General features: G+C 47.3%; 66 protein-coding genes and 1 tRNA gene (2 of these 67 running past the window's edge). 27 read left to right on the top strand and 40 right to left on the bottom strand.

The window, feature by feature from the left end:
• The 4 genes from feoB (ACLGLO_RS04580) to ACLGLO_RS04565 form a co-directional block, all read right to left on the bottom strand.
• Positions 1–639, bottom strand: partial view of a ferrous iron transport protein B gene (gene feoB / locus ACLGLO_RS04580; RefSeq protein WP_492127749.1) — the beginning only. The gene continues 1,344 nt to the left of window position 1, outside the view; 639 of the gene's 1,983 nt are visible here — the first part of the coding sequence; it begins with the start codon at positions 637–639; the stop codon falls past the left edge of the window.
• 15 nt (positions 640–654) lie between these two features.
• Entirely contained in the window at positions 655–840 is a 186-nt protein-coding gene (locus ACLGLO_RS04575) for a FeoA family protein (protein WP_492127748.1), read from the bottom strand.
• Between the two features lie 7 nt (positions 841–847).
• Complete coding sequence (locus tag ACLGLO_RS04570) at positions 848–1,126, bottom strand: FeoA family protein (protein WP_492127747.1); 279 nt, start codon at positions 1,124–1,126, stop codon at positions 848–850.
• Between the two features lie 406 nt (positions 1,127–1,532).
• Positions 1,533–1,874, bottom strand: a complete 342-nt coding sequence (locus ACLGLO_RS04565; protein ID WP_492127746.1) for a NifB/NifX family molybdenum-iron cluster-binding protein — start codon at positions 1,872–1,874, stop codon at positions 1,533–1,535.
• A gap of 190 nt (positions 1,875–2,064) precedes the next feature.
• Here ACLGLO_RS04565 and ACLGLO_RS04560 point away from each other — a divergent pair, with 190 nt between their 5' ends.
• Entirely contained in the window at positions 2,065–2,499 is a 435-nt protein-coding gene (locus ACLGLO_RS04560; protein WP_492127745.1) for a metal-dependent transcriptional regulator, read from the top strand.
• 166 nt (positions 2,500–2,665) lie between these two features.
• On the opposite strand, the gene ACLGLO_RS04555 is transcribed toward ACLGLO_RS04560, so the two are convergent.
• Both ACLGLO_RS04555 and ACLGLO_RS04550 read right to left on the bottom strand, forming a co-directional pair.
• Positions 2,666–2,830, bottom strand: coding sequence for a putative peptidoglycan binding domain-containing protein (locus ACLGLO_RS04555; RefSeq protein ID WP_492129140.1), 165 nt, complete (start codon positions 2,828–2,830; stop codon positions 2,666–2,668).
• A gap of 5 nt (positions 2,831–2,835) precedes the next feature.
• Positions 2,836–3,069 (bottom strand): hypothetical protein, encoded by a 234-nt coding sequence (locus ACLGLO_RS04550; RefSeq protein ID WP_492129188.1) that lies wholly within the window; start codon positions 3,067–3,069, stop codon positions 2,836–2,838.
• Positions 3,070–3,628: 559 nt separating this feature from the next.
• On the opposite strand from ACLGLO_RS04550, the gene gyaR reads away from it, so the two are divergent.
• From gyaR to ACLGLO_RS04535, 3 genes are read left to right on the top strand one after another with little or no spacing between them, the layout of a single operon-like run.
• Complete coding sequence (gene gyaR / locus ACLGLO_RS04545) at positions 3,629–4,639, top strand: glyoxylate reductase (RefSeq protein WP_492127744.1); 1,011 nt, start codon at positions 3,629–3,631, stop codon at positions 4,637–4,639.
• 36 nt (positions 4,640–4,675) lie between these two features.
• Complete coding sequence (locus ACLGLO_RS04540) at positions 4,676–5,917, top strand: hypothetical protein (RefSeq protein WP_492127743.1); 1,242 nt, start codon at positions 4,676–4,678, stop codon at positions 5,915–5,917.
• Complete coding sequence (locus ACLGLO_RS04535; protein ID WP_492127742.1) at positions 5,910–6,992, top strand: radical SAM protein; 1,083 nt, start codon at positions 5,910–5,912, stop codon at positions 6,990–6,992. The genes ACLGLO_RS04540 and ACLGLO_RS04535 overlap by 8 nt, the downstream gene beginning before the upstream one ends.
• 103 nt (positions 6,993–7,095) lie before the next feature.
• On the opposite strand, the gene ACLGLO_RS04530 is transcribed toward ACLGLO_RS04535, so the two are convergent.
• On the bottom strand, positions 7,096–7,674 hold the full coding sequence (locus ACLGLO_RS04530; RefSeq protein ID WP_492127741.1) for an endonuclease dU: 579 nt from the start codon (positions 7,672–7,674) through the stop codon (positions 7,096–7,098).
• The gene (locus tag ACLGLO_RS04525) at positions 7,661–8,878 is read right to left on the bottom strand and encodes a Cdc6/Cdc18 family protein (protein ID WP_492127740.1); all 1,218 of its coding nucleotides are present in this window, start codon (positions 8,876–8,878) and stop codon (positions 7,661–7,663) included. The genes ACLGLO_RS04530 and ACLGLO_RS04525 overlap by 14 nt, the downstream gene beginning before the upstream one ends.
• 248 nt (positions 8,879–9,126) lie before the next feature.
• On the opposite strand from ACLGLO_RS04525, the gene ACLGLO_RS04520 reads away from it, so the two are divergent.
• On the top strand, positions 9,127–9,432 hold the full coding sequence (locus ACLGLO_RS04520) for an Sjogren's syndrome/scleroderma autoantigen 1 family protein (RefSeq protein ID WP_492129139.1): 306 nt from the start codon (positions 9,127–9,129) through the stop codon (positions 9,430–9,432).
• Between the two features lie 9 nt (positions 9,433–9,441).
• Here ACLGLO_RS04520 and ACLGLO_RS04515 read toward each other — a convergent pair whose 3' ends face one another.
• The 5 genes from ACLGLO_RS04515 to ACLGLO_RS04495 are packed head-to-tail and all read right to left on the bottom strand — an operon-like array spanning position 9,442 to position 14,038.
• The gene (locus ACLGLO_RS04515; RefSeq protein WP_492127739.1) at positions 9,442–9,840 is read right to left on the bottom strand and encodes an aconitase X swivel domain-containing protein; all 399 of its coding nucleotides are present in this window, start codon (positions 9,838–9,840) and stop codon (positions 9,442–9,444) included.
• Positions 9,828–11,024 (bottom strand): aconitase X catalytic domain-containing protein, encoded by a 1,197-nt coding sequence (locus ACLGLO_RS04510; RefSeq protein WP_492127738.1) that lies wholly within the window; start codon positions 11,022–11,024, stop codon positions 9,828–9,830. The genes ACLGLO_RS04515 and ACLGLO_RS04510 overlap by 13 nt, the downstream gene beginning before the upstream one ends.
• Before the next feature lie 2 nt (positions 11,025–11,026).
• On the bottom strand, positions 11,027–12,322 hold the full coding sequence (locus ACLGLO_RS04505) for a UbiD family decarboxylase (RefSeq protein ID WP_492127737.1): 1,296 nt from the start codon (positions 12,320–12,322) through the stop codon (positions 11,027–11,029).
• The gene (locus tag ACLGLO_RS04500) at positions 12,234–13,451 is read right to left on the bottom strand and encodes a Clp1/GlmU family protein (protein ID WP_492127736.1); all 1,218 of its coding nucleotides are present in this window, start codon (positions 13,449–13,451) and stop codon (positions 12,234–12,236) included. Before ACLGLO_RS04500 ends, ACLGLO_RS04505 begins: the two co-directional genes overlap by 89 nt.
• The gene (locus tag ACLGLO_RS04495; protein ID WP_492127735.1) at positions 13,448–14,038 is read right to left on the bottom strand and encodes a hypothetical protein; all 591 of its coding nucleotides are present in this window, start codon (positions 14,036–14,038) and stop codon (positions 13,448–13,450) included. The genes ACLGLO_RS04500 and ACLGLO_RS04495 overlap by 4 nt, the downstream gene beginning before the upstream one ends.
• An 85-nt stretch (positions 14,039–14,123) precedes the next feature.
• Between ACLGLO_RS04495 and ACLGLO_RS04490 the strand changes: the two genes are divergently transcribed.
• Both ACLGLO_RS04490 and ACLGLO_RS04485 read left to right on the top strand, forming a co-directional pair.
• Positions 14,124–14,723: an RAD55 family ATPase gene (locus ACLGLO_RS04490; RefSeq protein WP_492127734.1), complete on the top strand. Its 600-nt coding sequence runs from the start codon at positions 14,124–14,126 to the stop codon at positions 14,721–14,723.
• Complete coding sequence (locus ACLGLO_RS04485; protein WP_492127733.1) at positions 14,705–15,226, top strand: CDP-2,3-bis-(O-geranylgeranyl)-sn-glycerol synthase; 522 nt, start codon at positions 14,705–14,707, stop codon at positions 15,224–15,226. The genes ACLGLO_RS04490 and ACLGLO_RS04485 overlap by 19 nt, the downstream gene beginning before the upstream one ends.
• Here ACLGLO_RS04485 and ACLGLO_RS04480 read toward each other — a convergent pair.
• From ACLGLO_RS04480 to ACLGLO_RS04465, 4 genes are read right to left on the bottom strand one after another with little or no spacing between them, the layout of a single operon-like run.
• Positions 15,207–15,380, bottom strand: a complete 174-nt coding sequence (locus ACLGLO_RS04480) for an RNA-protein complex protein Nop10 (protein WP_492127732.1) — start codon at positions 15,378–15,380, stop codon at positions 15,207–15,209. The genes ACLGLO_RS04485 and ACLGLO_RS04480 overlap by 20 nt on opposite strands.
• A 13-nt stretch (positions 15,381–15,393) precedes the next feature.
• Positions 15,394–16,188 carry a translation initiation factor IF-2 subunit alpha gene (locus tag ACLGLO_RS04475; RefSeq protein ID WP_492127731.1) on the bottom strand — a complete coding sequence of 265 codons (795 nt, stop codon included), beginning with the start codon at positions 16,186–16,188 and terminating at the stop codon, positions 15,394–15,396.
• Between the two features lie 53 nt (positions 16,189–16,241).
• Positions 16,242–16,442, bottom strand: coding sequence for a 30S ribosomal protein S27e (locus ACLGLO_RS04470; RefSeq protein ID WP_492127730.1), 201 nt, complete (start codon positions 16,440–16,442; stop codon positions 16,242–16,244).
• Positions 16,443–16,727: a 50S ribosomal protein L44e gene (locus tag ACLGLO_RS04465; protein WP_492127729.1), complete on the bottom strand. Its 285-nt coding sequence runs from the start codon at positions 16,725–16,727 to the stop codon at positions 16,443–16,445.
• A gap of 322 nt (positions 16,728–17,049) precedes the next feature.
• On the opposite strand from ACLGLO_RS04465, the gene ACLGLO_RS04460 reads away from it, so the two are divergent.
• From ACLGLO_RS04460 to ACLGLO_RS04430, 7 genes are all read left to right on the top strand, one after another.
• Positions 17,050–17,658 (top strand): DUF2067 family protein, encoded by a 609-nt coding sequence (locus ACLGLO_RS04460; protein WP_492127728.1) that lies wholly within the window; start codon positions 17,050–17,052, stop codon positions 17,656–17,658.
• Positions 17,659–17,820: 162 nt separating this feature from the next.
• Positions 17,821–18,123 carry an RpoL/Rpb11 RNA polymerase subunit family protein gene (locus tag ACLGLO_RS04455; RefSeq protein WP_492127727.1) on the top strand — a complete coding sequence of 101 codons (303 nt, stop codon included), beginning with the start codon at positions 17,821–17,823 and terminating at the stop codon, positions 18,121–18,123.
• On the top strand, positions 18,092–18,412 hold the full coding sequence (locus ACLGLO_RS04450) for a hypothetical protein (RefSeq protein ID WP_492127726.1): 321 nt from the start codon (positions 18,092–18,094) through the stop codon (positions 18,410–18,412). Before ACLGLO_RS04455 ends, ACLGLO_RS04450 begins: the two co-directional genes overlap by 32 nt.
• Complete coding sequence (locus ACLGLO_RS04445; RefSeq protein WP_492127725.1) at positions 18,409–18,753, top strand: transcription factor S; 345 nt, start codon at positions 18,409–18,411, stop codon at positions 18,751–18,753. The genes ACLGLO_RS04450 and ACLGLO_RS04445 overlap by 4 nt, the downstream gene beginning before the upstream one ends.
• A gap of 148 nt (positions 18,754–18,901) precedes the next feature.
• The gene (locus ACLGLO_RS04440) at positions 18,902–19,636 is read left to right on the top strand and encodes a DNA polymerase sliding clamp (RefSeq protein WP_492127724.1); all 735 of its coding nucleotides are present in this window, start codon (positions 18,902–18,904) and stop codon (positions 19,634–19,636) included.
• Positions 19,614–20,753 (top strand): DNA primase small subunit domain-containing protein, encoded by a 1,140-nt coding sequence (locus ACLGLO_RS04435; protein WP_492127723.1) that lies wholly within the window; start codon positions 19,614–19,616, stop codon positions 20,751–20,753. The genes ACLGLO_RS04440 and ACLGLO_RS04435 overlap by 23 nt, the downstream gene beginning before the upstream one ends.
• Before the next feature lie 6 nt (positions 20,754–20,759).
• The gene (locus ACLGLO_RS04430) at positions 20,760–21,170 is read left to right on the top strand and encodes a hypothetical protein (protein WP_492127722.1); all 411 of its coding nucleotides are present in this window, start codon (positions 20,760–20,762) and stop codon (positions 21,168–21,170) included.
• 211 nt (positions 21,171–21,381) lie between these two features.
• On the opposite strand, the gene ACLGLO_RS04425 is transcribed toward ACLGLO_RS04430, so the two are convergent.
• The 12 genes from ACLGLO_RS04425 to aspS form a co-directional block, all read right to left on the bottom strand.
• Positions 21,382–22,161 carry a 4-phosphopantoate--beta-alanine ligase gene (locus tag ACLGLO_RS04425; protein ID WP_492127721.1) on the bottom strand — a complete coding sequence of 260 codons (780 nt, stop codon included), beginning with the start codon at positions 22,159–22,161 and terminating at the stop codon, positions 21,382–21,384.
• A gap of 261 nt (positions 22,162–22,422) precedes the next feature.
• Positions 22,423–23,712: an HsdM family class I SAM-dependent methyltransferase gene (locus ACLGLO_RS04420; protein WP_492127720.1), complete on the bottom strand. Its 1,290-nt coding sequence runs from the start codon at positions 23,710–23,712 to the stop codon at positions 22,423–22,425.
• Positions 23,713–25,072: 1,360 nt separating this feature from the next.
• The gene (locus ACLGLO_RS04415; RefSeq protein ID WP_492127719.1) at positions 25,073–26,194 is read right to left on the bottom strand and encodes a hypothetical protein; all 1,122 of its coding nucleotides are present in this window, start codon (positions 26,192–26,194) and stop codon (positions 25,073–25,075) included.
• Between the two features lie 882 nt (positions 26,195–27,076).
• A complete protein-coding gene (locus ACLGLO_RS04410; RefSeq protein WP_492127718.1) occupies positions 27,077–27,772 on the bottom strand; it encodes a phospholipase D-like domain-containing protein in 696 nt (231 codons plus the stop codon).
• A 250-nt stretch (positions 27,773–28,022) separates the two neighbouring features.
• Positions 28,023–28,886: a pantoate kinase gene (locus ACLGLO_RS04405; RefSeq protein ID WP_492127717.1), complete on the bottom strand. Its 864-nt coding sequence runs from the start codon at positions 28,884–28,886 to the stop codon at positions 28,023–28,025.
• Positions 28,873–30,141 (bottom strand): bifunctional phosphopantothenoylcysteine decarboxylase/phosphopantothenate--cysteine ligase CoaBC, encoded by a 1,269-nt coding sequence (gene coaBC, locus ACLGLO_RS04400; protein WP_492127716.1) that lies wholly within the window; start codon positions 30,139–30,141, stop codon positions 28,873–28,875. Before coaBC ends, ACLGLO_RS04405 begins: the two co-directional genes overlap by 14 nt.
• Before the next feature lie 114 nt (positions 30,142–30,255).
• Entirely contained in the window at positions 30,256–30,867 is a 612-nt protein-coding gene (locus ACLGLO_RS04395) for a hypothetical protein (protein WP_492127715.1), read from the bottom strand.
• Complete coding sequence (locus ACLGLO_RS04390; RefSeq protein WP_492127714.1) at positions 30,818–31,108, bottom strand: hypothetical protein; 291 nt, start codon at positions 31,106–31,108, stop codon at positions 30,818–30,820. The genes ACLGLO_RS04395 and ACLGLO_RS04390 overlap by 50 nt, the downstream gene beginning before the upstream one ends.
• Positions 31,109–31,363: 255 nt before the next feature.
• Positions 31,364–31,933 (bottom strand): exosome complex RNA-binding protein Csl4, encoded by a 570-nt coding sequence (locus tag ACLGLO_RS04385; RefSeq protein WP_492127713.1) that lies wholly within the window; start codon positions 31,931–31,933, stop codon positions 31,364–31,366.
• A gap of 6 nt (positions 31,934–31,939) precedes the next feature.
• Positions 31,940–32,569 (bottom strand): METTL5 family protein, encoded by a 630-nt coding sequence (locus ACLGLO_RS04380; RefSeq protein WP_492127712.1) that lies wholly within the window; start codon positions 32,567–32,569, stop codon positions 31,940–31,942.
• Positions 32,563–33,600 carry a diphthamide biosynthesis enzyme Dph2 gene (gene dph2 / locus ACLGLO_RS04375; RefSeq protein ID WP_492127711.1) on the bottom strand — a complete coding sequence of 346 codons (1,038 nt, stop codon included), beginning with the start codon at positions 33,598–33,600 and terminating at the stop codon, positions 32,563–32,565. Before dph2 ends, ACLGLO_RS04380 begins: the two co-directional genes overlap by 7 nt.
• 149 nt (positions 33,601–33,749) lie before the next feature.
• A complete protein-coding gene (aspS, locus tag ACLGLO_RS04370) occupies positions 33,750–35,075 on the bottom strand; it encodes an aspartate--tRNA(Asn) ligase (protein WP_492127710.1) in 1,326 nt (441 codons plus the stop codon).
• A gap of 170 nt (positions 35,076–35,245) precedes the next feature.
• On the opposite strand from aspS, the gene ACLGLO_RS04365 reads away from it, so the two are divergent.
• Positions 35,246–35,992, top strand: a complete 747-nt coding sequence (locus ACLGLO_RS04365) for a PAC2 family protein (protein WP_492127709.1) — start codon at positions 35,246–35,248, stop codon at positions 35,990–35,992.
• Between the two features lie 23 nt (positions 35,993–36,015).
• Positions 36,016–36,729 carry a hypothetical protein gene (locus ACLGLO_RS04360; RefSeq protein ID WP_492127708.1) on the top strand — a complete coding sequence of 238 codons (714 nt, stop codon included), beginning with the start codon at positions 36,016–36,018 and terminating at the stop codon, positions 36,727–36,729.
• A 108-nt stretch (positions 36,730–36,837) separates the two neighbouring features.
• Here ACLGLO_RS04360 and ACLGLO_RS04355 read toward each other — a convergent pair whose 3' ends face one another.
• Together ACLGLO_RS04355 and tes are read right to left on the bottom strand one after the other, a co-directional pair.
• Positions 36,838–38,019, bottom strand: a complete 1,182-nt coding sequence (locus ACLGLO_RS04355; RefSeq protein WP_492127707.1) for an MFS transporter — start codon at positions 38,017–38,019, stop codon at positions 36,838–36,840.
• A 115-nt stretch (positions 38,020–38,134) separates the two neighbouring features.
• On the bottom strand, positions 38,135–39,859 hold the full coding sequence (gene tes / locus ACLGLO_RS04350; RefSeq protein WP_492129138.1) for a tetraether lipid synthase Tes: 1,725 nt from the start codon (positions 39,857–39,859) through the stop codon (positions 38,135–38,137).
• A gap of 529 nt (positions 39,860–40,388) precedes the next feature.
• Here tes and ACLGLO_RS04345 point away from each other — a divergent pair.
• Together ACLGLO_RS04345 and ACLGLO_RS04340 are read left to right on the top strand one after the other, a co-directional pair.
• Positions 40,389–40,952 carry a THUMP domain-containing protein gene (locus ACLGLO_RS04345; protein ID WP_492127706.1) on the top strand — a complete coding sequence of 188 codons (564 nt, stop codon included), beginning with the start codon at positions 40,389–40,391 and terminating at the stop codon, positions 40,950–40,952.
• Positions 40,936–42,354 (top strand): phosphohexomutase domain-containing protein, encoded by a 1,419-nt coding sequence (locus ACLGLO_RS04340; RefSeq protein ID WP_492127705.1) that lies wholly within the window; start codon positions 40,936–40,938, stop codon positions 42,352–42,354. The genes ACLGLO_RS04345 and ACLGLO_RS04340 overlap by 17 nt, the downstream gene beginning before the upstream one ends.
• Positions 42,355–42,491: 137 nt before the next feature.
• Here the strand turns inward: ACLGLO_RS04340 and ACLGLO_RS04335 are convergent, their stop codons facing one another.
• From ACLGLO_RS04335 to hxlB, 4 genes are read right to left on the bottom strand one after another with little or no spacing between them, the layout of a single operon-like run.
• Positions 42,492–43,097: a MarC family protein gene (locus ACLGLO_RS04335; RefSeq protein ID WP_492127704.1), complete on the bottom strand. Its 606-nt coding sequence runs from the start codon at positions 43,095–43,097 to the stop codon at positions 42,492–42,494.
• A 4-nt stretch (positions 43,098–43,101) separates the two neighbouring features.
• On the bottom strand, positions 43,102–43,446 hold the full coding sequence (locus ACLGLO_RS04330; RefSeq protein ID WP_492127703.1) for a hypothetical protein: 345 nt from the start codon (positions 43,444–43,446) through the stop codon (positions 43,102–43,104).
• On the bottom strand, positions 43,427–44,449 hold the full coding sequence (locus ACLGLO_RS04325; RefSeq protein ID WP_492127702.1) for an AIR synthase-related protein: 1,023 nt from the start codon (positions 44,447–44,449) through the stop codon (positions 43,427–43,429). The genes ACLGLO_RS04330 and ACLGLO_RS04325 overlap by 20 nt, the downstream gene beginning before the upstream one ends.
• A gap of 10 nt (positions 44,450–44,459) precedes the next feature.
• Positions 44,460–45,062, bottom strand: a complete 603-nt coding sequence (hxlB, locus tag ACLGLO_RS04320) for a 6-phospho-3-hexuloisomerase (protein ID WP_492127701.1) — start codon at positions 45,060–45,062, stop codon at positions 44,460–44,462.
• 177 nt (positions 45,063–45,239) lie between these two features.
• Between hxlB and ACLGLO_RS04315 the strand changes: the two genes are divergently transcribed.
• Positions 45,240–45,584: a hypothetical protein gene (locus ACLGLO_RS04315; protein ID WP_492127700.1), complete on the top strand. Its 345-nt coding sequence runs from the start codon at positions 45,240–45,242 to the stop codon at positions 45,582–45,584.
• A 34-nt stretch (positions 45,585–45,618) separates the two neighbouring features.
• Positions 45,619–46,008, top strand: a complete 390-nt coding sequence (locus ACLGLO_RS04310) for a hypothetical protein (RefSeq protein WP_492127699.1) — start codon at positions 45,619–45,621, stop codon at positions 46,006–46,008.
• Here ACLGLO_RS04310 and ACLGLO_RS04305 read toward each other — a convergent pair whose 3' ends face one another.
• From ACLGLO_RS04305 to ACLGLO_RS04295, 3 genes are all read right to left on the bottom strand, one after another.
• Positions 46,009–46,227, bottom strand: coding sequence for a DUF2283 domain-containing protein (locus ACLGLO_RS04305; RefSeq protein WP_492127698.1), 219 nt, complete (start codon positions 46,225–46,227; stop codon positions 46,009–46,011).
• A 35-nt stretch (positions 46,228–46,262) separates the two neighbouring features.
• The gene (locus ACLGLO_RS04300; RefSeq protein WP_492127697.1) at positions 46,263–46,520 is read right to left on the bottom strand and encodes a hypothetical protein; all 258 of its coding nucleotides are present in this window, start codon (positions 46,518–46,520) and stop codon (positions 46,263–46,265) included.
• A gap of 41 nt (positions 46,521–46,561) precedes the next feature.
• A tRNA-His gene (locus tag ACLGLO_RS04295) sits at positions 46,562–46,634 on the bottom strand.
• 222 nt (positions 46,635–46,856) lie between these two features.
• Here ACLGLO_RS04295 and ACLGLO_RS04290 point away from each other — a divergent pair.
• The 6 genes from ACLGLO_RS04290 (at position 46,857) to ACLGLO_RS04265 (ending at position 52,353) form a co-directional block, all read left to right on the top strand.
• Positions 46,857–47,207: a hypothetical protein gene (locus ACLGLO_RS04290; RefSeq protein ID WP_492127696.1), complete on the top strand. Its 351-nt coding sequence runs from the start codon at positions 46,857–46,859 to the stop codon at positions 47,205–47,207.
• Positions 47,208–47,218: 11 nt separating this feature from the next.
• On the top strand, positions 47,219–48,577 hold the full coding sequence (locus tag ACLGLO_RS04285) for a glycerate kinase type-2 family protein (RefSeq protein ID WP_492127695.1): 1,359 nt from the start codon (positions 47,219–47,221) through the stop codon (positions 48,575–48,577).
• A gap of 11 nt (positions 48,578–48,588) precedes the next feature.
• Complete coding sequence (locus tag ACLGLO_RS04280; protein ID WP_492127694.1) at positions 48,589–50,100, top strand: type II/IV secretion system ATPase subunit; 1,512 nt, start codon at positions 48,589–48,591, stop codon at positions 50,098–50,100.
• Positions 50,081–50,977 (top strand): type II secretion system F family protein, encoded by an 897-nt coding sequence (locus ACLGLO_RS04275; protein ID WP_492127693.1) that lies wholly within the window; start codon positions 50,081–50,083, stop codon positions 50,975–50,977. The genes ACLGLO_RS04280 and ACLGLO_RS04275 overlap by 20 nt, the downstream gene beginning before the upstream one ends.
• Positions 50,974–51,861: a hypothetical protein gene (locus ACLGLO_RS04270; protein WP_492127692.1), complete on the top strand. Its 888-nt coding sequence runs from the start codon at positions 50,974–50,976 to the stop codon at positions 51,859–51,861. The genes ACLGLO_RS04275 and ACLGLO_RS04270 overlap by 4 nt, the downstream gene beginning before the upstream one ends.
• Positions 51,862–51,984: 123 nt before the next feature.
• Positions 51,985–52,353 (top strand): thioesterase family protein, encoded by a 369-nt coding sequence (locus tag ACLGLO_RS04265; protein WP_492127691.1) that lies wholly within the window; start codon positions 51,985–51,987, stop codon positions 52,351–52,353.
• 216 nt (positions 52,354–52,569) lie between these two features.
• Here ACLGLO_RS04265 and feoB (ACLGLO_RS04260) read toward each other — a convergent pair whose 3' ends face one another.
• Positions 52,570–54,705, bottom strand: coding sequence for a ferrous iron transport protein B (feoB, locus tag ACLGLO_RS04260; RefSeq protein ID WP_492127690.1), 2,136 nt, complete (start codon positions 54,703–54,705; stop codon positions 52,570–52,572).
• Between the two features lie 216 nt (positions 54,706–54,921).
• On the opposite strand from feoB (ACLGLO_RS04260), the gene ACLGLO_RS04255 reads away from it, so the two are divergent.
• The gene (locus ACLGLO_RS04255) at positions 54,922–55,347 is read left to right on the top strand and encodes a PPC domain-containing DNA-binding protein (protein ID WP_492127689.1); all 426 of its coding nucleotides are present in this window, start codon (positions 54,922–54,924) and stop codon (positions 55,345–55,347) included.
• Between the two features lie 152 nt (positions 55,348–55,499).
• Here the strand turns inward: ACLGLO_RS04255 and ACLGLO_RS04250 are convergent, their stop codons facing one another.
• A protein-coding gene (locus tag ACLGLO_RS04250; protein WP_492127688.1) for a hypothetical protein crosses the window boundary here: on the bottom strand, positions 55,500–56,174 show its 3' portion. Its footprint extends 513 nt past the window's final position; only the last 675 of its 1,188 coding nucleotides appear in the window; the start codon falls outside the window, past its right edge; the stop codon is at positions 55,500–55,502.

The following is a 56,174-nucleotide window of genomic DNA, read 5'->3' as shown; positions in this document are numbered from 1 at the left end:
ACGGCTGGCTACCTCTTCGTCGCCCTCCAGTAGCTTGATAGCAACCCACCTGTATGTCAGCTCGCTTGGAAGCTTGCCGCGCAAGAGCTCCATGACCTCGCTTATGTACTTCTCCACACTCGAGCTGTACTTTACTGTCCAGCGTACAGGTTGATTGAAAGCAGCCAATACTGCTTCACAGAGCTCTCCCATCTCCTTCTTCTTCGAAGCGATTGTAGGGATAATGGGAACTCCTAACCTCTCTCTCAACAACCTAACATCAATTTCCGCGCCTGAAGCCTCTAACAGGTCGAACTTGTTCAGCGCAACAATGACGTTAACCCCCAGCTCTAGCAACTGTATCGTTAGGTACAAGTTCCTTTCAAGGTTCGATGCGTCAACGATGTTGACGACCACATCGGGTTTTTCGTAGATTAGATAGTCCCTCGCGATCTTCTCCTCGATTGAATATGCCGTTAGGCTATACGTTCCTGGAAGATCTACGATGTAGATCTCAGTGCTGTTGAAGTAGCAGAACCCCTCAGCTTTTTCAACTGTTTTACCTGGCCAGTTACCCACGTGCTGGTGCAATCCGGTGAGGTTGTTGAACACCACAGATTTCCCCACGTTGGGGTTTCCTGCCAGAGCCACTCGAATCATTTGGCGCCCGGTCACCTACTGCTCCACCTCCACGAATATCTTCATGGCGATTCCTCTGCTGAGAGCAATCCTAGATCCCTTAACGTCCAGAAGAATGGGGCCTGAACCGAAGGTTTTAAGCACCCTGAGCGTAGAGCTAGGCGTAATGCCAAGCTCTAGGAGCCTCGCAACGACTCCTTTCCCAGCCCTTACATCGATCACTCGCACCTCACTCCCCTCTGGTGCTAGAATCAGGGGAATCATGCCCAACAACCTCTACAAGCACAACCTCTGCCTTCTCTCTCTGGATGGAAATATTGTAACCTCTCACTTCGAACTCGATCGGATCCTTCAAGGGCGCATTCCTCACCATCTTGACAGTTGTGCCTTTAGAAAGGCCCATCTCCACTAGTCTTCTCTTGAGCCAGGACGGCGCATCTGCGTAGCCTACAACAGTGCCCACTTCTCCAGGCCTTAAATCGCTGAGCCTTTTCCTTGTTGCAGCCATATTTAGGTTCACCGAATTTTTATTCCTTAGTTTTGGTAACGATATAAGTATCTCTAAAAGAATTAGGTAAAATGTTAGGAATACCTAAAATTTGCGATGCTAATTACTTGAAGTAGATAAAGAGGAAAAAGAGCTAGGCACTAGGGTTCGCACCTACGTAATTTCTCGATTCGCTTACATAGAAGTTCATCACCTATAGGATCCTCTATGCCAGAGTGCGAGAGCTCATCTTCTTCATGACTCCTCTATCGGGCGTGAATTCATCTGGTGCTCATCCACCTCACTATCTTCATCACTGTTGAAATCTAGTAAGCTCGTAATCTCAGGAAATATTTGATTACCTTATCTATGTATATAAAAAGTGAAATTGTTTCTCAAAGGCATAACTGCAAACGCGTGACTCGAGTTATTGTAAAGCTGAGTTCAGAGCCTCCTCCACCTTTATACCCGGCTCGCATTTAACGAACTTTATTTTAGCCTCAGCAAGCAAGTCTGCAACCCCCATTCCTACACCCGGACCCAATACAACTTCAACGCCTTTCTCAGCCAAAGTGTACACGAATATCGGACCCGCACCTTGGCTGAACTTAGCTACTTTGTTCTCGACCACTTCGAGTAAGCGGTAACTCCTACTCTCTTCATCGACCTCGAATATCGTGAGTGTAGGGCACCTAGCCAGCTCGCTCGCGACCCTATCGCTAAGGCCCTCGTAACCAACTGTGGCCACGGCGACCTTCAGTACTCCCACACTTCGACTCCCCACTTACAGATTATAACGTATTTATAGTTTAAAATTTTACCTTAAGGTATGGAGGGCCTTCGCTAGTACCTCACGTGACAACAGAAGTCGCTACGATTTGAGCATTCATCTGATAGGGGATCAGTTTTTTAGGTTAGTCAAACATTATACATCTACTATGGAGTACATTACAGAAAGAATGGAGGACTACTTGAGAGTGATATATGAGTTCGAGAAGAGTAAGGGATATGCGCGCGTAAAGGATATAAGCTGTAAACTCAACGTCAAGCCTTCAAGCGCCGTAGAGATGCTGAAAAAGCTCGAGGAAAAGAATTTGGTGATCCATGAAAGATACGGTATTGTGAGGCTGACGGTGCGCGGCAGAGAATTGGCCGAGGTTGTAGAGAAAAGGTACAATTATGTAAGGAGGTTTCTCGAAATGTTTCTGGTTCCCGAGGACATTGCCTACAGGGATGCGCACATCCTTGAGCACGGACTGCACCCCAAAACTATTCTACAGATTATAAGGTTCGTAGAATTTATCGACAAACACCGAGATCGCCCCCGCTCGATAACAGCCTGGCTTAGAAAATTCGAGAGATACTGTAAAGAAGTTGAGCAAAAAAAGCAGTAGGCGAAAGGCCAACAACATAATGTAGCGCCGTAAGGCTCTCCACGCCTCAGCCTTTCACCGAGCTCAACTGTTAGCCTAACCTAGCACAGCAAATATAGCTAAGATGACAGGATATAAGGACATAAGAATCCTATGGCTGGGGGCATTGATTTTACAGAAGCAAAAATTAGTGCTTAGGTTCCTGGTACCTATAGACAGTCTCCCACATCATACGATCATTTCTCAGTTTGTTCTCGAAATTGTCTACCATGGTCCAATCTGTGAACGGTTTTTCCATTTCATCGTCCCCGTTGCCCGTGACCTCGCCCTTGTAGAAGCAGGCTTTCTTCAGGCGTGCTACATCTTCTCGGTGATAGTGGTCTTTTCGATGACGTTGCTTGGTTCCCCGTGCTGGAGCAATGTCAGCTCCCAGATTCTGAAGATCCTCCTTAGCTCTCGGACCAGCCCTGGTTGGTCGTCGACCCTCAGATTGAGGCACCTGTTAGCGTACCCGCCATAGCTCCCACCATTCCTAGCGACAACTATAGTCACTGACTGCTTCCCCCTTCTATAGCAATAGAGACTGTACACCCGAAGCCTTAATTGAGCTCTCTAAAAAAGGAGATGCTTGAGAAGGTTTAAGCGGCAACCATCACTGCTAAGCCTAACCTTACAAGCTATCGACGCGGCTCGCTTCGTCTCCAGCTCACGGAACAGACAACCTCGGGTATCCTTAATTTTCACAGAACTCACCGTCAAAGAAGAGCTGGCCCAAGCTTACCCTTCGCCTCACATCCCTACTAGGCTAGGCCGATGCCATTTCTAGAGGTACAACTGATCGTATTCTCGTGAATTAGTAAAGATGAAAACTGATATTTCATAAGTACAATAGCGCAAATGACATAAGCATTATGGCAACAAATTATATTGCTCTTTGTTCATAAAAGCTACAATGACAGCATCTGCTCTGGAGAGGAGCTTCTGCAATGCAATTGAAAATAGAAGGAAAAGAAAACGTTGTGCCTCTAGATTGATCCTCTATCTTGGTTCCCTGGAGCTCAGCGCTTTATCTTATGACGATGCAAAATGAAATTTGAAATAATAAATTTATATTAAACCGAGCTATTCATATTTTCATGGTGCACTCCGAATGAAGCCTAAAGTTTTCATAACGAGAGAGATTCCGAAAGTAGGGATTGAGAGGCTGAAGGACAAGTTCGAGGTTGAAGTGTGGAAGGAATACTGGGCTCCGCCAAGAGATGTTCTCCTCTCGAAAGCAGAAGAAGTTGATGCCATGGTGACGCTTCTAACGGATAAAATAGACAAGGAGCTCCTAGACAGAGCTCCCAAGCTGAGAATAATTTCGCAATATGCCGTTGGATTCGATAATATTGACATCAAATATGCAACGCAGAAGGGTGTCTATGTCACCAACACTCCTGAAGTTCTCACCAATGCTACAGCAGACCTCACAATGGCTCTTCTATTGGCAGTTACGAGAAGGATAGTTGAAGCTGATCAGTTTGTCAGGACGGGGGAGTGGGAGAAGAGCAGAACGGGCTGGCACCCCCTGATGCTCTTGGGAATGGAGCTCAACGGGAAAACTCTCGGCGTGATAGGAATGGGGAGAATTGGCAGAGAGGTGGCGAAGAGAGCCAAAAGCTTCGGAATGAAAATTGTTTACTATGATTTGAGGAGGCTGAGCCAGGAGGAGGAAAGAGCTCTGGAGGCTAAGTTTGTAGACCTCGAGGAGCTTCTGTCAGTCAGCGACGTGGTGACCATACATGCGAATTTAACGGAGCAGACGAGGCATCTGATCAATGAGCAGAGGCTCAGGCTGATGAAGCCTACAGCGTACCTGATAAACGTCGCCCGCGGGGGGATAGTTGATACCGAAGCCTTAGTTAAGGCTCTGAAAGAAGGGTGGATCGCTGGAGCTGGTCTGGACGTGTTCGAGCAGGAGCCGCTGCCTGCTAGCCATGAGCTGACCAAGCTGAAGAACGTTGTGCTTGCCCCTCATATCGGGAGCGCGACAACTGAGGCCAGAAACGCCATGGCTGAAAAAGTTGCCACAAATCTTATCGAGTTTCTGAACGGAAGAATTCCCCCAGATCTTGTAAACAAGGAAGTAGTAAATGTGAGACCTCCAGGCTTCCTATGAGAATCGCTCTTTTGGTTTTCTGTGAGGGATGGATAAATGGATCATCGCAGAATCCTCGTGACCAGCCCTCCCCTGAATAGAAGAGATGAGTTCCTAGATGATCTGCTGAAAGCTGCTTCGGAAGAAGGCATAGACGTTGATATCGATATATACAGGGTTTTCGATTACATGAAGAGAGTTGGCGAGAAGTATTCGCTGAATATAACGAGAGAGAACGTGCTGGATCTCTCTCCAGAAACACTGAACAGCATAAGGGATGAAGCGATCGAAGAAATAGTGACTGAAATCAGAGAAAAGGAAAGCAGATCCAGCAGAAGCGTTGTAAGCATAGTGAGCTCGCCTGCTATTTTCAGAATCGCGCCGAGCCACGTACATCCAGAGGGAATAATCAAAGGCTTGAGCGTCAGGCACATAGAAAAGATCAATCCCCACGAGATTTACATACTAATCGATGACCTCATAAATGTGAAGAAGAGGCTTTTAGAAGATTCAGCATGGAAGGGAAGGGTCGAACCTAAGCTCAGCGTTCTGGCAGCCTGGAGAAAAGAAAGCATAGATCTCGTTCTCGATTACATTAGGGAGATACAGAGCAAATACGACGGCAGGAAAATTGAATGGCTTGTCTTCAGCGTAAATCATCCTGTCAAGACCTTTCTTGAGCTCCTCCTCAAGGAAAAGCCGAAAGTATACTTGAGCTTCCCCATCACAGGCATTCCTCTCGAAGTTGTTGAGAGAGAGATCTCGAAGTTTTCATCGATGATATCCAAGTACTTCGTCGTGTTGAATCCCCTCACAATAAAGGACTGGGACCTCATAACTGAGTTCGAGGCAGCTTTCAGCGGAGATGAAGACTCCATAGAGATCAACGGAATCAGACTGAAGCTGGACGAAGTTCAGGAATCAATCGATTTAATCAGGTCTCAGGTAGTGGAGAGAGACATATCGCTTGTGAGGAATTCAAATGCAGTGATCGTATATCATTATGCCGAAAGCGCCTCCTACGGCGTCTTCTATGAAGTGATGGAGGCGGCCAGGCTGGGAAAGCCGATATATGTTTACTTCCCCTCCAAGAAGAGAAGGCTGAGCCCGTTCTTCGAATATGTCGTTCAGGGCTCTACCAGAAGGATATTCTACAATTGGAGCGGGGAAGACGAAGATAAGATGCTTGGGAACTTCCTTCTGAGCATAATGGGCGACGTCTGCCGCGACAGATGGCTCACTTGGAAACTGAACGAAAAATATAGGGAAAAACACTGTCGCGAGATCCTTGGTGCTTGAAAGGATGGAAGTCGAGGAGAGGATAAAGGAAGCGCTGAGCTGGTACTATGGAATTCTGGAGGGGAAGCACCCTCCAAAGTTCAAAATCGCAAGAAGCGTCCCGCTTGAAGTGGAGGCTTCTTCTCTGACCGATGAAGAGCTTTGGTCGCTTCACGGAGAAATGGGGGCTGAGTTCCGGGAAAAGCTACAGGAGGTTAAAGAAGGGGAGGCCACGAAAATAGAAGACGCAACCACCTCATATCTCGATCTTAAAGTGGAGATACTGAAAAGAATGCTGAGCCGCTGTGAATTTTGCGAAAGAAGGTGCGGAACCAATAGAATGGTGGCTAGGGGAAAGTACTGCAGAGTTGACTACAGAGGCCAGGTCTCCTCATTCTTCCTGCATCATGGCGAGGAATACCCTCTTGTTCCTAGCGGAACCATATTCTATTCGGGCTGCAACTTCCGCTGCGTATACTGCCAGAACTTCGAGATATCGCAAATTGTACCCCTGAGGGGGATGTATGTAGACGCTGTAGAGCTGGCTGCTATAGAAGACGAACTGGTCAGAAGGGGGGCGAGGAACATTAATCACGTAGGAGGAGAGCCGACTCCCCACGCGCATGTGATCGTTGAGAGCTTCAAATATATGAAGACTTCTCCTCCCCAGATATGGAACAGCAATTTCTATATGAGCGAAAAGCTCACCAGGCTTCTTAAAGATGTTATAGACCTCTGGCTCCCAGACTTCAAGTACTGGGAGTACTCTCACGCTTCTGTTCTCTCTGCCGCACCAAGGTACAGAGATGTGGTCACCCGCAATCTGCTCGCCGTAAAATGGGAAGGCAGCATTATCCTGAGACACCTCATACTGCCAAATCATGTGGAGTGCTGCAGCATCCCAATAATGAAGTGGCTTTCCGAAAACATGCCGAAGGAATGGCTGGTCGTGAACATAATGGATCAGTACTATCCGACCTACAGAGTAGTATTCGAGGGAGACAGGTGGAGTAGCTTGAAAAGGCGGATAACGCCAGACGAGTACGAAGCTGTAGTCGAATACGCTAGAAATGAGGGCCTTCTGCTTTTAGAATGACCCGTATTATGCGATTCTGTGGTTGAAGTCCTTTACTGCCGAAACGAAAGAGCTTAAAAGCTTCCGCGTTCCCGCGATTTCAGCAAAAGGAAGGAGATAGCTTTTACTTGAATTTTGACTGCATGAGGAACTTTCCGATTTCCTTTGCGAACATGTCAGCCATCCTCAGAGGCTCGGGTATTTTTGAAGCGACTGCCATTTTCCTTATGATTTCGCTCACAGAGGGAGATTCAGGAAAGCTGTAGTAGTATATAGTCCTCCCTCTAATCCAAATTTTCCTCGCATTCGTTGATGCCCTCGATATCACCTCCCATCTGCTCTCCCAATCCTGGAAGTGAAGCTTTAAAGCTCTCAAGATCCTCTCTTCATTTGGCTTTCTCCTGAATATTGATATAGCTATTACTCCTGTTCTGTTTGCGAGCTCTTCCGGATCTATGAGATTGAATCCTGCATAGGTGACTCCATCGAGAAAAACTGCGGCCCTCTCTCCTCTATTCACGAGCTTCCTCACGATCTTCTCGGCCGAAGCAACCCCATCAGTCCCATCGAGGGTGATTCTGCTGAAAGCGATTTCGCTAAGCCTCAAGTCAACAAACTTCACGCCTGCCAGAACCGTCCACTCGCCCCTTTGCTTTATGAACATACCGTCGTCGATTCCTACTGCTACCTCAGGTTCCTCCAATGGTGCTGCCAACGATTTCATCCTCTTTCAGCGCTGTCTCAATGCTCCTTCTGTCCGCTTGGATCTTCACAACTTTCGTCTTCCCATATCTCCCCCTGCTGACAACCCTCGCAGAGATGAGGCCCATCATATCCAGCTCGCTTATTATGTCCGTCACCCTCCTCTGTGTGACCACTTCGAGACCAAGGAGGGACGTCTTCTTCGAATATTCTCCAAATATTTCACCTGTAGTTGCGCTTTCTTTATCGCGGGTCAGTTCGAGGATGGAGGCTAAGATGAGTTTCGCGTGGAGCGGAAGCGATGCGACGACCTCATGCACTTTATCCTTCTCTAGCTCGCCTCGTGCCGCTTCCACGTCCTTTCTCGTAACTCTATCCTTACCGCTCCTTTCCGCCAGCTCGCCAGCCATTCTGAGCAGATCCAGGGCCTTCCTAGCATCGCCGTGCTCTCTTGCTGCGAGTGCGGCGCAGAGAGGGATCACGTCTCCATCGAGAACGTTATCGTAGAATGCCAGCTTCGCCCTTTCCTCGAGAATGCTCCTCAGCTGGAGAGCATCATATGGAGGGAAGACAATTTCCTCCTCTCCCAGGCTACTCTTCACGCGGGGGTCCATCATTTCGATGAGGTTCAGGTCGTTTGTTATCCCAATTATGCTCACTGAGCTGCCGGAGAGCTCCTCATTCATCCTTATAAGTTTGTAGAGAATATCATCTCCCTGCTTCTTTACAAGGAAATCGATTTCGTCAAGAACTATTATAACCCTCCCTCCGAGAGACTCGATCCTCTTATGGAGCCTCTTTTGAAGCTCAGCAATGCTCAGACCTGTGAATGGAACTTTGCCTCCCAGGGACTCCATGATGTCAGCAAGGACTCTGTAGCCTGTATCTCTCTGCCTGCAATTCACATAAGCTGTGTAGACGGGAACTCTCAGCTCCCTGGCCTTCTCCGAGAGGCCTCTTGTAACGAGCTTCACGGCCGCCGTTTTTCCGGTCCCGGTGAGGCCGTAGACAAATAAGTTGTTCGGTCTCGACCCTCTCAGAGCTTGAGAAAGAGCCGAGGCTATCCTCCTTATCTGCTCGTCCCTGAAGGGGAGATGCTCCGGGACATAGTCTGGAGTGAGCTTATCTCTGTCTTTGAAGATCCTCGACCTCGTTGCCTCGGAGAACACCTCCTCCAATATATCTTTCAGCCCCTCGCTTCCCAAGGAAACCAGCTCCACCAGAAGTATTTTTCGTTCATCTCCAGATCGATCCAATTTATTGGATAAAAACGTTATTATGGCATGGGGCAGATTCATTGCATGGGGGATGAGGCTCGATGGGCGGATGGAGGGAAACCGATGACGAGCATCTGCAGCAGCGACCCCTCTCTGCTCTGGAGGGGTGGTAGATTGTGAGCGCTCAAGGAGATGCAGCAAAAAAGGGAGCCGAACTCCTCAGGCAGGGTGCTACAATGCTCCCGTACTCCTGTCCAATATGCGGCTCCCCCCTTTTCAGATTGAAGAATGGAGACGTTGTCTGCCCAATACACGGAAAAGTGGCAATAGTATCAGACGAGACTGAAATAGTCGAGCAAGTCTCTGCCCCTCTCTTCGCGAAAATTGAGGAAAAGATTTTGAAGCAGCTCGACATACTCTCAGAAGACATCGGCAGAACATCTTCCTATGATGAAGATATAAAGCTCTCGCAGGCAATTGATGGGTGGCTCATGGTCATAGAGAGGCTGAGGATCCTCAGGAGCGAGAGGAAGAAGACCTGATGCTTCCAACTAAAGGGTAAGCCTGAGCACTCCCTTTTGGGCATCGATCTCTCCTCTTCTGTAGCTCATTGCTTCCTTCATTTCCACCTCGCTTAAACCTTCTGCTAGCGTGATGCCAGCGAGAACTGCTCCAGCTATGAGGATGGGCTCTGCTCTGCTCACAACCATCGCCGCGGGGGTGTTTCCATAGTATTTCAACGCATAAATGACGTAGCTGCCAACTGTGCTTCCGCGAGTGCCCGGAAATATGAGGATCTTGTCCTTTATCTTCACTTCTTCCTGACCACTTACCAGAATTATCCCTCTCTTTGGATCCACTTCTCCCAGGAACGAAATTGGCTTTGGATAGACGAGCAGCTCTCCCTCCACACTGTTCCCGGAAATAACCCTAACTTTTATCTCCCGCACGCTACTTCACCTACTTTCTGGAATGGGACAATGAATGCTCTCACGCCATGCATCTTTGGGATGTAGAAAAACCCCTTAGCGCTGGTTATCACAATTGATTTGAATCTTGAGGCTACCAGAGGCGAGACCACTGGGCATGTATCCCTTATTATTACAGCTCCTGCTGACTCAAGCTTCTCCACTACCCCCAGATCCTTCAGCTTTTCATAAGAGGCCCTTGAAGTAGATATCCACACTGGCACTTTCAGCTTTCTGCACTTCGACAGCATCCTGTAAAGCTCCAGAACCTCATCTACATCAGCATGGGGGCAACCGATGAAAACAGCATCTACTTCTACATCCCCCCTTAGGCTCATTATCTCTTCCACTTCCCTCCTTTCGATTTGGACTTTTTCCAGAGCATCTGCCCTTTTAACTGCCCAGTCATAATCAGGCGTTATCTTTTCAATGTAGGATAATGCGATGTCTCCGCTCGCCGCTGCTGCAGCCGTGTATGATTTGATTGAAGCGAAGCTCATTTTCACCCCCTTGATGATGGGGATGCCGTTCCTTATCTTCTCCCCCGCAACATACCCAAGTGCTCCCGCATAGGCCGGATCTGCGAGGCTGATCTCTCCATCCAATACGATTTCATGCGTTGGAATCCTGTTTTCATCCAGGTGGAGGCCAGCCATGTAAGTTTTTCCTGTCAGTGCGCTCATAATAGTTAAGGGTCCCCCTTCTCTGTTGGTCCTAGCTCCATAGAACGTGTTGGCCATGGCAACGGCGCTACTTTCTCCCCACGCAAGGTGCTCCCGAAAGGCAGGCTTCCTAATCAGATAGGGAGTGCATGTGAATGTTGGCTCAAAGCCCATGCTGAGGATAGCGTTGACTATTTCCCTCTGCCTTCGAGCGAACTCCTCCGAAATGCCCAGCCTCTCCCAAAGATCCAGGTCCATCCCTATGGGGTTCACCGTGGAAAATGTTCTGACCCTGGCCCCCTTTTCAGCATATGACTTCAGGAAAGTCAGCCCAGCGTCCCCAATGGTCATGTAGGATAGGCCGGATGCATGGACGTGAGGTACTTCTATGAGCCTTTCAGCTCCGAGAGCCTCCCCAACCTTAACTATGACATTGAGGGCTGTTGCCAAAATCTCCCCATGCTCTCCATTCAGCATTTCTTCCTCTTCTCTCGTGAGATGCAACCCTACTCACCAGGGATTCTTGCTCTTTCGAATGTGAACGGTGCATTCAGCGGCTTCGTAGCATCCAGCCCCATCTTCGCAGTTGTGCCGTCCTCTGCACTGGGATCAAGAGTTGAGCCTCTGGCTCTATTTATTACGATCAAGTCCTCTGAGGCTTGAAATCTCGTAGCTATCGCCCACTCCACTTGAATAGGGTCATCCGGATCTACATCTGAATCAACCACTACTACATGCTTGAGGCTCGGATGAGCGCCGAAGGCAGCCAGAATGGCGTTCTTCCCGTCCTCATCGTGGTTCTTCTCAATTGATATGACTGCGTGGAGCCAACCCCCACTCGCAGGCGTCAGCCTGACCTTGCGCACTTTTGGAACAACGGAGCTGACTGACTTCCATATCTGGGCTTCTCTGCTGATTCCCATGAGCAACTGATGCTCACCGCCTCCGGGAAGTATAGCATGGCTCATCCTTTCACCATGCTTCACAGCCCAAATTTCCCTGATCAATATCAGGGGCTGCTTTCTCACCCTGTCGTAAGTGCCCATTATATCAACGAACGGCCCCTCATCCACAAGCTCCGGAGTTATCTCTGCCTCTACAATGTAAGATGTTCCTAAGGGGACAGGGTTCCCGTGGAGAGGGCTCCTGACGACTTTCAATTTTTGGCCTGTGAAGTTTGGGATGAGAGTGAACTCGAAAGCATCAAAAGGAGGAGATATGGAGGCCGAGAGCTCCACTACAGGGTGAGCTCCTATTAGAATTGTCACCGGAGTGTTCTCTCCCCTTTTGAGCCTATCCTCGTAAACTCTGTAGAGGTGCCTCGGCACTATCCTCGCGACAGCCCTTCCAGAATCTATAACCTTAATTCTGTGTATGCTTGCATTGTGGGACTTTCCAGTGGAAGTCACTATAATCGATGAAGTGTAGTAGTATCCTCCATCCTTTTCATAGTACTTCAGAGCTCCAAGGGAATCGAAGCCTACGCTCACCCTTTCATAGTGATCCTCCAAATTTTCATATGAGAAAACCTCGCTCTCTTCATGAGTGCTTTCTGTGACGAGGTTGTACAGCTCCTCTAGAAGAGAAAGACCCAGAATATTGAGCATCTTCTGCCTCGTCTCGAAAAGGTTTGAGACTATCAGGGGGTGAGATTTCTTCCCCCTCACGAGAACTGCTCTCCTGCCCTGCTCCCTCTTGATAAACAGGGGGATCTCATGCTCCTCGCTGTACTCCCTTTCCCTGTCTTCGTACCTGCTCTCCACCCTTCTGAAAGCTTCTTCTAAGCTCAGAACTCCTTCCACTCCCTGCACCTCCAGAGGCGATTTCGATCAGTCTATTGTCTGCCAACTTTATATACCCAAATTGAATAATCTTGACTTCCCCCATATAATCTGTCTTTATGAGAAGCTTCTCGCCGTCTCTCACGGCCGCGATTATTCCCGCACCGCTTGCCCAACCATCTGGAGATACCAGAGCGCAGAGCATGTTCTCCAGCCTTTCCGATAAATCTCCAATGCTTGCTTCACTGACATCGATTATTCTGCCTCTATCCATCAAGCTCACAGAGCTCAAGCTGATCTCTCTCGTCCTCTCGGAAGCAACAAGGTTCAGAACTTTATCGCTCTTTATGAGGATCCTCTCCTCTCTGCTTCTAACAGCCCTTTTTGGAGGGCTCTTCAGAAATACCGCTTCAGCTTCTCCCTCGATGATCCTTTTCAGACCTCCGCACTCATTCTGACAAATTACGACGGAGAAGTCCGCCATTAGGCTGTTTATCAGTCTGTACTTGTAGCTGTAGCTCCTCAAATCAGCAAACCATCCATCAGTGTCTACTATCAATATGCTGTCTCTGTAGTGCTGAGAAAGCTTCATAGCTCCAATTATTATATCGCTCTCTATGCCTGCTGGAGACAGCTTGCCTACGAAGTAGAGCTTCTCCCATCCTATATCCCTCGGCCATATGCTCTTGACGCTGTACTTGCCAGCTGCAATGAATCCTGGAAATCCTATGGTGTTCTGGCCAGGGTCTGCATCCAGAATAACGGGAACTGACCCTCTCTTTAGAAGTGAGTTTCCGAGCATGGTTGCAAATGTGGTTTTCCCGCTGTCAGTTTCTCCAAGTATAACGATCTTGCACCGGGCTTTTGAAATGCACTTCTCCGCGATCTCCTCAGCTCTCCTTTTCCACTCCTCGTATGACGCGATGTCCTGCTCTTCAGCATTGTCTAATGAAGAGGTGGCGGACAGCGTTACGTCCAGAGAAGTGTGGGGAAGCACTTTCACTGTATAACTGCGGCTCAAGTGCATCAGAACGCTCTCTCCGCGGAAAAAGCTGGCACCGTTTATTTCAATGGATCCTTCTTCTACTCTAATTTTGGCTGCTCCCTTTATCCAGAAGTACTTGGTCTCATCGCCGCTCTGAAGCTTCATGCGAGCCTCCCTTTTTTGAGTATAGACTTAGCTGCTCTGATATCTGGATCTCTCTCATCTTCAAGCGAATTTTTAGTAGTTCCGAATTCGTCCACGATTTCAACGGCCGCATCCAGATCCATCAGTATTTCCCCGGCGATTTTCCAAACTGCATCGGAGCTGTTCCAGCTACCAAGCCTGACGATCATTTTTTCATGAGGGATGAGCGCGATATCCTTCAGAGCTCTTCCGAGCCTCTGAGTTGGGATCTTTCCCTTGAGCAAAAGATCGCCGTCGCCTGAAACTACGAATGCTGCAAAGGAACCTAGGTCTATTCCGACTGAAATCTCTTTGAACTCCGCTTTTCCGTAAAGTCTTGGGAAAAGCTCCATAATGAGCCTTTTTCCTGGTTCGGAAACCTGTATCCTCTCGCACTCTCCAGATATCATTCTCATTCCTCTTTCATCGCAGAGAGCAACCTCATCCTTTGAGCAGAGAAAAGGAGCTGAAGCTGGCACTCCGTAGCTCACTCCGTAGCTCTTCAGCTCTTCAGTTAACACGTAGAACCTGACCGGATCGACTACTGCCAGAAGCAGCCTCTTCTTCAATTCATCATCCTTTCTTCTCTTTGTATAATAAATAGCGATAATCAAGATTATTAATTTAATTTGACCTATCCATAGGGAGATCGTGATGTCGAGAGGAATCAACTGCTGGGAGAAGCTGCTGGAAGAGACGTTTCCCGGAAACAGAGGATTCTCCGTGATATACGGTGAGGCTGGGGCAGGCAAGACTTCTTTTTCGCTAACTTTCACAGCAGTAGTCGCTGGGAAATCGCTATACATAAACACGGAAGGGAGCCCGACCTTCGAGAGGGCGATGCAGGTTGGGGTGCCCCCCAGTGTGGAGTTTTCAGAAGACGTGGATGAGTGGGGAATTATTTACGATATTCTCAGGGCTTGGAATTCGAAGGAGCTAGTCGTAGTGGACAGCATCAACAGTGTGTTCAGAGTCTCTGCTTCTTTCGATATAGAGAGGGCTTACAGAGCTTTCTCGTTCACCTGTGCTCTCCTGAAGCAAATGTCAAAAAAAGCAATGATTTTAGCCACTGCACAGGTCAGCCTCTCTGGAGAAGCCCCGAGCGGTGAAGATGTTCTTTCCTACTACGCTACATCGATGGTAAGGTTATTGAGGGAAAAAAGAAAAGAAGAGGGGATAGTTGAGGTCAATGGAAAGGTGTTCGGCAGGTACAGAATAACTGGCGGTGGGTTTGAATGGATATCGTGCGTATAGTGGCTGATTTTTTCGTGATCTACCTCCCAGCCATGGTCGCCAACGGAGCTCCGGTTGTTATCTCCAAGTTTGTGAAAGTTCATCCTATAGATATGGGGAAAAGCTGGAGGGATGGAAGGAGAATTCTCGGCGACGGGAAGAGCTTCGAGGGTGCGTTGGGGGGGATACTGGCTGGAGAGATCACCGCTCTAGTGATAGGAGCGATGACCGATATGCTACCGAAGGTTTTGCTGACAGGCGGTTTGGGATCAGTTGGCGCTATACTGGGAGATCTGACGAAGTCATTCTTCAAGCGGAGGTTGGGCTACGAGAGAGGGAAAAGCCTGCCTCTGGCGGATCAGCTTGACTTCTTCCTCGGGGCCACTGCGGCGATTTTGCTGTGTCCGAGCTGCCTGCATCCTTCTCTAGGGTCCTTCTTGTTGGGACTTGTGCTGATACCTCTCTTGCATGTCTCCACGAACATCCTGGCATATAAGCTGGGCCTCAAGAGCGTGCCTTGGTAGAAGACTTAGCTCGAATTCTGTATGCTACATATTTGTCAACCGGAGAGAAGCGGGGAGGATGAGGTATTTTCACAGGACCCCCGCAGTATGGGCATCTGTCTGTGCTCAGAGTATACTTTCCACAGTTCGCGCATTTCCTCATGAGCCATCTCAATTTCGATCAGCGCTCAAGCCTTCTCTCTAATGAATTCGAATTCGACTTTGTTCTTCTGAGCCTCTTTTTCGGCATCCTGTATAGTTTTCTCCAAGAGACGCTCTCCGCTTTTATAGTCTGAAGTAATGAGCTCAACTCTATATCTGGGGGAGCCTATCGTATACACGTTTATCTTGACCTGATCTCTTCCGCTTTCCTTCACTTTGAGGAGAACCTTTCTTATCCTCTCGACGCCGTCAGATTCATAGGATCTTAAAGTCAGAATCCCGGAGATTTTCACCTGCTTGATCTGAATGTGCTTAACTGCTTCTTCATAAAGGGGGGTTATCCATTCTTCCTTGACGCCTGCTCTTCTCAGAGCTTCAGGTCCCTCCAAGACTGCTGCTTCAAGCCCAGCATATATCTCCCCATAGTAATCTTCAAGGGGCCACCCTGCTTCTTTATATGCGCTGTCTAAGGACTTTCCCAGCCTCTGAGCTGCCATAAGAAGAATCTTTTCCGCTCTCTGGTTCCTCTTGTACCACTGCATCTTCTTCTTTTTCTCGGTATCATATACTCTTTTCAGGCTGACATCAACCTGTCCCTTCTGCCTGTTTACTCTTATCACCTTGACAACTATCTTCTCCCCCTGTCTTATCACATCCTTGACGTCCCTCACCCACTTCGAAGCCACTTCGCTCCAAGGGAGATAAGCTCTCATGTTGTTGTATTCATCAAGCTCAACATAAGCACCGTAATCGAATATCTCCTTGACTGTCGCTACCACCAGTTCATTTGCTTCTGGAAACTCTTTTCTCGCCCTGACCATTTTCCATCTCTTCCTTCAAAATATGTTAAGTATAAAAAGTTCGAGAAGGTGTTTTACCCTACAACCTTGATGAACTGGGCCTGCAGCATAGCCCTGCCGCCTGTTGGTCTGACCAGCTGATTCCCGCATATTAGGCATCTGACTGGGAAAGTAGCATGTGAGAAAACTACCTGTTCGTTTCCGCAGTTAGGGCATCTTATCAAGATGAATTTGGTTTTTGGCTCGGGTATGGGAATCTTGGTCTTCTTCGCCAATCAGGCCACCTCCGTTATTTCGAGCTTCTTGAGCCTTATTCCTTTTCTGTGAGTTATGTAGCCGCACTCACTGCACTTCAGCTTGAGCACCTGCTTCTTAGTTGTCTTCGCGAATCTCTTCTGCTCAGGCCTCCTCTTAGAACCATATCCTTCCTGCTTCCTTCTGTACCTTCTCTCTCCGATCGCCAGCTTTCTTCTCTTTCCTCCCTTGTATAGCATTACTGTATGTAGCGTGTGCTTCTTGCATCTGGGGCAGTAAGTCCTTATCTGTTTGGGAACTTTCAATCTGCTTCCCTCGTGCTACAGTGATCTAGCATCGATACTTTAACTTCAGCTTTTTCATTATTATCTGGAGGGTTTAAATAGATATTTCTGTTCATATCTGCCTTTAGCAGAAGCTCACATGAGCGATGGGTCGGTTCGATGGATTCGTTCTGGAACGGGTTTGGTGCAGATATTGAAGCTTACTCGCCTGATAAGAATATTTGTTCGGTTCAACCGCTGGGTACCTGGTCTTTCTTTTGAATGCACAAATATATTAGGTAAGGTTTTTGATATCATTAAAAGCCGAAGTGAACTGCTAACCTCCAAGGGGAATATCCTGGTTATGGTGAAGAGGAAGATCTTGATTAGAATACCTGAAAAAGGAGATACCGAGAGGCTCTTAGAGGAAGTTATGGCAGCCATTTCGGCCCAAGAAGCCTTCTACAGAGTCAGGGGAAATGTTCTGGAGCTCAGAATTACTGGAGATCCCGTCAGCGTAGAAAGAAGCATCGAAGCTGTGAAGAGGATAGTTTCAAATGCATTGCCAGGTCCACTTAAGAAGGGGAATACCGTTGTCAACTTGGCACAGTCTTCGAAAACTCTCGGCTACCCAGTACCGATAGATGCCTTTGTGTACTTGCTCAGCCTCTACAAGATTAAGAGCATTCGAAAAGACGATGAGCTGATAATAGAAGAGAACCCCGATAGAGTGCGCGAGATAGCAGCAGAATTCTTTGACAGATTGAGAGCTTCTAGAAGCATTGCAAAGGGAAAGGCGGCTGAACTTGTGGCTCTGTTGAGTATGTTCTTCGATGCACTTCCGGAAGATGTGCTTGAGGCAGGAAAAGAGGCTGGAGTGCTGGAGGATGAGGAGGGAAAGGCGAGGCTCGTAGTTGGGTGGGAGAAAGCCGTTCAATCGATCTCCACATTGCTTGAAGCTCAAGAAGAATAATAGAAAGGCGTTAAATATAATCTGAACCTCTTCTTTCCTAGATTATGAAGGTTAATCATGTAAAGTTAAAAAGGGATGACTGGAAATGTTTTAGTATTGTCTAAGGCATCATGGTTGTTTTTAAGAAATTTAACAGCAAGTGCTGTGGAGGATAGAGGAAGGATGTCTGAAAGCATTGCATATAATGTGAGAAAGAAGACCGATACTGAATTGGAACTGGAAATCATCGGAGAAGACCACACCCTTGGAAATCTGCTGGCGAAGAGGATCTTGGAGCAGAAGGGTGTTTTGATATCGTACTACAGAATTGAGCACCCGCTGAAAGGAAGCGTAATAATTTACGTGAAAACGGATGGAACCGTCTCTCCAATTGAAGTGATGAAAAACGCTATCGATGATACGATAAAGATAGTCGATGTTCTAGGTGCCGAAATTGAAGAAAAGCTCAAAAGCACTAAAGCCTGAGAGCAGAGTGATGGAGCTCCTCATTCACAGAGGCTATGCGGTTGGCTTTGTCCTGAGAGGGGATATGATAGAACACTTTCTGCTTGACTCCTTCAATGATCACTTTATTGAGAGACTTGGGGAGAGAGATTACATTAAGGAAGTGAGAAAAGTGCTCATCAAAGGAAAGGGAACCGAAGGGCTGGTGGAAAGGCTTGGAGCAGAAGCAGTTCAGGAGCTGCCTCATGAGAAGATCCTTTTGAAAGCTTTGGAAGAATTTGAATCGCTTTTGAGCGGTGGTGGCAGATGAAGTTCTGCCCGAAATGCGGAACATTGATGCAACCGAGAAAAGTGGGAGGGAAGAGCGTCTTAGTCTGCCCCAAATGCGGCTATACCGAAGAAGTCAATTCATCTCCATCAGCATACAAGCTGTCCAATAAGATAAAGCACACAGCAAAGGAGAAGTCAATCGTCATTGAAGATGGTAAAATTCCGGAAACGCTTCCGAAACTCAAAGATGTTGTATACTGTCCTAAGTGCGGTTACAACGAAGTGTATTATTGGACCATGCAGACAAGGGCTGCTGATGAGCCTCCAACGAGGTTCTACAAATGCGTCAGATGCGGGTATGTCTGGAGAGAATATGAGTGAAGTTCTTCTTTTTTTCAACTCTCCACAATGTCTGCTCTGAAGGATCGTCCCACATTTGCTCCTTATCGCAACAAAGATCAGAAAATGGTCAGGTTTAATAATCAGATGAGAGATAACTCATCTGAAAAAAAGCGGAAGATGATGTCCGATGAGGCTAAAGTTTTCGGAAGCATCGCTGTGGAAAGAAGTAATAAGTGGAGCTAGCAAGTTAGTCAAGGAGATAACGCTGACTGCTGAGGAAGGAGGGGTAAAGCTGAGGGCCCTGGATCCCAGCCATGTAGTCCTCGTAGACATATTCTTTCCAAAGGAATCCCTAGAGGAATACGAAGCCGGCGGGGAAAGCTTTGGCCTGGACTTGGAAGAGTTCGTCGAAATCATCAAGAGAGCTAGAAAAGATGATTCCCTGCTGCTCGAGCTGAATGGAGATAAGCTGAAGGTCAGCTTCTCTGGCAAATTGCTGAGGGAGTTTACGGAGCCTACTACTGAGCCTACATTCAAGGATCTCCCCGAACCCAAAATTGACCTGAAGGCGGAAATCAGAGCGGTTCCAAGCATCTTGAGGGAGTCAATCGAAGATGTCGAGATACTGAGCGATAGCGTGACATTTGAAACGAATGGGGAAGTCTTCAGGGCAATCGGTGAGAGCGAGATAGGAACGGCTGTAGCAGAGCTGAAGTCTGGCGAAGAAGGTATCATATCTGTGAACTCTGATGGAGAGCAGAAAAGCACGTACGGTATAGAATATTTCATCGACTTGCTTGGTCCAATAAAGAGCGCCGAAGTAGCCATCCTGAGCTTTTCCACCGATATGCCCGCGAAGTTAACTCTAGAACTTCCACAGGGAGCTAGGTTGGTTGCTTTTGTCGCGCCGCGGACTGCCTAGAGAAAAATCGTTCACCTGGATAAGGAGGAGGCTATCAGAGTACTACTCAAGCGCTGAGCTGGAGCTACCGGACAATATTTCTTCCAGAGAATTCGCTGTTCAGCCCATCGGCGCCCAGTCCTATGTGAGGCATTTGTCATTCAGAAGCGAAGCTGAGCTGAGAGAATACTTAGTCAAGAACCCTCCTTTGCATCTGTACTACTCCTCTGCGCGTTATCTTTTTCCAGAAGTGAAAAGCATGGAGAGCAAGGGTTATTTTGGGAGCGAGCTGATATTCGATATAGATGCAGATGAGCTGCCTGACTGCCGAGCCATGGAGCAGATGCATGTTTGTCTCGATTGCGGCTACCTGATGTACGGCAATAAAATTAAAAAATGCTTGAAGTGCGGCAGCCAGAACGTGGTTGAGGCCTCTCCCATTCCTGATGAGTGCGTGAAAAAGGCCGGGGAGGCTGCATCGCAGCTCGTCAGAATACTGAAAAGGGAAATGGGATTTGAAGACGTCAAGATATACTTTTCCGGGAACAGGGGCTTTCACATCAGGCCTCTCTGCAACGACGCTTGCCTCAAGCTAAGCAGCGAGGAGAGGAGGGAGATCGTGGACTATATAAAGGGAAGCGGTTTGGATGTTAAAAGGCTCACCGGCTTTGGAAAAAGAGATTGGCTGATACCGCATCCTGATGATCCAAGCTGGAGAGGAAGGATAGGGAAAATAATCTACGAAAAGCTCGGCTTGAATCCGAAAGAGCATTTCACCTGGGAAGAGGTGGGGAACAGAATCGATGAGAGCTTGTTGCAGTCTTTCATAGAGTCCGCCGCTGTAGCGATAGACGAGAAGGTAACAGTAGACGTGCACAGGCTCATCAGAATTCCGGGGTCTATAAACGGCAAGCTCGGTCTTCCAGTCATACGGTTGGCAGAGGAAGAGCTCAGCGATTTTTCAATCAGGTGCGACCTATCCCCCTTCAAGGAAAAAGTCAATGTGAAAATGAATGTAGACATGCTAGGAAAGAAAATCATGGGAGTTGAGTTGAATGCATATAAGGGAGAAGAGATAGAGATCCCTGGATGTCTTGCCTTTCCATTTATCTTGAAGGGTATAGCTGATGCGGGATGATTCGCTATGGAAGAAGATATCGCCCTAATGCTCACCAGGGCAGCAGAGAAAAAGCATGCCGACCTGAACCTCATAAGAAAAAGGCTACTGAGCGAGATCTCCGAGATCTGCTATCAAGATGGAATCCCGAGGAACGCAGAGAAATTTAACGATCTGTGCGTCGAAGCAATAGAGAGAGGAGAAAGGCTTTTGGAGGTTCTGGGAAAAATTATTCTTGGGGACGAAGAAGCGTCGAAAGCGGCAACTCTCTCTTCGACCATCAAATATTCCTCGGAAAAGAGTGTTGCCTGGCTTATCACTTTCGAAGGAGATTCCTACAAAGTATTCACGGCTCCGCTCAATAAAGCAACACATATGATAGCATTAGGCGAAGCGAGAACCATTCCCGCATTCAGGCTATCAATAATGAAGAAATAGAGCCGTGAGCTGGAGAGAAAAGCTCACGTTTTTCTTTAGAAGGCAGGGCTCTTTCCTTCAAACTACATTTTCTACCGCAAATTTTGCGGTTTTCTTCTTCTGAGCATTCCACCGTCTATTCTAGCATTAATACGCCACGTCGACATAGTTATTCAAGGATGAAGAAGTTCGGCGGGGCTTTTTTCCGAGGAGCAGTTTGAAAGTGAAAAATTCACTTCGAGCTTCGCTTTAGCGATTCCGATTCCTCTTTCAGTCTGCCCAGGATATATGCTATGTATTTGGAGAGCTGCATGGAATTGTCGTATGCTGAGAAAGCTTCTCTGAGCCTTTCCCTATCCCATCCCTTCATCTCCCTCGCTCTTTCCACCATCAAAGGCAGGGCTCTTGTTACATTGTCCATTATGGTGATGCTCGCCTTCCTGGCAGTTCTTGAAAAGGGGTTAAGGTCAACTGCTATAACTGTCTTCCCCATAGCTCTCAGGAATTCTGTCCTGTCGCCGTCTTCAAGCATAACCAGGACGACATCAGCTTTCAGTATTCCCCTAGGATCGACTTTTCTCCTCTCGCTTTCGAGACCAGGCACTCCTTCTACCACGTTCTCTCCAAGGACTTCATCTGCTCCGTGCTTCTTCAAATGCTCTACTATCTTCCTGACCCTCTCTTCAGTTCTGTAGAAGAGGTTAACCTCTATTTTTGCTCCCGTCTCTCTTGAAAAGTCTACTATCTCCTTCGGAACGAGGGCTGCCGTGTTTCCGTTTACAGAAATGATAGGATATTCTGCCAGCAGAATAGCTGCCACCGCCGCATCAATGGCCTCCTGAGCTTCAGGAATCGTTTTTTCTCCTATTATGTAATCGAAGGCTTCGCCTCTTCCGTGAGCTATTAGCCCCTGAGGAACTACCAGTCCTTCTCTGAATCCCTGAACTATTTTTTCCCTCTCCATCAAGCTTCTATAGCGGGGGTGGCTTTTCGGTATGTTGAATTCCTCCAAATCTCTACACCCTCATCCTATAACTTCAGAGATAAATTGATTTCTGGAGATAATTATCCTCCTTAAGTTATTAAAGGATACATTTCTTTCAACGTGTTTAGTTTTTAAGCCTTCATTATCGTATAAGACTCTTGGAGCGGGGAGCCCAGGAATCTCTGACCTTCTTAGATACAATGCAGATGACAAATGTGAACCTGTGCAGATGCAGGGAACTTGTGAATTGCTCGAATAGAATCTTTTCCCTTTAGGGCCGGGAGAAGGTCAGAATGCAAAGATACTTTTTATTTCCAGCGGTATGAGGTTTTCCAGCTCTGATTTTGATACTTGGGTGTTCCCTACCAGCTCTCTGATCACTCCCTGTGTCTTGTCAGAGTTCAATTGTCCAACTATCTCTTGTAGCTCCTCTATTGTCGCTCTTGGTGGCGGGTAGATTACGTTTACGTGGTTCTCTGCTACGAAGAGTGTGCCTGGGGGTATAAGGGCGGCTTCGAGCAGTGCCCTGCTTGGATGCCCAACTATGCGTGTAGCAACTATGGCTGGACCTTTATCGGCTTTATCAGCTGGATATACTATGTACTGTGGCTTGCTGGGGTTGTTGTTTAGCACTAGTTCTCCCTTCTTTATATTGTGTGACCATATTAGTAGGATGCCTTTCTTGGGATCGTTTGTAAGCTTATCTCTGTTCTGATTCCAAACTATCTTTCCGGTTTGAACCCGGTAGCCTAGTTCACGCAGAGTAGTTGAGTTCTCGAAGACTTTCCCCAGGAACTCATAGTTTTCACTAAATACCAAGCGGTCTCCACGTTTGAAAACATGTCTGCCGGTATTCCTATCTTTCCTTAAGACGAGGAGCTGGAAAGTGTGGTTAACCTTATATGCGGGGTCGGAGAACACATATGCGTCATCTATTCTCTTAAGATATGCTATATCAGCGTTTTCAACAATGAATCCTCTCAGCTTTCTGAAATAGGCTCCATTATTCATCGAGGATGAAACCACGTAAGCCAAGTAGCCCCCCGGCTTCAACAGATTAATCCCTAGGTAGATGAAGAGGGCATATATGTTGACGCGACCGCTCACTATCTCCCTGTAATTCTCCCTAATCTCCCTCGGCGGCTTAAACTCGAAGTAAGGCGGGTTGCCGATGACTACGTCGAACTTCTCTTCGAAAGGTGCCAGCAGGCTATCTTTAATCTCTACTTTGGCTTCAGGTATTAGTTTCTTAGCGGTGTCTGCTACCTCTGGATCTACTTCCCAGCAGTAAAGTTCTGGCTCCACAAAGTAATCTTTAGCTGACAGCAAGAACTCCCCAGTTCCACAAGCAGGATCTAGAACCCTCGGCTTAACGAGTCTTGGAAGTCTAGATAACAGCTCTTCACGCAGTCTCCTTGGAGTAAAAAACTGACCTAGAGAAGCCCTTTTGTCCGCATTAGCGCTCATAATATACCTCACAGTCTCAGGGTGAAACTCATCTATCCCAGTCCACATACCCCCAGAAGAGTGCTTAAGCATATTTCTAGCCCCTCTTTCTAACAGGAATCTATCTGTCATTCTAAAGTACACTCTATTTCATCTCCCTTACCTCAAGAATCTTCATAACCTCTCTTGGGGCAGCAGGCATATATTACCCATCCCATCCATATTTGTGCCCATCCATATTTTGATCATATTTCATAACTTTTAACTACTTTTAATCCCCTGTATGCTATTATGTTATGCACTGGCCATGTGTCTATCTAAACCTTTCTCTCTCATTACTTGTCTATGGGTATGGGTAAACGATCCGATGAGGAGGCAGATGTAAGGAGAAGCCTAGCTCTACGAGCACTCATTTTTCGCTTAAGAGATTCCAGTAGAGGGGTGAGGAGGTCTAACCGATAAAGTTAGGCTCCAAAAGAGCGCGGGTAGAGTGCTGATAGGGGTAATGAAGGCTAGTCACTAAAAGTAACCAGAAGTATTTAGAAGTGACGATGAAGCCAGAACCATATCGATTTGAAGAAAGTCAAGGAATACAGGGAGATAAATGTTTTAAAATACAACTCTTCTAAGCAACCCCCTTGACTATTCGATTAAGCATGGATTAAATTTCTAACACTCTGGGAGCTTACGCTCTATGCTTTTATCGGGATCTTTAGAGATATGCCAAACTCTCTCGAAAGCATAATATAATGAGAAGTCGATTGTGGAACATTGTTCCACTTATTAGCCCAAAGCAGGATTTCATGCGTAAAGCATACGAGCAAGACGGCGGGAGGTAGGGCGGGATTCTTGTCCGTGAAACAGCATGTGAATGTAGTAATCTCATCCAGGATATTCTAAAAGAGGTTCTTGAGGAAGAGTATAGGTTAACGAAGGACTTGAAAACCAGCCCCTCAGGTTCTATCCATCGCTTCCTCTTACCAGCTGCGGCAAGAGCATAGAGTTCTACAACAATAGCATCTTTATCTACTTTCCCTCGTTCGGATTCCACCATATTCCTGGGTATAGCTACTCCTGAAGCGAGCCTTGTATTGATGGTGAGAGATAGCAGTTCAGAATTATACAGCCTTCCAGATCCACTATATTTAACGTTGCAGGTTCTTCCCAAACTTTTTGGGTGCTTTCAAGCCAATTAGCCATATAGTTAAATCCGCTTTTCTTAAGCCTACTTAGCAGTGTAGCATATATGAATTCGCCTCTGCATTACTTCCTAGCTTCCTAGATTAACCCATGCTTCCTAGATTAACCCATTTCCAAGGCTCCTTGGAATTCTCTATAGCTTCCTTTGAGGTTTTACCAAAAGTTTTCCTAGAACTATTCCTAAGAGTTTATAAAAATAAACAATTCCGCATATATTTAGTTTTCATCATAAGGCACTCATCTTCATAGGAAGACGGTTGAAAACAAGCTTTTTTTAAAAAAAAGATTTTGTTCAAGAGGAACTGACCCAGAAGACTCTCGTGTCTAGGTAGCTACTATCGCCTAGGCTTACTATCCTTGCTTTATAGCCTGGATACCAGGAACCTGCTCCGATTATTAGGATGGCTTCAGGAGCGGGGGCTTTGGTGACTCCAAGCGAAATACTTACATCGGGAAAGTTTACCCCCACACTGAAGATGTATGTGCTACCTCCCGTAACGTTGATTCCTCGGAAATCGTTTTGTAATACATCGCGATATACTGCTCCGCTAACCGGCTGGCCGTCCCAGCTGTACTGAACTCTGTTGTAGCTTCTGGGGTCGTCGGAGGTGTCAACTGCAGTTATAACCTCCATATAGATATCCCGACCAATCACATAAGAGTGCTGGTACTTGATTTCAAACTGTAGTTCTATAATCTGTGGGCTACCATTGAACCAAGAGCTCCATATAGGTGAGTCGACGGTTATTTCTACATATCCTCCATCGTACCAATAACCACTGGGAGTATATGGGGACCTATACTTCGTCTGTACCCTTATCTTGCAGCCTGCTGGATATTGGTACTGGGCAGATATGTTGTAGTTTGTTGAAAACCTCAGCACTGGGGTGTACTGGTACCGCTCGTCCAGAACTAATGTGTAATCTGGAGAGGGGGGATAGTTGCGTATTAACTGCTCAGAGGCTGAGCTGCTCTTCGGGATGCTGTGCGCCACCACAGAAACCATCTTCTGCGTGTTGGAGTCCTTTCCTGGGTCCACCGCGAAAGTGTAGAGACCGATGTAGGAATCCTTCTCCACCACAGCCATCAGGTTAACCGAGCTGTATACGTACTCTGCTCCTCTCTCAGTCTGAACTATCCTCTTTAAATCGGCAGGAAGGCCTGGGATGAATGAAGCTACTCCTGCGGAATTTGAGTACCTCGTTCCTATGAGCTTCCAACCGTTCTCGGTCATCATGTAGAGGTATACCTTTGCATTGGGGAGAGGAGAACCGTCGTCGCCCTCCGCCTTAATGTATATCTCCTGTGGGTATGTCCCCGGGTAGTTCTCGGAAGCAGTGGTGCTCCAAACAGGAGGGGCAGCAAAAGTCATAAGGATGAGGGCTAAGACTAGCAGGGAAACATAATTTGCCATAATTCTTCCCCAATTTTTTTACTGTATTGCAATGATATAAAGATGGTGGAAATTTTAGTATATAACTTTAATATAAAGCCACAGTTCATCGAACCATCTCACAATCTCGAATGCCTTCTGGCTGGCTTGCGCCTGCAGCGCCTCCCGGTTATTGCGAGAAGAAGCCTCGTATATGTCTCGAAGCCAACCCTTCCCTTAATTAGACTTTGGCATATTTAATGTCAACATCCTTCCCTTTCCATCCTTTCAACTTTCTGTCGAAGAGGCTCACTTCTTTTCACCTATATCACATTTTTTCATTCGAACTATTTTTAAGGCAATACAGAATTAATGGCCCCCCGCTTAGCCTTTCTGCCCTGGTCTCAAATCTACGACCGCAGAAAGCATACAAGAATCGCTCATTTTATTGATCACGTCTGCCTAGTTTAGTTCTATTTTATATATATGTTATACTTTTTTCAAAAAATTGATCGCTTAAACTTCTTTTGCCTTTTCGAGAGAGCAAGAAAAACAGGAGATCTTCTTGGGAGGTCTTCTCGCAACTTGAGGCAAAGCCGGGCTTTTAGGCCGTCTTTGAACTTGGGTTCGAAAAAGAAGGAAGGGTTATTTAGGGATATATTTACCTGCTAATGAGGGGGGAGCTGTGCCTGTGCGTTAATCCCAAGTTAATTTTATCCCAGCCATGTTTAAGGAGCGATCGATCCATCTTTTCTTTGATCAACCCCCGGTTTATGCGTAGGGGGCGGTTTCTCGAGTACGAATGCCGTAGGGAGTCGAGAAGCGCCCGGTTTCGCAAGCTTGGGCTTTTCCATTAATACTATTGGGGGGATTTTCTTTTTTCCTTGAGCAAAGACTTCGATCTGATATCTTTTAGTCCAATATTCAAAGTTCGAGGAGTCGGTTAGCCATCCTTGGCTTACGTCTTCTAGGGGCCATCCACACGTTTGTCCCTATCTCATTCAGTTCTACCCTCTTGAAGTCTTTTATTGATTCAAGCGTCCTCGATATGTTTTCTACGAGCTCTGGGCTTTTTACCCAGCAAAGCACCTCCAAGTTCCTCTTGACTCCTGCAGTAGTTAGGTTTGGGGACCCTACACCTAGCATGTCATCTACTACATATAATTTGGCATGAATCATCTTACCTGGCTCTACATGGTATACCTGCAGGTTTTGATCTCCAAGCTGGGAGACGTAGTAGACTCTATATCTATCTATTCCTCTTTCGAATAGAATCATGAATCCTATTAACGACATCATTATTAAAACAGCAATAAACATAGCCGCTATAAACCCTGCGACGATGAGGATTAAGCCTACGATTTTAGCAAACCTGCTTCCACGCCTCACCAGCTCTCTTTCTGGTGTGATGAGTCGCTTAAGAGCTTCACGATGCGTAGGAGTTAAATCATCAGTAGTAATTAACCTAACATCCACATCTCTAGATCTAGCCTCCAGAAGTATAGGGATAAACTCTTTTGAAACCCATGGTGACACTATCCAAAGCCTCCTCTCAGCTTTCTGAAACTTCCCTACTAAAAACTCCTCCAAATCCCTACCAACCCTAACTTCAACACCCACACCAATCCACCAAACACTTTAATGAGGTCCTATAATATTAAAGACAGATCTAAAGCATCCCGCAAAATATGATGCAGTTCGCACCAAAGGAACTTGATATGTCTTGCTCAGCTCAAAAACTGCAGGAATCCTTGCTCCTCTGCTCTAGAAGAGCAGATTGGCGGGTAAAAATACCCGCTAACAGCCTCCGCTAACTCTCTTTTCATCCTCGTAAAAATAGCTTTGAAAAACGACAGGAAAGAAAGGTTTTTCAGAACGTGAAGCGAACACCTGTTTCAAGGATCCTGTGGATCCTCGCATTACCAAACTTCCCCTTAAGCCTTTCGGCAGCTTCAGCAGCATCTCCCTTTTCGATGACTGCGACCACCAGCCCTTTTTTCACGAAGTAGCCGATTGCGCTAGTTCCTTTCAGGATTTCGAAAAGTTCTCTATCGAGATCCTCGCTCATCATACCAGTCTTCAGGCTGAATTCTCTGCCGATCTCAACTATTTTTTCCAGCGATGGCTCTTCCAGGAATGATCTGAAGGATTCTTCTCCTGCCTTCTCGATGACGCTTTGAGTGGAGTTAAGCATATCTGCGGTCTTCATTCTCGATACTACAGATGTCACTATCCTGTACTTTTCAGTATTTACCACTAGGCTGTCAACTGTTGAGAATCCAGGGGCTCCGGGAGTCAGCCTGACAACCACTCCTCTTCCTCCGCATATGGCGCTGACATCTCCAAGCCCGCTTCTCGATTCCACTTCAGCTATGTGAGCTAGCCTGCAGATCTCTCCCAGCATGGGGCTTTCAGAAGCGTGAACTGAAACAGCAAAGGAATAAGAGAGCGACAAGGTTGCGCTGACTGAATAGCCAACAGAGTGGGGAAGGGGATCTCTATATGTGAAGTTCACCGGCCTCTTTAGGCCCATTCTCCTCTCTATTTCTCTGACCTGCACCGGCTTCCTCTTGAAAGGAAACCCGCTACCTGGGTAGCAAGACTTAGCATATGGAGATATCAAAAAGCCAGCGCCTACAGAGCCGGTTTTCAACGGATCGCTGTCGTAATACGGAAGCCAGAAGGCAGAAATGTGATGAGCTGCTTCGAGGCACTTCTCTCTATTTTCTTCCAAACTTAATATCCCTCACAACATCGAGGATCTTTCTCGCTACAATGCGCTTCAGCGTCTTTTCAATCTTCATCGTTTTTCCTTCCCTGGTGATCACTATTGCTTCGTTGTAATCGCTGGAAAAGCCTATGTCTCTTCTTGAAACGTTGTTTGCAACGATAGCATCGGCATTGTACTTCTTCAGCTTTGCTTCCGCCGCCTTCACCAGCTCCTCCTCGCTTTCCGCTGTCTCAGCCGCAAAGGCAACCAAAATTGATCCTTTCTTCCTTCTGCTTACTTCCTCCACTACTTTAGGAGTTGGCTCAAGGGCAATGTTCAGGACAGAGGAGCTCGGTATTTTTTTCTCAACAGAATATGTCGGCCTGAAGTCTGCTGGTGCAGCCGCCATTATTATCGCATCAGGCGAGAATGCTCCCATCTCGCTCAAAACTGCGTTAAGCAGCTCATCGGTCGTCTCAACGGGAGTCCTGCTTTTCACCGCTTTCAGCTCACTTGCTGAAACAGGGCCATGGATAAGTGATACCTCGGCACCTCTGTACATAGCTTCAAGAGCTATTGAAATCCCCATCTTTCCAGAGCTAGGGTTGCTGATGAATCTCACCGGATCTAAGTATTCTCTTGTAGGGCCAGATGTCACGAGAATCTTCATGCCGCTCAAGTCTTTCCCCCTAGTCAGGAGGGCTTCCATATGCCAGGAGAGCTCCCAGCCTTCAGGGAATTTTGCCTTATCTCCCTCAATGATCGGGTCGTGGAATATCACTCCATATTTCATGAGCCTCTCTCTGCTTTCGGCGAACTGGGGGGATTTCATCATTTGGATGTGCATAGTAGGCACAACGACGACAGGCTTTCCGGCGCCCATGAAAGAGAGAGCTACCAGCGTCACAGGAGAGTCCGCTATTCCGTACGCCAGCTTGGAGACCGTGTTTTCTGTTGCTGGCGCTATAAGCATGGCATCGCATGCCTCCGAAAGTGCTATGTGGCCTACTTCTCCGCCGAACCTCTCAGCGTAAACAGGGTTCCCTGTTGCCCATTCAAACAGCGTGGGGGAAACGAGCCTTGCCGCTTCTTCGCTCATAACAACATGCACTTCTAGACCATTCCTCATCAGGCTCCTAGCGACATCTATCGTTCTGTAAATGGAAACGCTCGAAGTAACGCCCAGAACTAAACACTTCCCTGTGAGCTCACTAGACTGCTCCCCGATGATTTTTTTCGACGGATGCTCTATGCCCTTCGCGTTATGCAAGGTGCCCATTCAAATCGATCCGAGGAGGGAAGCTCCTCTCGATGTTCTATACAATAATTGATTAATGATTTTTGCGACTCGCCTTATCTCAGCGCTTCAAACATCATCCTTCGCAGGAATCTCTCAGCCGACAGAAGAGAATAGCTCACATATCTTCTTCACAAATCCATAGAAAATCGGATAGTCGCTGTAATCATACTTGGTGCTCACCAAAGCATAAATCCCATCCTTGAGCTTCATTTCCTCCAAGGACTTTTCGAGCTCGTCTGCTCTCACTCCTGGGATCCTTACCGCTTTTCCTTTGACCGAAAAGACGACAGCAGCGCTTCCTCCCCAATATATTATTTCATCTCTTATAAGCAGGGCATCCCTCACAGTGAGCTTCTTCCCGTCATGAAGTGAAACTCCAACTATGAGGGGATTCTCCCACCCACCAGCAGTTGTGAACAGCCTTCTGATAGTCAAGCATTTCATGGCTTCACTCAGAGAATCCTTCAGCTCCTTCCTCCTGTCTTTAAGTATTAGGAGACCAGCCTCGTTCAACTTCCTGATGGCACTTCTGACTATCTGCTCGGATGAAAACAGAGCTCGAGATATCTGTATCCTTCCAATCTGAGGGTCTGTAGATATCAGGTAGAGGATGGAGAAGAGGACGGCCGGGTTCGATGAGTTGCTACCTTCAGCTTTAGCTTCGAGAACGCTTATTGTCTGACAGATCTCCTTCAGCTGAGGCAAACCACAGCTCCTCATTGACGTATCCTCCGCTTCTGAGTATTTCCAGAGCAATTTCTCTTGAAGTGATTTCCTCACTGCTGAGTATTGCTTTTTTAATGGCTTCCATATTAGCTTTCGTTCTTATCCCATAATCTTCCCACAGCCACTCAACGAGTTCTTCCAGTTTGCCTCTCTTCAGCTTCAGCAGCTCTTCAACGAGCTTTTCTTTTATTTTCTTTTCCCTTTCTCTGTATTTCCACATCTTCGGCCACTCTAGCAGACCCGTGCCTTCTACACTGGGCTATCGTATGCAATGAAGCTCCTTTAAATAATTCTTTACGAATAGTCATTTAAAGCTGTTAGGCTGTGGATCGCAACTGGTTTTCCAGGCCGAAAACTTCTTCCTGACCTCTTTCATGCAAGAAAAATGTTTTCGAAGAGCTTTGAAAAATGCAATAGCAAAAACAAGTGAGGTCAGGTCCTCGAGTATGCTTTGAAGGATCTCAATGAGAGGAAATTAATCGATTGATTTCAGATTTATGTAACTTGAGGCTATCTTTCTCTTTTCCACATTGCCGCATTTTGGACACACCAGCCTGTCGCCATCCCTTCTGAGCGTAGCACCGCAGACAGAGCACGATGCCAGTATAACTCCCAGCGACGGATGCTTGACAGAAAGCTGGAAGGGATTTTCCGAAGAGATCACTCTCGCCTTGATCAAGTCCCCCGGAGCCACATATTCGCTAATATGCCTTCCTTCTCCGCCAGTTTGAGATATGTGCAGAAAGCCTGCTAACGTCCCAGTCAGCGGCTTGAAGTTTCCATCTCTGATTATGTTGACCATTGCAATTTCTCCCTTTATATGGGTCACGTAACCAATGACGGTGTCCTTGATCGATGGAAAGTAGTATCTTGTCGGGACTTGATTTATTCTGATAACTTTATTGAGCAGATCCCTCACAATCCTTCCCAGCAAAGATGCTCTGATGAAACCCTTCTCATCGCTGTACGTTCCAACCGATGGGGTGAACTCTTCAATGACAGCCAGCTCCTCCCCTGGCACAGCCACTTCATCTTTATCCTGCATCCTTACTCACTCCACTAAGTACAGATCGACATCTATTCTCCTGATCCTCGATCTGTGATATTCAAATATTTGCTTTAACTCCATTTTATAGGTTTTGAGAACTGCTGCTTTCCTTCCAATTTTTGCCATTTCCCTGGTGATGTATTCCCTAGTCCTTTCGCTCGAAAGATGAAGGCTGAGGACGTATCGGCAAGCATAAGCGGCGGAATTCAAGAAAATCATATCAGCCCCTTTCCTTACAGTTCCGAAGGGAGGATTCAATATTGCAAGGTTGCAAGCCATTCCCCTAACAGGTAAAGAGGCAGCATCTGCTCTGATGAGCTCTGCTTTCTCTTCTATTTCCAAGTTCGCTAGGTTCTCTTGCTGAACATTGAGGGACTCCGCATCTAATTCCAGCGAAATGCATTTTGAAGCGCCGGCGAGAATGGCAGCTATGCAGAGGATCCCCACTCCTGAACCGAGGTCCAGAACCGTGGCTCCTTCTATCATGTTCATTTGCTTCGCAATCCATATCACGTCGGCAGCGATCCACCCTGGTGTTCTGTGCTGCTCTAAACGCGGATCCGGCTTCTCCTTTCCCCTCAGCCTGTCGAGTATCATTTCGATTTCTGTTTTGCTGAGCCTCTCTCCTACCAAAGGAACCTGTAGACCTCCATCTTTCCTTCTAAAACCGAGAAGGCCTCACCGGGCGTCAGAACCGGTTTCGGTAGCGGAGACTCAGTGAAGTCATCAATAGGTATTCTAGGACAGGAAGTGACGATGTAAGCATCAATATCATCGCTATCGATATTGAGAATGCTATCCCTGCTCAACACACGAGAGGCAAAGAGATAATACTTCATCCCCCTCGAAGAGATCTCCCTCTTCAGCTTTTCAATTATGGATGGCCTGTATTGACCGCTTAGCGTTCCGATGACTATCCCCCAGTTTTTTGAATCCAAGGCTCTGTACATTTCAGCCAATCTCCATTTCAGCCACTTCTCCCTTTCAGCGCTTAAATCGATCACCCTACCTGTGTAGGGATCTAGCTGGAATACAGGACCCTTGAAGACCATAGAAGCTCCGAGAGAGTGAAACAGGCCTCCAGATATCACTATGACTGAATCGGAACCCCTTGAAAGGACAACCGACGAATAATCGCATCCGATAATTTGACCTGGAAGAAGCTTTCCCGATGTTGCGATAATAGGTGAAAATCCTCTCCTCTCTAGTTCTTCCCTTACAATATCCAGCTGCTTTATGTGCTGCACCGTTGCTACAAGGGAGGGTTGCTTGGAACCCGCTTCTCTGAGCTTTGAAACCAGCTGCTCGAGCGATTCCTCCGAGATTTTCCCTCTGTAATATGCAGGCACAAACAGGATCTTAAGGCTTCCATATTCAAGGGGAACTTCCTGGAGAGAGTAGGGAGTATGACCGACGTTCACTAAGGTGTCTGCTCCGATCAAATTGGCCTCACTTATATCGAGGTCGCAGCCTCCGTAGTTCCCGCCCAGGGAAAAGACCACCTCGGTCTCCGGAAGAGAGCTGGAGAGATAGCCAGCTATATAGGAAGAGTAGTGCTTGAGGCCTTCCGGCAGCTGTATGAGAACTCTCCTCGAGCCTTTCAGCTGCTCTGAAAGCTTCTCCAGCTCAAAATCATACGGTAGCTCTTCCAAGCCTGTGTTCAAAAGATCCCCCTCGCCTTTCGAAGTTATCTTGCCGATGGTTAAAAATTACGGAGTTCCTCCCTCTAGAATAGTAAGGTTGTATAAAAATTACGGACATTCTGCTGTTTCCCACCATAGGAGGCTCCAGACTCATAAGCAGAGTTCAACGATCAAGGTGTTATCCTCTCTGGATCTCTGGGAAGCAGTCTGGCTTCTCTTATGTTCTTCAGGCCCAGCATTTGGGCGACCAGTCTTTCCAAGCCCAGTCCGGAACCTCCGTGAGGAGGGGCTCCGTATTTGAATACCTTGATGAAGAAGTTGAAGTTCTCCACCTTAAGTCCTTTCTCTCTTATCTGTTTTTCAAGCACGTAAGCTCTGTGCTCTCTCTGGCTTCCGCTCACGATCTCCATTCCTCTGTATATAAGGTCGAAGCTCTTCGTATAGTTCGGGTCTTCATCCTTCTTCATGGTGTAGAATGGCCTTTTCACCCAGGGATATTCGGTTACGTAGAAAAGCTGGGTTCCGTACTCTCTCTCCACAATATCACCCAAAGCCTTTTCTCCCTCACTGTCTATGTCATTTGGATCCGGCTGCTTAATGCCGTGCTTTTCCAGCAACTTGTGAGCTTCCCTGAAAGTTATCCTCGGAACGTCTTTTGAAGGTTCCAGCGATATCTTGAAGTATTGCTCGATCTCCTTCCCAAACCTCTGGGATACCGTGTTTATCGTATATATGACTGCCTTCTCGACGGTCTTCATAACATCTTCGTGGTCATCAATGAAGCCCATCTCTATATCAACTGATTCATACTCGGTCAGATGCCTGTTCGTGTGATGCTTCTCTGCTCTGTAGACGGGGCCTACTTCAAACACCCTCTCGAAGCCTGCTACAACCATCATCTGCTTATATAGCTGCGGACTCTGAGCAAGATATGCTTGTTTATCGAAATATATAACTGGGAAGACTTCTGCTCCTCCCTCTGTTGCCTCAGCAACTATCTTCGGAGTGAAGACCTCGATGAAGCCGTTGCTTCTGTAGAACTCTCTCATCGCGTTTATGGCAACATCGGTTATCTCAAATATGAGCCTATTCCTAGGTGTCCTGAGATCTAAGAACCTCCAGTCAAGCCTCGTTGCAAGGCTGGTCTTCTCCCAATCGTCTGGGTCTATGGGCACAGGCTTCTCGGATCTCGAAAGAACTTCTATTTCTTCGATGCTTATCTCCTTACCTCCAAGAGATGCCTTGCTCTCCCTCAATACCCCTTTAACGGCAACTACATCCTCAGAACCGAGATCTTTCGCTACAGCATAGCTAGATGGGTTCTGATCTTTCTTTGCAACGCACTGAATCATGCCAGTTCTATCTCTCAGGATAACGAAGGCGACTCCGCCTACTATTCTGACTGAATGGACCCAGCCTGCCGCTAATACCTTTTCTCCTTCCTGCTTTTTTAGTATGCTGGATATGAATTCCCTCTCCTTCAGCGTTAAGGGCATTGGTGCACCACTTTCTTGGAGATTTGTTGGGTTATTCGCAACCTTTAAGTTTCACTCAGTGTGGGCTAAAAACCTTTTCATGATAGCTTAGTTTTTCAATTTTGAGAATGCTGATGGATGTGAGTTTATAAGGAGAGTATACAGATAATTCTGTAGGATGTGAGAGGAAGTTGCTCACCATTATTGAAAAGGGCAGCTTAAAGGAGCTCAAAGGAAAGACGGTGATAATCGGCTTTCCCGGCATGGCATTTGTAGGAAAGGCAACTGCTGAGATCCTGATAAACAAACTCTCTTTAGAAAATGTCGCCGATATATACTCATACGATGCCCCTTCCTCCGTCGTGGTAGAGGAAGGCATAATTCATCTGCCAATAATCAACCTGCACAGTAGAGAAGATATTGATATTGCAGTGCTGACAGCTTCATACCAGCCTCAGTCGGAGGAAGCGCAGAGTAGGCTTGCACATGAGCTCGACAGAAAACTCTCCGAGCTGGGCGTGAGAAAGATAATATCGGCAGCAGCCTACGTTTCTCCAGAAATACCGGAGAAGAGGAGGGTTTACGTCGCTGCCACCGATAAGAGGCTTGTCGAGGAGTTCAGGGAATTGGGATGCACACCAATGGATGGAGGTATTTCCGGCCTCAATGGTCTGCTTCCCGGTCTAGCGGAAGTCTATGGTATGGAAGGGGCCGCCCTGCTGGGAGAAACTGGCGAGCTCTTTGTGGCAGGAGGTATGGTTGACTACCTCTCAGTCGCCGAAGTTCTAAAGGTCATCTCAGCGTACCTGCAGCTCAGCATCCAGCTTGACGATGTAGTGAGCAGAGCCAAGGAAATCGAGGAGAGCATGAGGAAGGCGATCGAGAGAACTGCCGCTGAAGAGGAGAAAAGAGAAAAGGAGCCATCAACGCACATGTAGAAGCTTTCAAGAAGGTCGCTGCCTTGTCAACTTGGAGAAAGAGCATTAGAAAGCAGATAGATTTTTCTTCTCTGCTGGATCAAACGAGCATAAAGGTATCAAACGGAGTGAAGATAGCAGTAAAGCGATATACCAAACCAAGCGGACTGATCAAGTGGTTTCTCTTGAATTTCCCACCAATTCCCTTCTACTACCCCCTCACGCTGGACCCCGTTGAGAGGATGAGGAGGGAGCTAGCTTTCTTCAGCTCGAGAATCGATGGGGTTTTCTGCCCAGAGGTCTACAAAGCTGACTGGGAGGGTGTTTATATCGAGAGAGAATATGTAGAAGGGAGGGAGCCTTCCTTAGAAAGTTCGGAAGATATTGAGAGGCTGGGAGAGGCAATCGCATCCATACACTCCTCCGGCTTCTGTCTGGGCGATACAAAACCGGAAAACTTTCTCTTCTCGGAGGATGAACGCGAAGTAAGGGTTTACGTCATAGATGCCGAGCAGAGCCTCGCAAACTGCGGCAAGAAGCGTTATTTCGGATGGGACATCATGCTCCTTGCCCTTTTCATCTTTTGGAGCAATCCATTAATTTCTCCCGAGTCTTTTGCCTCCAAGTTCCAATCTCTCAAGAAGGGATATCAAGAAAGGGGGAAAGAGATGAATTGGGGATTTCTTAAGGAAGCCCATCCCCTCGTCCTGCTCATTCCACCGAGGCTTATTATGGAGATAAGGAACCTCACAGAGTAGTATCGCATCTGAAAAAATATCGCTGCCATTTTCAGAGAATGGGAAACTTTAAGCGAGCAAAACAATCGAGTGCTGGGAACATTGAAAAATGGGAAAAAATGAGAGGAGCTAATGCTGAGCCGAATCTTTTTCCTTTTTGTCCCTTGAAATCAGCTTGTAGAGATAGGCAGCCGATATTCCGTTCACGACCAGCGAATAGATAACCGCAGCCGATGGGTGAATAGTGTACAGAATAGCATAGAATACGCTCCCTACACCAAAGGCTACAGCTTGGGCAACCGCATAGCTACCGAATCCTCCCGCATAGTCGCCCTGAGACAGCTCAGAGATAGTTGCTCTGAAAACAGATTCAAAATAACCCATAACTATCCCCCACAGCATTGCTCCTATTATGTACATCATGGTGCCGAGACTTCCAGAAATCAACAGAAAGGTAGAAAAGAAGCTTATGGGCGGAACTATAACGTAGAGATACAGCTTGACTTTGTCATATAAATAGCCCAGCAGCAGAGCAGCGACCGCGTCTGCGATCATTGCAATCATATATAATAATGCTACCAGCCCTCCACTGTTTCCGATGCTCGTTAAGTTGTACGACACGATCCCCCACGGTATCAGAGCAGCAGAGATGAAGCTAAACAGAATAATGTAGTCTCTCAAATCACCTCTAACTTTTCTGAGTGTAATGCCTTTGACCGTGCTCAAGCTGGAGACTTTAGGATACAAAACAAATGAGAGAAGAACCAGAAGTATCGATATAGATGCCGGAACCGCTAGGAATTTGAAGCCAGCAGAATATCCCCCGTGTCCCGAAAGGAAGTATGCGATTATCAACGGTCCGGAAATCGCCCCAAGCTGATCTAAGAATTCATGGAGTCCGAACCCCCTGCCCCTTCCAATTTCTTCCACTACCTCAGAAAGGATCACATCCCTTGATGGGTTTCTGAGCCCCTTTCCAATCCTCTCCGTCAGAAGCAAAAGGAATGCTGTTTGCCAGTTACCAGCCATTGCGAGCACAGGAATAACTGCAAGATTCAAGACATATCCTAAAATTACCGTTCCCCAAATCAGGCTGCTGCTCCTGAAACGGCTGATTATCCCTCCTGTCAGCGCTCTCGCAGCATATGAGATGAGCTCCCCCGTTCCTAATAGGCCGGCGAACAGAGCTGGGGCTGCTAGGTATTCGAGATAGGCTCCACCTACGGACCTTGCTCCCTCATATGTCATGTCTGCAAAAAGACTGACCAGGCTAAGCAGCAAGAATACCAAGATTTTTCTGCTCAGCTTCAATCCACACTACCTCTCTGTAATGTTTCTAGTTATGAAGCTAATATTGATATTTTGTTTAATAGAAGATGGAGGGATTAATTAAAAAAAGAATCAATCCCATTATGAGAGTTCTTTCCTACTCTTTTTTGAGGAACTTCGCATAGGTTGCCTTGTACAGCGGGTGCTCCCTGATCTCCTTGATGTTGGGGAAGTACTTGTCGCTCACACCATATTTGTGACCCTTCCATCTCTTGGACCACTCTTCGAAAGAAATCCCGTACTTCTTCAGTATTGCATCCCTGTATATATCGCTCAGCACGTTGTACGCGCAGAACGGGATCACCCTGCCGTCGGGAGAGGTATAGTGTATGTTGCACCTCATTACTCTCTGGACATCGTAGTTGTACTGGTCCATGAAGTGCATGAGCCCAAGAAACAGCAGGTTGTAGTGGAATTCTCCCAATGCATCGTAGCTCCTCTCCCTAATTATCCTCATCAGTATTTTCTTTATGTTCGAACCGCTGGGGAGCTCGTCCTTGATTATGAAATTGCCCAGGTTCCTCAGAGCGAGCAGCAGTGAGAAGTACGTTTTTATCTTTCCAGCATTTTCCAGCTTCCTGCGCTGCTCATCCATATACTCCAAGAATCCGTCTACATCGATGAAGTCTGTGATTGAATAGAACCTCCTGAAGTTGCCCTTCTCATCGCGGTCCACTATAACATAGGTTGCTGCTCCACATGCAATGTGATTGGCCATCAGGAACTGTTCCTTTTTCGTAACGGCTTCGATGAATTCTGCAAACTTTGCAGCTACAGGGATGGGATACCACGATCTTGCCTTTATCTGCCCTTCTGTCTGTTTTTCAATCGCCTCGATTACGTCGGGTATAGTTATTCTGAACTTCTCAAGCTCGTGCTTTTTCATTCTTCCTGTTAAGCTAACCGGCTGAAAGTTCACTGCTCTCACTATATCCATGTTCTCGGCCGCGAATCTCACAATATTCCCCAGATCCTTGTCATTGATATTCTTTATGACGGTTGGAACGAGCACCACGCTGGTCATCCCAGCCTTTCTGAATGTCTCGAATATGAATGGAATGTCCCAGTGGTTTTTGGGATTGGTTGTCGGGGTAGTGCCGTCGAAGCTCATATATACGGTGTTCACTCCTGCCTCTCTCAGCTCTCTGGCCCATTTTATGGCAAGCTGAGGGTCTTTTCTGTATACTTCAGCAAGGGGTATGCCCTCAGTGTTCAGCTGTATGTGCCTAACTCCCTCCTCTCTTAGCATCTTCACAATATCTACAAGGTCGTCCCTCATCAGAGGCTCTCCGCCAGTCAGCTGAATGACAAGAGTCTTGTTCTGCTTCTTCAGCTGCCTTACCTGCTCTCTCAGCTGCTCGATCGTCGGCTCATATACATATCCCATTCTTTCAGCAAAGAAGAAGCAGTACCAGCAAGACAGATCGCATCTGTTCGTAACGACCATATTTGCCAGAGCTGTGTGGTTCTTGTGCATCGGACACAAGCCGCACGAAAACGGGCATGGGGCGCTCACTGGTACATAGCTGAAGGTCCCCCTCCCCTCTTCTTCGTATTTCTCGAACCTGTAATACATTTCAGCATTTCCGTAGTATAAGTCTTCGAAAGCTCCATGCTCCGGGCACTCCTTTCTCAGATAAAGCTTTCCGTCCCTTTCAAATATCACTGCTGGGAGAAGTCTCTCACATATGGGGCAGATGCTCTGCGTATATCTTACGAGCTTTTCTCCTTCCTTCAATTTTGGAAGAGGGCCGCCAATATGAATAGTCTTTCCTTCTATTTGTATGGAATTACTTGAAAGCCTGCTAGAAGGCCTCAGCATATCCAAGCCGCTCTTTTTTTCAACCAACTGCTCCGATGCTCCTGCCAAGGTCGATACCTCCTGTACTTTTTTCATGCAATTATGCTTGCTTCATGAGGGCTCAGAATGCATGGGCTTCACAGCCCTCATCTCCATTCATGGAAACTATTTGGGAAAGATTTCACTGTGCAACTTTTCCTTCATTGCCGCTACACCAGCTATCTGGTTGTCAAGCTGCGCTCAACATGTGGGGAAATCTCCACACCAGCCTTCCCGATCCCCCGCCTCCTTCAGTTCTCCTCTCTCTCACATCTGAGGCAGAGGAAGCTGCTCAGCAAGCGAACGCTCATTCTGTCTTTCATCAATCTGACTGCATCCAAAGACATTTAAAAATAAATTTACCGATTTTCACGGAAAAAGGGTGAAAAAATTCTCATGTGAATTTTTGAAGGTGCAGCTTGCATTCCTCATAAATATTTAAAATATTCTCCGCAGTTAAATTGCAATCGGTAGCTTAGCAGGTTACTTTAGGATTGAGGAGAGGGGTATCTTGAGGAAAGAACCGTTCAATTTGATAATCACACACTATCCTGGATACGATAACTATGTTGTTGTGAGGGAGAAGTTGAGAAAGATCCTCGAAGATGCCAGAATAATTGACACTTCCCAGAGCATCATTCTTCTGCTTGTGAGCGATCCCTATGAAGCCGTTGAGAAGCTACGCAACTCTGAACTTTCATCGTCTCCAGTTCTGAGAATCATACCTGTTGATACTGTAACAGATGTCTTCGTTGACAGGATCAGGGATGCAGTTCACAGCATTTTCTTCAAAAAGGCTTCCCAAAGCGAGAGCTTCAAAATAAAGATCGATGGGAGGATTTACAGGCGGGGAGAGGGAGAAGTTGAGAAGATCCACAGAAGCGAGGCCATAGAATTCATAGCGAGGGGTTTAGACAACCCGGTGAACCTAGATAACCCTGACTGGCTCATCTACATCAAGACCCTCAGACTATACAGGGCAACTGAGCTTGCCAGCATAACGGTCTGCAGACCATCACAAATAATCAGTTTCGCACCAAGAGAAGAGGGGGAGAGCGTTGAAGAGGAACTCTAGGCTCTTCGGAACTGCTGGTATAAGAGGGAGATATTTGGAAAAAGTGAGGCCTGGGCTGGCGTACGATATAGGTGTGAGCGTAGCAGCTCATGTCGGAGGAAGGGGCACCATAACTATTGGCCATGATGTGAGGACAACCAGCCCCCTGCTTGCACTCAGTGCCGGTTCTGGGGTGATGAGCGGTGGAGTCAATGCTGTTTTCCTTGGCCTTGTGCCCACTCCCGTCCTCGCATATAGCGTCCCCCACACAAAGAGCAAAGCCGGAATAATGATAACAGCAAGCCACAACCCTCCACCAGACAATGGAATAAAAGTGTTCCAGTACAACGGCATGGAGTACACCGAGAAAATGGAGGAAGAGCTCGAACTCATAATGCAGGTTAAGTCGAAGTTCCACGCAACCTGGGACCAGGTCGGGAGGCTGATAGACGCCTCAGAAATCGGCGAAGACTATGTAGAAGAAATTTCGAGCTTTCTCAGACCAAGGACTATAAAATACGTACCGAAGATCTATATCGACTGCAGCAACGGAGCAGCCAGCAACTACACACCGAGGATTTTGAGAAAGATGGGTGCTAAGGTCTTCTCAGCTAATTGCCACCCAGATGGATACTTCCCAGGTCATGAACCTGAGCCGAGGCAAGATGTGCTAGAGCCCTTCCTTCCAGTAGCCGCCTCGCTCAACCCGGACATTGTGATGGCGCACGACGGGGACGCGGACAGGCTCGCTGTGCTCACTACAAGGAGGGGGTTTATCAAGCAGGATGTCATAATCGCCCTGTACTCGAAGTACAAGCTCATGGAGGGAAGGGGAACGATAATAATAAGCATAGATGTGGGAAACAGCGTCGTTGACGTAGTTGAGAAGTACGGCGGGAGGATAGTGAGATCGAAGCTGGGAAAGATCCACGAAAAGCTTCTGGAGCACCCCGGGGCGCTTCTTGCAGCTGAACCCTGGAAGCTAATTGACCCGAAGTGGGGGCTGTGGGTAGACGGAATATATCAGGCCGCGCTTCTAACCAAGCTGATGATGGAAGAGGGGAAGACCATAGATGATCTTCTGGCTGATATCCCCACCTTTCCATGGGCCAGGATAAGCGTCCCAATAACAAGCGATCTGGACAGATGGGAAGAGTTCTATGAGAAGCTCAAGGAGAGGGTGGTTTCGAGCCTAGGAGAATATGAAAGCATCAGCACAATCGACGGCATCAGGCTGGACTTCCCGAACAAGAGTTGGATATTGGTGAGGATGAGCGGCACCGAGCCGAAGGTCAGGGTATACATGGAGGGAAATGATGCCAAAGAGATTGATGCGCTCATTGAAAAGTCTCTGAGCCTGATAAAAGCAGTCAGTGGAGAGATGGGAATTAAGGTCGAGCAACCTACTATAAATCGGGGTTGAGTTTTCAAGGGATCGTTCTGCGAGCTAAAACCGGATATAGAGAGCCCATCGAATCTCGATTATTTCCGTGAAATGTTTTGGAAAATTTCATTGGGTTTTCCTACATCCTACATATATAACGGCAGAACCCCTCGAGATTACATTCCGGCATTGAGATTGTTCGTTATAATTTCGGTAATTCCCTGCCTGATCATCCCCACTGCTATGGCCATCAAGATCATTGAAAACAGCTTTATCAGGAAGATGCTTCCCTTGCTTCCAAACACCTTGAACAGCTTCTCTCCAGCAAGCAGTATCAGCAAGGCGGCGAGACCGTCAATTATCAGAGCCAGAATTGAGACGTTCAGACCCCAGCTGTATTTTATGTAGATGATCGTGGTGATAGATCCAGGGCCGGCCAGCAGCGGGGTGGCGAGCGGAACAATAGCCAGCGACTCCCTATCCCTGACCATTTCCACCTCGGTGTTTCCAAAGACTCCCCACAGACCGTAGATGAAGAGGATCACTCCTCCTGCTATCCTGAAGTCTGCTGTAGTTATTCCGAAATATCTGAAGAAGGGCTCTCCAGCAACAGCAAAGAAAAGCAAGAGGAACATAGCGATTACAATGCTGTAGAAAATTGTATTTCTTCTCTCTTTTTCGCTCATGTCCTTTGTGTAGCCGTAGAAAAGGGGGGCATTCCCGATGGGGTCCAATATTATGAAGAGCATTATTACGGCTTGAAATAATGAATTTATTGTCAAGCGATCACCTGCACAGCTTCTCTTCCGCTTCATCTCTCTTTCCTGAAAGGCAGGTGAAGAAGCAATCTCCGAAACACGGAGTGTCTCTGCTGCCGCACTTTTCGTCGCAGGAAATTACGCACTCCTTCTCCTTAAGCCTAACGACAAGTAAGGATCCTTTCTCTTCCTCATTGATCTTTGCTTCAATTATTCTGTTTTCCACAAGCTCTCCGGCACTGCTTTTAAGCAGAACTCTTCGGACTGCTTCGAAGTCCACGAGGTTGCTGTCAAAAACCACGGAATTTGTGGGGCCTGTGAGCCCCTCGCACAGTCTCTTCCTTATTCCAGATTCATCGCTGAGCTTCGCCAATTTCATACACCGTCCTGATGAAGTGATCCTGCGGCAACTCTGCAACGATCAATTCGCGCTCTTCTCCGTTCTTTATATAGAGCTTCTTCCCCCTCTCTTCAAGAACTTTCCCTATTACGGCAGCATCTATCCCTTCGGAGGAGAGCAGCGAGATTGCTGCTTCAGCTCTATCTGGCGGTACGCATGCTAAAAGAGAGCCGCTGGATAATGAGAAGAGGGGATCGACCCCAAGAGCTTCTAGTATCTTTTTGGATGCTCCGGAAATAAGAACGGCTTTCCTATCGATCTCGACAGCCCAGCCAGAAGCATAGGAGATCTCGAAAGCTGCTGCCGCTATTCCACCCTCAGTTGGATCGTGCATAGCATGCGCCATTCTGTGCTTTGACAGAACTAGAGCCTCAGGGATTATGGAGATCCTTTCCAGATACGTTCCGGCTTCATCTATGTATTCCTGCTCTACACCTCTTTTTTTCAGTGTATTGCGATAATCGCTTGCTGCTATAAATGATGCCTCGAGGGCAGCCGTCTTCGTCATTATGATCGCGTCCCCCGGCTTCGCATTTGAAGCGGGAGTCAGCTCTTCCCTCCTTCCAGCTCCCATTGCCGTTGTAGATATCACGGGCCTGTTGACTGCATTGCTGAATTCTGTATGCCCGCCTAAGAGGGTGCCGCCCACCTCTGCGATTGCTCTTTTTACATCTGAGGCGATTTCGAGCACTGCATCCTCTCCAGTCCCTTCAGGAAGTATCAGCGTGGTCAGAAACCATAATGGTCTGATGCCGATTGCTGCTATATCATTGGCAGCTACGTGTATCGACAGCCATCCTATTCTGCTCATAGAAGCTGTTATTGGATCTGAGTGCGCAGCGATAATTTCGAATCCCTCGATATCAACCGCTCCCGCGTCTCCCCCAACCATGGGAGGGATCACTATCCTCTGCCCTTTCCCAGCATCAGACAGGAAGGCTTTCTGAAGTAGTTCTATCGGCAGCTTTCCAGGCAAAACGATCACTTCAGAGCTCTACGTTGGCATGTTTGATTCTGAGATCGCTCTCCTTTTTATTTAATCTGTACATGAGCCCTCCTATGATTCCGTCGAGGACAACCATTGCTGTATCTTCGAAAAGCGTACCCAATGGAGCGAGGGGCTCATGCTCTCCCAATATCTGCCTAGCGAAGTAGTCTTTTTCCTCTGCCAGCTTGGTTCTTCCAGGTATTCTCAGAATGATGTCTGCTATTTCTCCGAGAGGGCTGTCTGGGTAGCTAGTTACCGCGAGGACTTCTGCACCAACCTTCTTCGCCACCCTCGCGGCGGTAACGATGAGCTCTGTCCTTCCTGAGCCGCTGATGGCCACAGCAACGTCTCCCGCTGAAATGCTGGGGGTTATGGTGTCCCCCAGCACATAGCTCTGAAAGCCCATGTGCATAAGCCTCATAGCAAACGCTCTCCCGACGAGCCCGCTCCTGCCTGCTCCCATGACCAGCACTTTTGCTCCGCGCTGATATATTTCAACAAGCTTTTGTGAAAACCTTTCGACCTCCTTCATGTTCAGCTCATCTATGGTTCTCTCTATGAATGCGACTATCTCCTTCATTGCTTCATACTCGTAGTTCAAAATTGAACCCCTGTGATAGATTCAGAGAAACAGCTATTTTATACTTTGATCCGCAGAATTCTTCTCAAGACGTCCTTCTATCATGAACTTTCTTCGTGCTTTAATCTGGATTTATACTTCGTCTCTCCTTTTAAAAATGATGGCAGAACTAAGAATAAATTTCGAGGTAGATCTGGTTTGTCTGTAAGCGAATCTTTTGGCAGCAGTGCAGCTGAAAACAGTGAAGTCCTGGATAGATTCAGAGCAATATTGACGAATGAGGCGAAAGAGACAAAGAAGGATGCTATATCCACAGCCAAGCTGGCAATTTCCATATACAAGTCGGGGGAAAAGGAATTAGCTCTGCTCATTCTGAGGGAGAGCATGAGAATAGCCAGAAGCTACATTGAGATATTGGAAAAGATCGGCGACGAGAGAGAAAGCTCATATGATCTTCTGGTGGGTTTGGAAACGATCGAAGAGCTCATGAAAAGCGGCGAAAGGGCAGAGTACCTGAAGGAGATCCTCGAAGAGCTGAAATAAAGAAAAAACCGCTCCCGCAGAGGGAATCAGCAAAGTGGAAGCCGACATTATCTATGTTCTTAACAAGAACAGCATGAACGAGTTTTTGGAAGAGGCTGTAGGGGAAAGATTGAGCATCAGGAGTTTTGAAGTCCTCAATGACGAAATATTTTTTGAAGCTGTCATAGGAAACGGAAGAGCATTCATGTATTTTTCCATACAGAATGACTGCCCAAAAGGGGGGAGCCTTATCTTCAAGGATCTGCTCATTTTCTTTCCAGATCCCCTGGAGGCTACGATATTCTCGGGTTTCATACCTTCCTTCAGCAGAGATGTAGAGATGTTCTTTTACGGTGACTGGACGATTTTCTGCATTGGATATCCGTCGTTTTTCGACATCAAGCTGGCTATATCTGCCGCGAAAATATCATCGTCTGGTTCATGATCATGCTAAATCTCTGCCAATTTTCTTCGAGAAGTCGAAGACGGTCATGCCGATAACCATGCCTTCTTTTATCCTCACTACTATGTTGTTCTCTAGAAGAACCTCCTCATCTGCCTCCTCTATATCATAGCCGAAGTTTATGTACAGGATGTCATTTCTGCTGTCGTACTCAAACCAGACGTTTTTCAAATCAGCGATCGTATACCTTTTCTCCTCCATCTCATTGCACCCTTTACAGCTGCCGGGCTCCACGGTCAAGGCTTTTTTGCCTGCTTCAGCTCCCTGATCTCTCTTTCTATCGAATCTATTTTCCTCTCCATGCTTTCCATGTGCATTGCCAAGTGGTTAATTGCGTCTACGATGGCGTTCAGAGCTTCCACAAGGTCTTCCTCGCCGTGCTCATGATGGTGCTCGTGCTCTTCCATCATCTCTGGATGAGACTCCATGACTTCCTCTACAATCTTCTCCATGTCTTCCTCCTTCTTTGGCATGGTTAACCTCATTTTACCCAATTTGGATCACCGTCAATGCGCGGATAGCATTGAACTAAAGGGGCCGCCGCCGGGGTTCGAACCCGGGACCTCCGGATCCACAGTCCGGCGCTCTCCCAGCTGAGCTACGGCGGCCAATTCAGCTGTTCATTGGCCATCGTTCTTCATCGCGTTTAGCTCTGCTGCGGCCCCTTCGATTCAGCTACTTAAACTATTCTCTTAATGAGATTATAAAATTATGAGTGTCCTTCCGAACTAGCAAGCGAATCTGCTTTAAAAGCTCGCATCTCTTCCGAAGAAACCGCAACACAGTTAAATACATGCTGGCCGTAATTTTCAATAATGAGGGTTGCAGGTTTGCCCCTTTTCAGGAGAGCAGGTTCGAAGAAGAAGACGGAGGCGGAGTACCAGGAAGTCACGCAGAGTGAACTGCTTTACTCCAAGCGGCCATTTGGCTTTGTTTCAGTCAGGGGAGTGGTTAAGGGGAGGCCCAAGATCTTGACGATGAAGGGGTTCTTCTCGGCAACTGTGCATGAGCACGCAACCCTTCTAACTCTCGATAAAGGCTTGAAAGTCTACTATCCAGGAGTTGCCCTCATATCCGAAGGTGAGGAAGTTGTGGTCTATGGCAGGTTTTCACCTCCCGATTCTCTGATTGCCTCGAAGTTAGAAACAAAACTTTTTTTGTTTGAGCTGCAAACGGAATGAGGTAATTTGGCATGTACAAAAGCGGAGCTGAGCTGCCTCCCATATTATCTTCCCTTCTCGAACATGCGCTTCAATCCTTAGACATAGGAAGCAATATGAGGAAGAGGCTTACCCTTGAAAATGATAGGATAATAGTGAGGGATCGCTGGGGGAAAGTCATTGGATCTAATTTGCTGGGAAGCGGGAGGATAAAGGCAGTGTCTTTCGGGAAAGCTTCGCAGAGTATGATGAAGGCCCTTTTGAGCATTCTCGGTGGCCGGGTGGATGAAGGTATTTTGATCTATCCGAAAGACCAAGAAGTCTCAGTAGAAGATGAGAGGGTCAAGCTGCTCCAATCCTCCCATCCTGTTCCGGATGAGCTGAGCCTGGAAGCTGCCAGGAGCATACGCAAGTTCCTCACAGATCTTTCTCCCCGTGACTCGGTCATATTCCTGATATCAGGAGGGGGATCATCTCTAGTTGAAGAGCCAGTGCCCCCCATAACTCTCGAAGAGCTGAAGCAGGCCTACACTCTCCTCCTGAATTCAGGTGCAAACATCAGAGAAGTTAATACGGTGAGAAAGCACATTTCAGCAGTGAAGGGAGGAAAACTTGCACAGCTTGCCTACCCAGCTCAAGTCATATCTTTCATTGCCAGCGACGTTCCTGGAAATGACATTTCCTTCGTTGCCAGCGGGCCAACGGCTCCGGACCCAACCACCTACCAGGATGCCCTCAACATAATAGAATTTTACGGCCTCTCCGAGAAGATGCCTGAGAGCGTCATGCGCGTTTTGAAGAAAGGCTTGAACGGTGAGCTGCCGGAAACTCCCAAACCGGAAGACCAGATCTTCGAAAAAGTAAGCAATTATCTCATAGCTTCCCCACACGATCTCGCCTTGAGCGTAAAGGAGAAGGCCGAGGAAATGGGTCTGAATGCCTATTTGCTGACCACTAGGCTTGAGGGGGAAAGCTCGGAAGCAGCTAAGGTCCTCTCATCAATAGCGCTCGATTTGAAGAAGGGATACACTTCCTTTTCGAGGCCTGCTGTTTTAATACTGGCGGGAGAAACAAGCGTTAAAGTGAGGGGGACAGGGGTGGGCGGTAGAGCTTTGGAGCTCACAGCTTGGTTTGCGCGCGAAATTTCGGAATCCGACGGCATATCAATGTTCGCTATAGATACGGATGGGAAGGATGGGAGCAGCGATGCTGCTGGAGCTTTCGCTGATGGGGAAACATGGAACAAGCTGAAGAAGCTGTTTGGCGGCGAATTGCTCAACCTGCTCAGAAATAACGATGCCTACTCCCTCCTTGATGCAGGGGGATATACTATAAAGACGGGCCCAACGGGCTCTAATCTGAACAACCTAATTTGCATAGTGGTCGAGTGAGGTTCAGCTTGATGGAGGAAAGAAAGAGTGATGAGAAGGAAGTCGTAGATTTTTACCAAGTCACCCCAGATTCATTTGTGATGATCTATAGGGAGGGGGAGAGGCTGATTTATTCACCGATAGAGCCAGAGCTCACTGATGAGGAGAAAAGAGCGCTCGAACTGATCAAGAAATACATCGTTAGGACTCTATACTTCACTCCAAGGGATCTGAAGGAGAAGTGGGCTGCCCTGGAGAGAGAAGTGGAAGAGAAAGTGAGAGAGGCTTTGAAGGTCTTGGATTTAAAGATAGATGAAAGAGCGGTTAGAAAGCTGGTCTACCACACGAGGAAAAACTACTTGGGCTACGGTCCAATTGAAGTCCCCATGAACGATCCGTTCATAGAAGACATCTCCAGCACGGGATCCAGCTCCCCTGTTTATGTGTTTCACTTGAAGTACGAATGGCTTCCGACAACAATAATGTTCGCAGACGATGATAGCTACAATGCATTCATAAGGAAGCTCGCATACAGAGCTGGGCAGGAGCTCGTGTACTCCAACCCAATAGTTGAGGGACCCATACCACCGAAGGATTACAGGACGCATCTAGTTCTGGATGTGGTTTCCAGGAAGGGGTCATCCTTCACCATAAGGAGGGGGGCAGAGGTTCCCCTCACTATCACTAGGTTGATTTCGCTGGGAACGCTAACTTCGAGAATTGCTGCTTACCTCTGGCTCCTCGTTTCCAACATGAGAACCATATTGATTGCCGGTCCAATGGCATCTGGAAAAACCACACTGCTCAACTCCATTGCCATGTTCATACCTACCAACAAAAAGGTCGTTACAATCGAGGAGACTAACGAGCTCAAGCTCGAAAGGGAGAACTGGACTCCTCTGATTGTGAGGCCTTCCTCTTCGCCAGGCATTTCGAACATAACCCTCTTCGATTTACTCAAATCCAGCCTGAGGCAGAGGCCCGATTACATAATAGTCGGAGAGATAAGGGGAGAAGAGGCGTATACGTTCTTTCAAGCGATCTCTCTTGGACACGGAGGGCTCGGCACGATTCACGGAGAATCCTTCAACCAGGTTTTAAGGAGGCTGGAAAGCCACCCCCTCAATGTGCCGAGAAACATGATCCCTCTCGTGAACTCGGTCGTGGTGATGAGGGCCTTCAGAATAGAGGGCGGCCTGGTAAGGAGAGTTCAAGAAGTTGTCGATATAGCATCTTATGACCCTGCAAATGATAGCATAAGCGTCACCCCTGCATTCCGCTACGATCTATCTAAGGACTCTTGGGAGGAATCAGAAATCCTCCCCAGCATGAAGAAGATAGCTGATGTGACCGGCACTAAGGAAAGCGAGCTGAGAGAGGAGCTCTCCAGAAGAGAGAGGTTCCTATCCTATCTGGTAGCAAGGAAAATTGAGCAGCCTCTCCATGTTGCTAGGGCCATACTCGAATACTCTTCAAATCCAGAGGCTGCAATGGAAAAATACAGACCAGGGGGCGGGGAAGCTTTTGAGCGAAAGCAGGTTTGAAAGGCTCTGCCTCAGATCCCACGCTCTCCTGGGAAGAAGCTCCCTAGCGCGCGATGCAGCAAGAAGGCTCAGCTGGCTTCCTCCATACCTCGAGCTCTTAGATTTTCGCCTCCCGCACGAGTACTACGTTTCGTTCAGCCTGCTATCATCTGCTTCGGCCTTCGCTTCCGCTCTTCTTTTCTCTCTTCTGCTGTATGTGTTTGTATTGCATGTTTCTCTTTACTTTTCAATAGCAAGCTCGCTCCTTTTGGCATTCATCATTGGTGTGGCAACATTCGGTTCAGTTATCTTCTACCCAGCACTGAAGAGGAGGGAAATAAGATCTAAAATGGAGAGCGGAGCGCTCTTCGCGATAATTGCTCTCACATCCTCAGCAGCCAGCAGCCTCAACCTGATCGAGTCTCTGGCAATATCGGAAAGGCTGATCACGACGAGGGAAATTAAATCATCCTTCAGGAGAATTTTGAAGAGGTTCAACGAAGGCATGGATCTCAGGGATTCACTGATCAGGGAGAGCGAGCTGGTCCCTTCGAAGACGTTTTCGGTTCTCTACGAGGGTCTTGCGAGCATATCAGTGAGCGGGGTTGGACTGGTAGACTTTCTGAACGGATTCCTCGAGGATCTCCTCTCCGCCATGGATGGCAAAGTGAGGAATGTCATCGATCGCCTGGGAGTCCTGGTTGAGACGTACATAATCATAGCAGTGATATTTCCGTTCCTCCTGGTGATCATGCTCATCATGACAGGTTCTTCCGGTGGTGCTGGATCAAGCATAAGTCAAACCATACTTCTCTTCGACATGGCCCTCCTCCCATCGGTATTTGCAGTTATGCTGCTGCTCACAGATTTGTTGCTGAGGGAGGTGTCTCTAGATTGAGCACAAAGCTTAAAAGCGGATCGCTCTACAGCTTCGGTTGGAATATCATTGCAATGTCTCTGCTAGCAGGGATCTCATCTTTCATTGCAGCCTTCCTGCTTGCATCTCGAATTATAGCGCACTTTTCTCCTGAGACGAAGATCGGCACTCAGCTCTCCTACTTGGTTCTCCTATCTCTGAACGTAGCAACCATTGCTGGGAGCATCCCTCTCGCATACAGAACCAGAATGATAGTGAGGGAAGTGGATGAAGCACTGAAGGGGATAGTCCTGCTGCTGGACATGGTTTCTGTTGGGAAGAGGACTGGCATAACAATAGTCGATTCGCTGAGAAATACCGCTAGGGTTATTCCCTCACATATACTCAAGGAGAAAATTATCACGGGGGTTGCCGAAGTTGAATATGGAGAAGCTCTTGAAAACGCTGTAATGGAGGCTGCAGAGGGCCTGCCTAGAACTGCTGCGGAATCTCTGAAGATATTGATACCAGCATCATATGCAGGAGAGAAGGCAGGCGAGATACTCCAGCTGGCCAGGGACTTCATGAGGAGGTTAATGATGTTTTCTGAAGTGAGGAGGACCTCCCTTTCTCTGTACTTATATATAGCGCTCATTTCGGTAGGAATTTTCGAAGCTGGTGGGGCTTTTCTCCTCTATCTCATGAGCTCTATATCTTCCAGCGCTTATGTCAGCATACCTTTCATTACAGCCAATTACATTCAGACATGGCTGTTCCTCTATGTAACTGGCTTTCTGCTCTCAGTTTTTTCAAGCATGTATGTTGCGAAGGTAGTGAGGGGAAAAACGAAGCTTTTTTCAGACTACTTGCTTCTGTTTTTAATCTTGAATCTAGCCATAATGGGAATTGTTCCCATATTCATTTGAACCTTTCGGCCTACAATGAAAAGTTCTTAGGTACATTTCATGTCCTTCTATCAAATCCCTCGTGAATTTAGCTCTAAAAATAAATTTTGAGAATTGGAAAAATAAGGTTGGGAGGGGCTCTGCGTGAACAATGCTCGCACCATGCGGAAGGTTTTCACTGTAGAAGAAATGCAAACTGCGAGAAATGTGAGGTCGGGAGATGCGGATGTCCTTGCCACGCCTTTTCTGGCAGCATTCATGGAGGAGGTCAGCAACGACCTCGCAAGGAAGTTGTTGGAGACGGGAAAAATCTCCGTTGGAATACACATCGATCTATTCCACACGGCCCCAGCATATATAGGAGAATCTGTAGAAGTTGAGAGCAGGCTGCTTCATTCAGATGGCAGGAGGCTATTATTTTTCGTGCGGGCTGAGAGCGGGGGGAAGATGGTAGGCTATGGGATACATGAAAGGGCAGTCGTTGAAGCTGACAAGTTTTCCAAGAGGATTTAGAATCTCAGTAAGAAGTTAAACGGTAAGTTGCTTTTTGACCAGCTAGGACGATGAAAAAATCTGGAGCTGTAGAATGAAAAAAAGCTTTTTGCCTTCAAAAATTAGAGCGTGTGCTTCAGCCTCCTGGAACGATGTGGCAGAATTGGAAGCAATACCATTGAAATTAGCAGCCTCACAAATGCTCGAAGTTGAGCCCTGTCCATGGAGGTGAAGTGATCAGAGGTGTGAAGTGATGAGGAAAACAGCATAGCTGAGTGCTATGGCTATTGATGTGGAATATGCTATAAAGAGGAGCACCCCCTTTATGCTCTTCGTCTCGCTGTACATGACAGAGAGGGTAGCGATGCATGGTATGTACAGGTTTGCTGCGACAAGTATAGAAAGAGCCTGTTGCGGTGTGTAGTCTAAGGAAGAAACGGCTTCTGTAAGGCTCTGTGCATTTGGATTGAAAAGCATGATGGATTCAATGAAGCTCTCTTTCGCCAGAAATCCGTTCAAGAACATGAAGCTGGTTTTCCAAGAAAGGTCCCCGCTCAAATCGTACAGCCTCCCTATTGGCGACAGAATCGATGAAATTTGAAATGCTATGCTGTTCTGGGGTGATTCGGCCACAGTGAAGCTTGGTGAAAAGGTGAGGGCGAACCAAATTATCACAGAGAGGGCCAGTATGACTGTTCCAGCTTTGGTGAGGAAGTGCTTCGAGTTGTCCCAAACGTGCCACCATATAACCTTCCATATGGGCTTATGCATGGGAGGGATCTCTACAAGCAGTCCCCTCTCTTCGACGCTTCCGGACAGCCAGCTGATAAAGCGGGACGTAAGCAGAGCTATGAGGATAGAAAGAGAATATAGAAATGCAATGGAAAGCCCGCTGAGAATAGGGGAACGGAAAAGCACGGCCGCGAAGGCCATCATTATCACTAGCCTGGCTTGGCATGGAACGAATGGAATGGAATAGATAAGTGCCTTCCTTTCGGAGCTGTCCTCTAAGATTCTCGTGGAAAGTACGCCTGGAACATTGCATCCTAAGCTGAGAAGAAGCGGGAAGGAGCTCTTTCCTGACAGGCCGAACTTGTTCAGAATTGCGTCATATGCTATGGCCATTCTGGCTCCCAGACCCGAATCTTCAAGAATTGCGAGAAAGGCTATTGATACCATTATAAGAGGGAGGAAGCTGATCACCGATCCAACTCCTGGAACTATCCCGTCTGCAATGAGAGAAACCAGCAGATCAGGAGCTCGATCCTGGAGCGCTTCTCGCAGGAAAGAAGCTAAATAGCTGAACATTGAAGAGAGGATCCCGCTTATACTATAATTCTCGAGAGCAGCTGCCCACGCTTCCTTTCCCAACCAGCTGAATATGTAGTTCAAAGGAAAGCCTGTGTTGAGGGTAAAGGCTAATGAGAAGATCCCCAGGTATATCAGAGTTGAAAAGATGGGCCCCAGGACAGCGTTTTCCAAGACCCTCTCAATTGGATTTGGCTTCGCTGCTTCAAGCTCAGCCTCCTTGACGTTTCTCTGAATAACCTTTTCAACAAAATTGTAGCGGTAGCTTATAATAGCATCTCTGGGAGTTCTGTTGTACTTCTCTATGTGCTCCTTTATTTCATTCTCAACTAGCACCCTCAGCTCCCCGCCGAATTCACTGTATATGTAATCAGAAACGAGCTCTTCCTGTTCGAGGAGCTTTACTGCTATCCATCTTTCATTCCACTTCAGCTTTTTTCCCCGCTTCATCAACTCACTTTCTATCTTCTTGATGGAGGATTCCAGTGTTGGATATTCCAGTTCAAACGAAGAGGGCTGCAGCTGGCCCTTCGCTACCATCACCGCCGTTTCCAAAAGCCTATCGATGCCCAGACCTGTAACGGATGATATGGGGATTACTGGTACTCCGAGCGCCTGCGATATCCCGTCCTCTCTTATGTGTACGCCCTTGGAGTGCGCCTCATCAAACTTCGTCAGTGCTATAACAACTTTTGATGTGAGCTCAAGGACTTGGATTGCGAAGTAGAGAGACTTTGTCATGCTCAGGGAGTCTACGAGAACTATGACGGCATCGTAATCGCCGAATATCAGCTCCCTAAGCGTTATCTTCTCTTCAAGCGATACAGAAAGCAGGTTATAGGCTCCGGGCAGATCGATGAGGCAGAGCTTCTCACCGTTGTACGATAAGCTGGCTTCTTTCTTTTCCACAGTCGTTCCAGGCCAGTTCGCAACCGAAACTGCTTCCCCGGTCACGACATTGAAGAAGGTGCTTTTGCCTACATTGGGACTGCCAGAGACAAGGATCTTAAGGCTGCATGTCTCCGAAGTAGAACTGTTTTTTGCTCCTTTCCGAGATCTTCTCAACGATCCCTACCTCTGCTCGTTTCGTGAAATTGCGCTGCATGTCTCTCCTGAACTTACTTCACTCTGGAAACAATATCATCAAATAGAGCACTAAAAGAATTATGCTTATACCATCGAAAAACGCGAAATCCCATATAACTTCTCAATTCAATAATTGAGATCGGGGAAGAGGCTTAAATATAGTTGAGTCAGTTGTAAAAAACGGTGAATGGAGCTGTGAGCAGAGGCAAAATTTTCAATGTGATAAAAATCCCGGAGGGATCATTGTTTCCTCAGGCACTCGAGGAGAAAATTGGTGAGCTAGGGCTGAAAGGGGGGCTCATTGTTGGGATAGGCGGCTTCGAAAGCATAGAACTGGGGATACTCAACCCATCGACGAGAGAGTACATAACGACAAGCTACAAAGGCACCGATCAATCCACTTTGGAGGGCGTGTCGATAGTTGGGAACTACTTCGTCAGAAGTGACGGGAAGGTTGCCACTCACATTCATGTCTCAGTAGCTCCTAACGAGAGAACGGTAGTCGGCGGTCATCTCATTCGAGGAGTGGTTAGACCGTTCCTAGAGCTGTTCTTGGTTGAAGTAGGTGAAGAAGTGAGAGAAGCTTTCAAGCATAGGGACATGGGAGCTCAGAAATCCTGAAAGATCGTTGCTTCGTGGAATTCAATCAAAGCGTCGGCCAAATGCCTTTTCCTCACTTTTCAGCCTTTCCCTCTACCTCATCCGCCATTGCTTTTTTAGCATTATTGGAGATTAAATTTTTCTCCGGCTAAAATCCACAGAGGACAAAAAAATCATGGCTTTGCAGAGAGCCGGCTGGATAGCTGGAGGATCGCTTCTCTTACCGCGGAAGCTGGAGCATTTGTTTTTATCCCCTTCTTATCAAAGTGAGTTCTTCCCGCAAGATAGCCCATCTCTCTCAGCACTTCGATCAGCCTGGAAAAGGGGGGCACATTGACCTTGAGCTGTGAAGACATTTCGTATAGATTGTAGTATCCGACTGCCCCTACTTCCATTTCTTCGGCAACTTCATTTATACCCTTCTTAGTTTCTGGGAGGATGAAATCCAAGATTGAGGCTTCTTCCTTAATCCTCTTTACAAAATCTTTATCCCAGAGCTGACCGATCCAGAGGGGACCCAGCATTGCTGAGCAGTTCCCTTGCGGAAGGATACCTACAGGAGCAGAAGAGATGTATGCTCCTTCCTCGTCGATGCAGATGAAGCCTAACTGCTCTGAGGACCTTACCGCTCCAGACCTGCTCCTTCTCACGCGGAATATAACTTTCAAGTAGTGTTCTCTGTAGAAGGAAAAAAGCGGCTCGGCGTCCCTCTCAAGATAGGAGGCTGTCCTGACGAAAGACCCTATCAAAACCCTTGCTCCGACTTCTTTGGAAAATTGGGAAGCGGTGAGATTAGCGCAGTATCTTCTCATTCCAACATCCTTATACCTTCCAGTTAGGGCCCCCAG

It is taken from the genome of Fervidicoccus sp. SLHALR4 (assembly GCF_058692745.1).
This window is presented reverse-complemented; position numbering and strand designations above follow the sequence as displayed.

Excerpts from the sequence above, each read along its gene's own strand:
- ACLGLO_RS04570 (WP_492127747.1), bottom strand. The coding sequence starts at position 1,126 with ATGGCTGCAACAAGGAAAAGGCTCAGCGATTTAAGGCCTGGAGAAGTG.
- ACLGLO_RS04560 (WP_492127745.1), top strand. The coding sequence starts at position 2,065 with ATGGAGGACTACTTGAGAGTGATATATGAGTTCGAGAAGAGTAAGGGA.
- gyaR (WP_492127744.1), top strand. The coding sequence starts at position 3,629 with ATGAAGCCTAAAGTTTTCATAACGAGAGAGATTCCGAAAGTAGGGATT.
- ACLGLO_RS04540 (WP_492127743.1), top strand. The coding sequence starts at position 4,676 with ATGGATCATCGCAGAATCCTCGTGACCAGCCCTCCCCTGAATAGAAGA.
- ACLGLO_RS04520 (WP_492129139.1), top strand. The coding sequence starts at position 9,127 with ATGCTCCCGTACTCCTGTCCAATATGCGGCTCCCCCCTTTTCAGATTG.
- ACLGLO_RS04500 (WP_492127736.1), bottom strand. The coding sequence starts at position 13,451 with ATGAAGCTTCAGAGCGGCGATGAGACCAAGTACTTCTGGATAAAGGGA.
- ACLGLO_RS04490 (WP_492127734.1), top strand. The coding sequence starts at position 14,124 with ATGTCGAGAGGAATCAACTGCTGGGAGAAGCTGCTGGAAGAGACGTTT.
- ACLGLO_RS04485 (WP_492127733.1), top strand. The coding sequence starts at position 14,705 with ATGGATATCGTGCGTATAGTGGCTGATTTTTTCGTGATCTACCTCCCA.
- ACLGLO_RS04475 (WP_492127731.1), bottom strand. The coding sequence starts at position 16,188 with ATGGTCAGGGCGAGAAAAGAGTTTCCAGAAGCAAATGAACTGGTGGTA.
- ACLGLO_RS04460 (WP_492127728.1), top strand. The coding sequence starts at position 17,050 with ATGGTGAAGAGGAAGATCTTGATTAGAATACCTGAAAAAGGAGATACC.
- ACLGLO_RS04455 (WP_492127727.1), top strand. The coding sequence starts at position 17,821 with ATGTCTGAAAGCATTGCATATAATGTGAGAAAGAAGACCGATACTGAA.
- ACLGLO_RS04445 (WP_492127725.1), top strand. The coding sequence starts at position 18,409 with ATGAAGTTCTGCCCGAAATGCGGAACATTGATGCAACCGAGAAAAGTG.
- ACLGLO_RS04440 (WP_492127724.1), top strand. The coding sequence starts at position 18,902 with ATGAGGCTAAAGTTTTCGGAAGCATCGCTGTGGAAAGAAGTAATAAGT.
- ACLGLO_RS04430 (WP_492127722.1), top strand. The coding sequence starts at position 20,760 with ATGGAAGAAGATATCGCCCTAATGCTCACCAGGGCAGCAGAGAAAAAG.
- ACLGLO_RS04420 (WP_492127720.1), bottom strand. The coding sequence starts at position 23,712 with ATGACAGATAGATTCCTGTTAGAAAGAGGGGCTAGAAATATGCTTAAG.
- ACLGLO_RS04415 (WP_492127719.1), bottom strand. The coding sequence starts at position 26,194 with ATGGCAAATTATGTTTCCCTGCTAGTCTTAGCCCTCATCCTTATGACT.
- coaBC (WP_492127716.1), bottom strand. The coding sequence starts at position 30,141 with ATGGGCACCTTGCATAACGCGAAGGGCATAGAGCATCCGTCGAAAAAA.
- ACLGLO_RS04390 (WP_492127714.1), bottom strand. The coding sequence starts at position 31,108 with ATGTGGAAATACAGAGAAAGGGAAAAGAAAATAAAAGAAAAGCTCGTT.
- ACLGLO_RS04385 (WP_492127713.1), bottom strand. The coding sequence starts at position 31,933 with ATGCAGGATAAAGATGAAGTGGCTGTGCCAGGGGAGGAGCTGGCTGTC.
- aspS (WP_492127710.1), bottom strand. The coding sequence starts at position 35,075 with ATGCCCTTAACGCTGAAGGAGAGGGAATTCATATCCAGCATACTAAAA.
- tes (WP_492129138.1), bottom strand. The coding sequence starts at position 39,859 with ATGCTGAGGCCTTCTAGCAGGCTTTCAAGTAATTCCATACAAATAGAA.
- ACLGLO_RS04305 (WP_492127698.1), bottom strand. The coding sequence starts at position 46,227 with ATGGAGGAGAAAAGGTATACGATCGCTGATTTGAAAAACGTCTGGTTT.
- ACLGLO_RS04285 (WP_492127695.1), top strand. The coding sequence starts at position 47,219 with ATGTACAAAAGCGGAGCTGAGCTGCCTCCCATATTATCTTCCCTTCTC.
- ACLGLO_RS04280 (WP_492127694.1), top strand. The coding sequence starts at position 48,589 with ATGGAGGAAAGAAAGAGTGATGAGAAGGAAGTCGTAGATTTTTACCAA.